The organism is Agrobacterium sp. B1(2019), assembly GCF_008274755.1.
Lineage (GTDB): Bacteria > Pseudomonadota > Alphaproteobacteria > Rhizobiales > Rhizobiaceae > Agrobacterium > Agrobacterium salinitolerans.
Map to the genome: position 1 here is coordinate 1,969,426 of NZ_VTPB01000001.1, position 56,820 is coordinate 2,026,245.

General features: G+C 60.7%; 53 protein-coding genes and 1 pseudogene (2 of these 54 cut by a window edge). 17 read left to right on the forward strand and 37 right to left on the reverse strand.

Annotated elements, in window-relative coordinates; all coding sequences use genetic code 11:
- Together AGR1_RS09905 and AGR1_RS09910 are read left to right on the forward strand one after the other, a co-directional pair.
- Window positions 1-443, forward strand: the 3' portion of a protein-coding gene (locus AGR1_RS09905; RefSeq protein ID WP_149146817.1) for a TlyA family RNA methyltransferase. 310 nt of this gene lie to the left of the window's left edge; 443 of the gene's 753 nt are visible here — the last part of the coding sequence; its start codon lies off the left edge, out of view; it ends in the stop codon at window positions 441-443.
- A complete protein-coding gene (locus AGR1_RS09910; protein WP_149146818.1) occupies window positions 440-1,690 on the forward strand; it encodes a class I SAM-dependent RNA methyltransferase in 1,251 nt (416 codons plus the stop codon). The genes AGR1_RS09905 and AGR1_RS09910 overlap by 4 nt, the downstream gene beginning before the upstream one ends.
- On the opposite strand, the gene AGR1_RS09915 is transcribed toward AGR1_RS09910, so the two are convergent.
- From AGR1_RS09915 to AGR1_RS09925, 3 genes are all read right to left on the reverse strand, one after another.
- On the reverse strand, window positions 1,691-2,014 hold the full coding sequence (locus AGR1_RS09915; protein ID WP_149146819.1) for a hypothetical protein: 324 nt from the start codon (window positions 2,012-2,014) through the stop codon (window positions 1,691-1,693).
- A 274-nt stretch (window positions 2,015-2,288) separates the two neighbouring features.
- The gene (locus AGR1_RS09920; protein ID WP_149146820.1) at window positions 2,289-3,047 is read right to left on the reverse strand and encodes a crotonase/enoyl-CoA hydratase family protein; all 759 of its coding nucleotides are present in this window, start codon (window positions 3,045-3,047) and stop codon (window positions 2,289-2,291) included.
- 10 nt (window positions 3,048-3,057) lie between these two features.
- Window positions 3,058-4,842: an acyl-CoA dehydrogenase gene (locus AGR1_RS09925; RefSeq protein ID WP_149146821.1), complete on the reverse strand. Its 1,785-nt coding sequence runs from the start codon at window positions 4,840-4,842 to the stop codon at window positions 3,058-3,060.
- Between the two features lie 220 nt (window positions 4,843-5,062).
- On the opposite strand from AGR1_RS09925, the gene AGR1_RS09930 reads away from it, so the two are divergent.
- Window positions 5,063-6,058, forward strand: coding sequence for a transporter (locus AGR1_RS09930; protein ID WP_149146822.1), 996 nt, complete (start codon window positions 5,063-5,065; stop codon window positions 6,056-6,058).
- A gap of 57 nt (window positions 6,059-6,115) precedes the next feature.
- On the opposite strand, the gene AGR1_RS09935 is transcribed toward AGR1_RS09930, so the two are convergent.
- The 4 genes from AGR1_RS09935 to AGR1_RS09950 form a co-directional block, all read right to left on the reverse strand.
- Entirely contained in the window at window positions 6,116-6,631 is a 516-nt protein-coding gene (locus tag AGR1_RS09935; RefSeq protein ID WP_080791253.1) for a BA14K family protein, read from the reverse strand.
- Between the two features lie 223 nt (window positions 6,632-6,854).
- Window positions 6,855-7,316, reverse strand: a complete 462-nt coding sequence (locus AGR1_RS09940) for a BA14K family protein (protein WP_080791254.1) — start codon at window positions 7,314-7,316, stop codon at window positions 6,855-6,857.
- Between the two features lie 184 nt (window positions 7,317-7,500).
- Window positions 7,501-8,583 carry a hybrid-cluster NAD(P)-dependent oxidoreductase gene (locus AGR1_RS09945; protein WP_149146823.1) on the reverse strand — a complete coding sequence of 361 codons (1,083 nt, stop codon included), beginning with the start codon at window positions 8,581-8,583 and terminating at the stop codon, window positions 7,501-7,503.
- 7 nt (window positions 8,584-8,590) lie between these two features.
- Window positions 8,591-9,835 (reverse strand): aromatic ring-hydroxylating dioxygenase subunit alpha, encoded by a 1,245-nt coding sequence (locus tag AGR1_RS09950; RefSeq protein ID WP_077983039.1) that lies wholly within the window; start codon window positions 9,833-9,835, stop codon window positions 8,591-8,593.
- Window positions 9,836-10,166: 331 nt separating this feature from the next.
- On the opposite strand from AGR1_RS09950, the gene AGR1_RS09955 reads away from it, so the two are divergent.
- Genes AGR1_RS09955 through AGR1_RS09965 form a run of 3 tightly spaced genes read left to right on the forward strand, consistent with a single transcriptional unit; the run spans window position 10,167 to window position 13,290 of the window.
- Window positions 10,167-10,775 (forward strand): DUF6656 family protein, encoded by a 609-nt coding sequence (locus tag AGR1_RS09955; RefSeq protein ID WP_162927415.1) that lies wholly within the window; start codon window positions 10,167-10,169, stop codon window positions 10,773-10,775.
- A 53-nt stretch (window positions 10,776-10,828) separates the two neighbouring features.
- Window positions 10,829-11,806 (forward strand): L-threonylcarbamoyladenylate synthase, encoded by a 978-nt coding sequence (locus AGR1_RS09960; protein WP_080793162.1) that lies wholly within the window; start codon window positions 10,829-10,831, stop codon window positions 11,804-11,806.
- 50 nt (window positions 11,807-11,856) lie between these two features.
- Window positions 11,857-13,290, forward strand: coding sequence for an FAD-binding oxidoreductase (locus AGR1_RS09965; RefSeq protein ID WP_149146824.1), 1,434 nt, complete (start codon window positions 11,857-11,859; stop codon window positions 13,288-13,290).
- Between the two features lie 13 nt (window positions 13,291-13,303).
- On the opposite strand, the gene AGR1_RS09970 is transcribed toward AGR1_RS09965, so the two are convergent.
- On the reverse strand, window positions 13,304-13,822 hold the full coding sequence (locus tag AGR1_RS09970) for a glycosyl transferase (RefSeq protein ID WP_080793164.1): 519 nt from the start codon (window positions 13,820-13,822) through the stop codon (window positions 13,304-13,306).
- Window positions 13,823-14,096: 274 nt separating this feature from the next.
- Between AGR1_RS09970 and AGR1_RS09975 the strand changes: the two genes are divergently transcribed.
- The 3 genes from AGR1_RS09975 to AGR1_RS09985 all read left to right on the forward strand — a co-directional run bounded on the left by AGR1_RS09975 (window position 14,097) and on the right by AGR1_RS09985 (window position 17,502).
- Window positions 14,097-15,254: a PA0069 family radical SAM protein gene (locus AGR1_RS09975; protein ID WP_187772104.1), complete on the forward strand. Its 1,158-nt coding sequence runs from the start codon at window positions 14,097-14,099 to the stop codon at window positions 15,252-15,254.
- A 337-nt stretch (window positions 15,255-15,591) separates the two neighbouring features.
- Window positions 15,592-16,254 (forward strand): ribonuclease HII, encoded by a 663-nt coding sequence (locus AGR1_RS09980; protein WP_149146825.1) that lies wholly within the window; start codon window positions 15,592-15,594, stop codon window positions 16,252-16,254.
- A 72-nt stretch (window positions 16,255-16,326) separates the two neighbouring features.
- Window positions 16,327-17,502: a peptidase S41 gene (locus AGR1_RS09985; RefSeq protein ID WP_149146826.1), complete on the forward strand. Its 1,176-nt coding sequence runs from the start codon at window positions 16,327-16,329 to the stop codon at window positions 17,500-17,502.
- 224 nt (window positions 17,503-17,726) lie between these two features.
- On the opposite strand, the pseudogene AGR1_RS30150 reads toward AGR1_RS09985, so the two are convergent.
- From AGR1_RS30150 to AGR1_RS10065, 15 genes and pseudogenes are all read right to left on the reverse strand, one after another.
- A pseudogene (locus AGR1_RS30150) lies at window positions 17,727-17,798 on the reverse strand (ATP F0F1 synthase subunit B); the annotation flags it as partial.
- 120 nt (window positions 17,799-17,918) lie between these two features.
- Complete coding sequence (locus tag AGR1_RS10000) at window positions 17,919-18,380, reverse strand: pyridoxamine 5'-phosphate oxidase family protein (RefSeq protein WP_149146827.1); 462 nt, start codon at window positions 18,378-18,380, stop codon at window positions 17,919-17,921.
- Between the two features lie 26 nt (window positions 18,381-18,406).
- Window positions 18,407-19,099, reverse strand: coding sequence for a permease (locus AGR1_RS10005; RefSeq protein ID WP_246669637.1), 693 nt, complete (start codon window positions 19,097-19,099; stop codon window positions 18,407-18,409).
- A gap of 179 nt (window positions 19,100-19,278) precedes the next feature.
- On the reverse strand, window positions 19,279-19,764 hold the full coding sequence (locus AGR1_RS10010; protein ID WP_080791260.1) for a F0F1 ATP synthase subunit B: 486 nt from the start codon (window positions 19,762-19,764) through the stop codon (window positions 19,279-19,281).
- 1 nt (window position 19,765) lies between these two features.
- Entirely contained in the window at window positions 19,766-20,407 is a 642-nt protein-coding gene (locus AGR1_RS10015; protein WP_080791261.1) for a F0F1 ATP synthase subunit B, read from the reverse strand.
- 79 nt (window positions 20,408-20,486) lie between these two features.
- Window positions 20,487-20,714, reverse strand: a complete 228-nt coding sequence (locus AGR1_RS10020; protein ID WP_003494147.1) for a F0F1 ATP synthase subunit C — start codon at window positions 20,712-20,714, stop codon at window positions 20,487-20,489.
- Window positions 20,715-20,786: 72 nt separating this feature from the next.
- A complete protein-coding gene (locus tag AGR1_RS10025; protein WP_003521045.1) occupies window positions 20,787-21,536 on the reverse strand; it encodes a F0F1 ATP synthase subunit A in 750 nt (249 codons plus the stop codon).
- Window positions 21,537-21,596: 60 nt separating this feature from the next.
- A complete protein-coding gene (locus AGR1_RS10030; RefSeq protein ID WP_080791262.1) occupies window positions 21,597-21,962 on the reverse strand; it encodes an AtpZ/AtpI family protein in 366 nt (121 codons plus the stop codon).
- A 270-nt stretch (window positions 21,963-22,232) separates the two neighbouring features.
- Window positions 22,233-23,396: a cell wall hydrolase gene (locus AGR1_RS10035; protein WP_162927416.1), complete on the reverse strand. Its 1,164-nt coding sequence runs from the start codon at window positions 23,394-23,396 to the stop codon at window positions 22,233-22,235.
- Between the two features lie 146 nt (window positions 23,397-23,542).
- On the reverse strand, window positions 23,543-25,462 hold the full coding sequence (locus AGR1_RS10040; protein ID WP_149146829.1) for a potassium transporter Kup: 1,920 nt from the start codon (window positions 25,460-25,462) through the stop codon (window positions 23,543-23,545).
- 15 nt (window positions 25,463-25,477) lie between these two features.
- A complete protein-coding gene (locus AGR1_RS10045) occupies window positions 25,478-26,455 on the reverse strand; it encodes a magnesium transporter CorA family protein (RefSeq protein WP_162927417.1) in 978 nt (325 codons plus the stop codon).
- Between the two features lie 338 nt (window positions 26,456-26,793).
- Window positions 26,794-27,924: an Mrp/NBP35 family ATP-binding protein gene (locus AGR1_RS10050; RefSeq protein WP_149146830.1), complete on the reverse strand. Its 1,131-nt coding sequence runs from the start codon at window positions 27,922-27,924 to the stop codon at window positions 26,794-26,796.
- Between the two features lie 122 nt (window positions 27,925-28,046).
- Complete coding sequence (locus tag AGR1_RS10055) at window positions 28,047-29,270, reverse strand: CmpA/NrtA family ABC transporter substrate-binding protein (RefSeq protein WP_149146831.1); 1,224 nt, start codon at window positions 29,268-29,270, stop codon at window positions 28,047-28,049.
- Between the two features lie 78 nt (window positions 29,271-29,348).
- Window positions 29,349-30,089, reverse strand: a complete 741-nt coding sequence (locus AGR1_RS10060; protein ID WP_149146832.1) for a LuxR family transcriptional regulator — start codon at window positions 30,087-30,089, stop codon at window positions 29,349-29,351.
- 212 nt (window positions 30,090-30,301) lie between these two features.
- A complete protein-coding gene (locus AGR1_RS10065; RefSeq protein ID WP_187772105.1) occupies window positions 30,302-31,171 on the reverse strand; it encodes an IclR family transcriptional regulator in 870 nt (289 codons plus the stop codon).
- Window positions 31,172-31,243: 72 nt separating this feature from the next.
- Between AGR1_RS10065 and AGR1_RS10070 the strand changes: the two genes are divergently transcribed.
- Genes AGR1_RS10070 through AGR1_RS10085 form a run of 4 tightly spaced genes read left to right on the forward strand, consistent with a single transcriptional unit; the run spans window position 31,244 to window position 34,477 of the window.
- A complete protein-coding gene (locus AGR1_RS10070; protein ID WP_187772106.1) occupies window positions 31,244-32,026 on the forward strand; it encodes an SDR family oxidoreductase in 783 nt (260 codons plus the stop codon).
- On the forward strand, window positions 32,026-32,940 hold the full coding sequence (locus tag AGR1_RS10075; protein ID WP_080791268.1) for a 2-dehydro-3-deoxygalactonokinase: 915 nt from the start codon (window positions 32,026-32,028) through the stop codon (window positions 32,938-32,940). The genes AGR1_RS10070 and AGR1_RS10075 overlap by 1 nt, the downstream gene beginning before the upstream one ends.
- Window positions 32,941-32,955: 15 nt before the next feature.
- Window positions 32,956-33,585: a 2-dehydro-3-deoxy-6-phosphogalactonate aldolase gene (locus AGR1_RS10080; RefSeq protein WP_149146834.1), complete on the forward strand. Its 630-nt coding sequence runs from the start codon at window positions 32,956-32,958 to the stop codon at window positions 33,583-33,585.
- A 4-nt stretch (window positions 33,586-33,589) separates the two neighbouring features.
- Window positions 33,590-34,477, forward strand: a complete 888-nt coding sequence (locus AGR1_RS10085; RefSeq protein ID WP_080793172.1) for an SMP-30/gluconolactonase/LRE family protein — start codon at window positions 33,590-33,592, stop codon at window positions 34,475-34,477.
- Window positions 34,478-34,582: 105 nt separating this feature from the next.
- Here the strand turns inward: AGR1_RS10085 and AGR1_RS10090 are convergent, their stop codons facing one another.
- Together AGR1_RS10090 and AGR1_RS10095 are read right to left on the reverse strand one after the other, a co-directional pair.
- On the reverse strand, window positions 34,583-35,935 hold the full coding sequence (locus AGR1_RS10090; RefSeq protein WP_077982856.1) for an EAL domain-containing protein: 1,353 nt from the start codon (window positions 35,933-35,935) through the stop codon (window positions 34,583-34,585).
- An 86-nt stretch (window positions 35,936-36,021) separates the two neighbouring features.
- On the reverse strand, window positions 36,022-37,632 hold the full coding sequence (locus AGR1_RS10095; RefSeq protein WP_187772180.1) for a response regulator: 1,611 nt from the start codon (window positions 37,630-37,632) through the stop codon (window positions 36,022-36,024).
- A gap of 410 nt (window positions 37,633-38,042) precedes the next feature.
- Between AGR1_RS10095 and mutL the strand changes: the two genes are divergently transcribed.
- Both mutL and AGR1_RS10105 read left to right on the forward strand, forming a co-directional pair.
- Window positions 38,043-39,875 carry a DNA mismatch repair endonuclease MutL gene (gene mutL, locus AGR1_RS10100; protein WP_149147327.1) on the forward strand — a complete coding sequence of 611 codons (1,833 nt, stop codon included), beginning with the start codon at window positions 38,043-38,045 and terminating at the stop codon, window positions 39,873-39,875.
- Between the two features lie 149 nt (window positions 39,876-40,024).
- Window positions 40,025-40,246 carry a DUF2093 domain-containing protein gene (locus AGR1_RS10105; RefSeq protein ID WP_149146836.1) on the forward strand — a complete coding sequence of 74 codons (222 nt, stop codon included), beginning with the start codon at window positions 40,025-40,027 and terminating at the stop codon, window positions 40,244-40,246.
- 196 nt (window positions 40,247-40,442) lie between these two features.
- On the opposite strand, the gene lpxK is transcribed toward AGR1_RS10105, so the two are convergent.
- The 6 genes from lpxK to AGR1_RS10135 form a co-directional block, all read right to left on the reverse strand.
- Window positions 40,443-41,489: a tetraacyldisaccharide 4'-kinase gene (gene lpxK, locus AGR1_RS10110; RefSeq protein WP_149146837.1), complete on the reverse strand. Its 1,047-nt coding sequence runs from the start codon at window positions 41,487-41,489 to the stop codon at window positions 40,443-40,445.
- A gap of 148 nt (window positions 41,490-41,637) precedes the next feature.
- On the reverse strand, window positions 41,638-42,375 hold the full coding sequence (locus AGR1_RS10115) for an HAD family hydrolase (protein ID WP_080791274.1): 738 nt from the start codon (window positions 42,373-42,375) through the stop codon (window positions 41,638-41,640).
- Window positions 42,369-43,691, reverse strand: a complete 1,323-nt coding sequence (waaA, locus tag AGR1_RS10120; RefSeq protein ID WP_149146838.1) for a lipid IV(A) 3-deoxy-D-manno-octulosonic acid transferase — start codon at window positions 43,689-43,691, stop codon at window positions 42,369-42,371. The genes AGR1_RS10115 and waaA overlap by 7 nt, the downstream gene beginning before the upstream one ends.
- 215 nt (window positions 43,692-43,906) lie before the next feature.
- Window positions 43,907-44,146, reverse strand: coding sequence for a DUF4170 domain-containing protein (locus AGR1_RS10125; RefSeq protein ID WP_003503155.1), 240 nt, complete (start codon window positions 44,144-44,146; stop codon window positions 43,907-43,909).
- 61 nt (window positions 44,147-44,207) lie between these two features.
- Window positions 44,208-45,014 (reverse strand): 3'(2'),5'-bisphosphate nucleotidase CysQ, encoded by an 807-nt coding sequence (locus AGR1_RS10130; protein WP_149146839.1) that lies wholly within the window; start codon window positions 45,012-45,014, stop codon window positions 44,208-44,210.
- A gap of 93 nt (window positions 45,015-45,107) precedes the next feature.
- A complete protein-coding gene (locus tag AGR1_RS10135) occupies window positions 45,108-46,454 on the reverse strand; it encodes a TldD/PmbA family protein (RefSeq protein ID WP_137409839.1) in 1,347 nt (448 codons plus the stop codon).
- Between the two features lie 116 nt (window positions 46,455-46,570).
- Between AGR1_RS10135 and AGR1_RS10140 the strand changes: the two genes are divergently transcribed.
- Window positions 46,571-48,394 carry a monovalent cation:proton antiporter-2 (CPA2) family protein gene (locus tag AGR1_RS10140; protein ID WP_149146840.1) on the forward strand — a complete coding sequence of 608 codons (1,824 nt, stop codon included), beginning with the start codon at window positions 46,571-46,573 and terminating at the stop codon, window positions 48,392-48,394.
- 83 nt (window positions 48,395-48,477) lie between these two features.
- On the opposite strand, the gene AGR1_RS10145 is transcribed toward AGR1_RS10140, so the two are convergent.
- From AGR1_RS10145 to AGR1_RS10155, 3 genes are all read right to left on the reverse strand, one after another.
- Window positions 48,478-49,404: a patatin-like phospholipase family protein gene (locus AGR1_RS10145; RefSeq protein WP_149146841.1), complete on the reverse strand. Its 927-nt coding sequence runs from the start codon at window positions 49,402-49,404 to the stop codon at window positions 48,478-48,480.
- A 188-nt stretch (window positions 49,405-49,592) separates the two neighbouring features.
- On the reverse strand, window positions 49,593-50,150 hold the full coding sequence (gene rsmD / locus AGR1_RS10150; RefSeq protein ID WP_080791279.1) for a 16S rRNA (guanine(966)-N(2))-methyltransferase RsmD: 558 nt from the start codon (window positions 50,148-50,150) through the stop codon (window positions 49,593-49,595).
- The gene (locus AGR1_RS10155; RefSeq protein ID WP_149146842.1) at window positions 50,131-52,086 is read right to left on the reverse strand and encodes a pseudouridine synthase; all 1,956 of its coding nucleotides are present in this window, start codon (window positions 52,084-52,086) and stop codon (window positions 50,131-50,133) included. The genes rsmD and AGR1_RS10155 overlap by 20 nt, the downstream gene beginning before the upstream one ends.
- A 71-nt stretch (window positions 52,087-52,157) precedes the next feature.
- On the opposite strand from AGR1_RS10155, the gene AGR1_RS10160 reads away from it, so the two are divergent.
- Window positions 52,158-52,616 (forward strand): nucleoside deaminase, encoded by a 459-nt coding sequence (locus tag AGR1_RS10160; RefSeq protein ID WP_077982867.1) that lies wholly within the window; start codon window positions 52,158-52,160, stop codon window positions 52,614-52,616.
- A gap of 46 nt (window positions 52,617-52,662) precedes the next feature.
- On the opposite strand, the gene AGR1_RS10165 is transcribed toward AGR1_RS10160, so the two are convergent.
- The 3 genes from AGR1_RS10165 to AGR1_RS10175 all read right to left on the reverse strand — a co-directional run.
- On the reverse strand, window positions 52,663-53,316 hold the full coding sequence (locus tag AGR1_RS10165) for a hypothetical protein (RefSeq protein ID WP_149146843.1): 654 nt from the start codon (window positions 53,314-53,316) through the stop codon (window positions 52,663-52,665).
- Window positions 53,317-53,458: 142 nt separating this feature from the next.
- Window positions 53,459-56,422 carry an isoleucine--tRNA ligase gene (ileS, locus tag AGR1_RS10170; protein WP_149146844.1) on the reverse strand — a complete coding sequence of 988 codons (2,964 nt, stop codon included), beginning with the start codon at window positions 56,420-56,422 and terminating at the stop codon, window positions 53,459-53,461.
- Window positions 56,423-56,701: 279 nt separating this feature from the next.
- Window positions 56,702-56,820: the final stretch of a bifunctional riboflavin kinase/FAD synthetase gene (locus AGR1_RS10175; protein WP_080791282.1), read on the reverse strand. It continues 862 nt past the right edge of the window; the window shows 119 of its 981 coding nt (coding positions 863-981); its start codon lies beyond the right edge, outside the window; its stop codon occupies window positions 56,702-56,704.

Genomic DNA, 56,820 nt, shown 5'->3' on the forward strand with positions numbered 1-56,820 from the left:
AACGTGGCGCCAGACACGTTACTGCCATCGATGTCGGCCACGGACAGATGCATGCAAGGATCGAGAACGATCCGCGCGTGAGCAATCTGGAAGGGCTGAATGCGCGCTTCCTGACGGCGGAGGATATCGATGACCGGCCCATCGGCTTCATCGTCTCCGACGTTTCCTTCATTTCGCTGAAGCTCGCGCTTGCGCCGGCACTCGAGCTTGCTGAGCCTGGTGCTCTCGCGGTTTTGCTGGTGAAGCCGCAATTCGAGGCGGGGCGCGACGCCATCAGCAAGGCCGGGCTGTTGAAAGAACCGGAAACGGCGCCTGCCGTAGCCGCCGAGCTGGAGCGCTGGCTGACCGAGGACATGGGCTGGAAAAGCCTCGGTCTCATTCCCTCGCCGATTTCCGGCGGCGACGGCAATATCGAATTTCTTCTCGGAGGCGAAAAGCCATGAGCACACAGACCGTCACCATCAAGAGCCTCGGCGCGCAGGGCGACGGTATCGCGCACTGTCCCGACGGCCCGGTCTATGTGCCCTTCGCACTGCCTGGAGAAACAGTGGCCATCGCCAAGGTGAAGGATCACGGCACCGTCATGTCGATAACGGAAGCCTCGGCGGAGCGCCGTGAACCGGCCTGCCGCCACTTCGGTCCCGATGGCAAGAACGGCACCTGCGGCGGCTGTTCCCTGCAACATTTCGCCGATCAGCCTTACCACGCCTACAAGCGGGAGCTGGTGGTTTCGGCGCTGAAATCGAAGGGCCTGACGCCGCCGGTCGACGATCTCGTCATCTGTCGCCCCGGCGAGCGCCGTCGTGCGGTGTTTGCCGCCCGCAAGACGGAAAAGGGCCTGCTGCTCGGTTTCAGCCAGGCGAACAGCCATCACATCGTCGCCATCGAGGAGTGTCCGGTCACATCGCCCGGCATCGTTTCGCGGCTCGATGCCATCCGCGCCATCGGCCTTTCCATGGTGGCGAATGCCGAACCGTTCCGCATCACCGTTCTCGAAACGCTCTCGGGTCTCGATATTTCGGTCGAAGGCATCAAGTCGGTCAGCGACAAGCAGCGGCGCACACTCACGGAAACGGTGCTTGCCATGCGCGGTATTGCCCGTGTTTCGCTCTCAGGTGAAATTCTGATCGAACCGCAAAAGCCGATCATCGAGTTCGGTGGCGTTGCGGTTTCCCCGCCTGCTGGCAGTTTCACACAGGCCACGAAGCAGGCGGAAGACGCCATGGCCGAGCTGGTGCTGGCCCATGTCGGCAAGTCCAAACGTATTGCCGATCTTTTCTGCGGTTCCGGCACCTTCGCGCTGAGGCTCGCACGCATCGGCAAGGTGCATGCGGTGGAGGCGGAAGAAAAGCCGCTGAAGGCACTGGACTTCGCCGCCCGCAACACACAGGGCCTCAAACCGGTGAGCGTCGAGAAACGCGATCTCTTCCGCCGACCGCTGATGACAAGCGAACTGAAGAATTACGACGCTGTCGTGTTCGATCCGCCGCGCGCCGGTGCGGAATTCCAGTGCAAGGAACTGGCCCGCAGCACGGTGAAGAAGATCGTTACGGTAAGCTGCAATCCGCTGACGCTTGCGCGCGATCTTACCATCCTCACGGAAGGCGGCTATCGCATCATCCGTGTCACGCCGGTCGATCAGTTCCTGTGGTCGCCGCATGTGGAAGCGGTGGCGACGCTGGAGAAATAATCACCAGGCCGTATCGACCGTGCCGTTGCCGACCACGCCCGAGCAGCGGCAGGCGCCGCCCACACGGCCGCGTTCCAGCGGGCAGATATAGGGCCGGCGGCGATTGGCGCTCTCCGGCGGAGTGATGACGCAGACGAAACGGGCGCGGCGCTGGCGGTCGCGGTTGCGGCCGGAATAATAATCCGAGTCATCGTCTTCGGTAATGACGGATTGCGCCAGAATGACATTGCCGGCGGAAACCACCTGGGGGCGTGTTATAGCCGCCGCTTCAGTGACAGTGGCGGCGCAGAGGAAGATGGACAGGGCAAACACGACGTGACGCATGCGGGTGGCCTTCGGGCGTAGAGCTTGTACGATCCGGTCTTGGTCGGACCGATTTGATCGACCATACATAATCCGCCTTCGCAAGCACAGTGGCTTCAAACTTCCGACGATGCCGCCGGCTTCTTCTCCCCGCCGGGGAGAAGGTGGCCCGAAGGGTCGGATGAGGGGGCTAAGTTGCCTAATATCTTTACCCTCGCCCCCTCATCCCGCTGCCGCGGACTTCTCCCCGGCGGGGAGAAGAAACAAGCGGCAGGCTTCCCGATTCCCGCGGCACTTAACGGCGCATGAATGCCTCGAAGGCAGCGCGCGCTTCGGTGCTTTGCAGCTGCGCGATGAAATGGCGGCCTTCCTCTTCGATGCGGGTGAGAAGATCGTCCCGATTGCCGCGAACCAGATCGCGGGCGATCTTCAGCGCCTGCTGCGGTTTGGCCGCAAGCCGGGTGGCGAGCGCCAGCGTTTCGCTTTCCACATGTTCAGGGGCGACAACTTTCCAGATCATTCCGGCCTGCAATGCCTGCTCGGCGGAAAAACCTTCGCCCATGGCAAGCAGCGCAAAGGCGCGCTGGTGTCCCATGAGCTTCGGCACGAGCAGGCTGGAGGCCGCTTCCGGCACCAGCGCCAGATCCACGAATGGGGTCTTGAACAGGCTGCGGCTGGAGGCGACCGTCAGGTCGCAATGCAGGTTCAGCGTCGTGCCGATGCCGATGGCGAGCCCGTCGACGCCGGAGACCATCGGCTTTTCGAAGGCGACGAGTGCTTTCAGAAGCTCAAGCGCGGCAAGCTTGCCCTTGCCGCCCGACATGGCGAAGGCGAGGAAATCGGCCATGTCGTTACCGGCGGAGAAGCAGCCTTCCGTGCCGAGAAAGGCAACGACGCGGATTTCCGGGTCCGCATTGGCGGCGTGCAGGGCGTCTGCCATGCGCAGATACATGGCATCGGTGATGGCGTTTTTCTTGTCCGGCCGGTTGAAGCGGATGGTCAAGACTTCCGGCGCATGGCCGACGCGCTCGACGAGAATGTGTTCGTCCGACATCTGAGCCTCCTCAAACCAATACGGTGCGGGCGGCGGCAAGGCTCGCCGCCCCGGCCATAACGCGGTCCTTCAGCGCCGTCGTTTCCGCCAGCAGGTTTTCCGCTGCAAACCGGCAAAGGGCGGCGCGATGTCCGCCCCTGCCATCATCGACGGCAGCCAATGCGCCCTTGGCGAGATAGGCGCCGGTGAGCGCCAGACCGAAGAGGCGCTGATAGGGTGTCGCGCCGGCGAGCGCCGTTTCGGTTTCGCCCCCCTTGATGCGGTCCAGCAGCCAGTCCGTCGCCGTGCCCAGATCGGTAAGGCTGGCGTCGAGATAACGGCCGGTCTCGCCGAGATCGTCGCGGTTCGACGCGGCTGTGCGGGCGGCGATCTCACGCAGTTCGGCGATGAAACCGCGTACCTGTGCGCCTTCGGAGAGCGGCAGCTTGCGCAGCACCAGATCGATGGCCTGAATGCCGTTGGTGCCTTCATAGATCGGCGCGATGCGGGCATCGCGCAGATAACGCGCAGCACCCGTTTCCTCGATAAAGCCCATGCCGCCATGCACCTGAATACCCATGGAGGCGACATCGACGCCGGCATCAGTGGAGAAGGACTTGGCGATCGGGGTCAAAAGGGCAGCGCGCTCCTGCCAGTGAGCGCGCTGCCGGGCGTCTTCAGTCGCATGCGCCATGTCGATGGCATGCGCGCAGCTGAAGGAAATCGCCCGCGACCCTTGAGTGAGCGCCTTCATCGTCAGAAGTGTTCTGGCGATATCAGGATGTTCGATGATCGGGCTCATGCCGGAACCCTGCCAGCTGGGCGCCTTGCCCTGCGTGCGCTCCCTGGCATATTCTATGGCCTTCTGGGTCGCCGCTTCGCAGATCGCCACGCCCTGCATGCCGACGGCAAGGCGGGCGTTGTTCATCATAGTGAACATGCAGGCGAGACCTTTGTTCTCCTCGCCGATCAGCCAGCCGAGCGCGCCCTTTTCGTCACCGAATTTGCCATCGCCGAAGATCATCGTGCAGGTGGGCGAGCCGTGAATGCCGAGCTTGTGTTCCAGCGAATGGCAGAAAAGATCGTTGCGACTGCCCGGTGCGCCGTTCTCATCGGGCAGGAACTTCGGCACGAGGAACAGCGAGATGCCGCGCGTGCCGGCCGGCGCATCCGGCAGGCGAGCGAGAACGAGGTGGATGATATTGTCCGCCGCGTCGTGTTCACCCCAGGTGATGAAAATCTTCTGGCCGAAGATGCGGTAGGTGCCGTCGCCGTTGCGTTCCGCCCGGGTCTTCAGGACGCCGAGGTCCGAACCCGCATGCGGCTCGGTGAGGTTCATGGTGCCTGTCCATTCGCCGGAGACGAGTTTCGGCAGATAGGTGCGCTTGAGGTCATCGCTGCCGTGGGCGACAAGGGCTTCCACCGCGCCCATGGTCAACGTCGGGGCCAGCGCAAAGGCCATGGAGCCGGAATTCCACATTTCGAGTGCTGCGACATTCAGCATATGCGGCAGGTTCTGGCCGCCGAATTCTTCCGGCGCCGTCAGGCTGTTCCAGCCCGCTTCCGCCCAGCGGCGGTAAAGATCGGCCCAGCCATCCGGTGTCGTCACCTTACCATCGGTTATCTTTGCGCCCTGGCGATCGCCGATTTCGGCGAGAGGTGCGACCTCTGCGGTGGCGAAACGGCCGGCTTCGTGCAGAATGGCATCGACCAGATCTTCCCCAAGGTTTCCCAGCGCACCCGTCGCGAGCGCGTCTTCAAGACCCGCTACATGTTTGAGTGTAAAGGCGATATCGTCCACCGGCGCGCTATACATGCTGCCTCCTCCCGAAGCTCTGGCATCTTGCTACTGCCTTCGGGCTAAATGATTTTTACGTAAACGTCAATTTGAAAATTCCCGTCATTTCGGCAGGCTTGTTATAAAACTGTCATATGAATTTGCTCAGCATGCGGTGAAAGGCGCCTCGCCGCCGCCGCTCCCATACCGGAACGACGGACGCCTCCCTCCTCCCATCCAGCCGGTCAGGACTGCCACGATGGATCTCGTTACACCCGTTATTCCGGGCCTTGTCTGGGCCTATCAATTCCAGCCCGGCACAGCCCCGTGCCGCCGGCTTGCGCCCGATGCCGGCTTTGATGAAATGGCCGGTTGCGCCGGGTTCTTCTGGCTGCACCTCAACCTTGCGGATCAGCGTGTGGCGGGTTTTCTCGAGACCATCAACGGCCTCGACCCGGCGGCGCGCGCAAGCCTCACCACCCATGAGACGCATCCCTCCATCGTGGTCGATGAGAAATCACTCTATGGCACATTGGTCGATTTCCAGCGGGAATTCGACAAGGAAACGCGCGATTTCGGCTGGCTGCATTTTGCGGTGAGTGACCGTTTCATCATCACCACCCGCCTGCAGCCGTTGCATTCGGTGGACCGGCTGAAGGCCGCCGTCGACAAGAATTCCAACCGCTACCTCACGCCGTCGCATGTCTTCGAGGGGCTGGTGGCGGAATTCCAGCGCTCCCTCATCAATCTGGTGATGGAGACGACGGAGGAGCTGAACACCATCGAAGATCTGGTCTATGACAGCGAGACACGCGACGAACGGCGGCGTCTTGCCCCGCTGCGCCGCACGGTGGTTCGCCTGCACCGGCATCTGCGCACTGTGCTGACCCTGATGCGGCGAGCTTCGGCCGCCGATGATGATGAGATGCCGGATGGTTTCGAGGATGTCGCCTCACGCCTGATGGGCCGTCTGGAGGCTGTCGATCACGACGTCTACGCCCTGCAGGAGCGGGCAAGGCTGCTGCATGAGGAAATCGATTCCAAGCTCTCCTCCGAAACCAACCGACACCTTTATATCCTGTCGCTGATGACGGCGTTCCTGCTGCCGCCCTCGCTGGTGACCGGTTTTTTCGGTATGAATACGGATGAACTGCCGTTTACCGTCGGCACCGGCGGCACGCTGTCGGCCAGTATCTTCATCGTTATTTCGGTGGCGCTTGCCTGGTTCGTGCTGAAGCGCGCGCGAATCCTGTAACGCAAAGAGCCGCCCGGTATGATCGGACGGCTCTGTCAATTTTAGCCTGGCAAGCCATCAGCTATAAGGCGAATAGCAAAGCTGGCGCGGGCCGTGATACGGCTGGAAGGTGTTGGTGCGGGCATCGTAGGAACGATAGCGACCATAGCACCAATTCACATGCGCCTGGCTCAGACCGCCACGATAGATCGGGCGGTGTTCCCGATAGACCGGGCGCGGACGATATTCCGGAACCGGGCGGTAGACTTCACGCGGCTGCGACAATGCGCCGCCGATGATAGCGCCCGTCGCAAAGGCTGCAAGCGGGAACCAGTAGCCGTCGTGGTGGCGGTAACCCGGACGATATTCGCGATAACCGCGATGACCGCGATACCAGCCGCGGCGATCGCCCCAGCGGTCGCGATCGCGCCAATATTGCACGTTCACGATATTCTTGCCGGCATCACTGCCGGCGGTCTCGACGCTCTTCGGCGCGGTCGGCAATGGCATTGCCGCTTCCGCCGGAACGATCGCTCCTGCAACCACGATTGCAGAAAGACCGGCAGCCAGGATATTCTTCATATAGCTTTTCATCTGACTTCCTCCATCCACGACGGTCAACAGGCCGTTGTCCGTGAATAATAACACTTTTTTCTTCTCATTGGGCCAGTTTGTTTCATCTGGCTGCAACTTACGGAATACAGGCTAGGCGTTTGCGCCTGAACCCAGCATTAACGGCGTCATCACGCTTCGTTTATCGACAGCGGCGCGGCAAAAGCAAAAGCCCGGATTAATCCGGGCTTTCGAAAAACCGTCATCAGCGGCTGTAAGGCGACACGCATATGCGGCGCGGGCCGTTATACGGCTGGTAGGTGTTGTCATAGGCGCGATACGAGCGCCAGCGGTTCTGACACCAAGCCACATGGCTGCCGCCATAGGCCGGACGCGGTTGCTGCATGGCGCCGCCGATAATCGCACCTGCCGCAAAGGCTGCCAGCGGGAACCAGTAACCATTGTGGTAGCGGTAACCCGGCCGGCGATCGCGATAACCACGATGGCCATTGTACCAGCCGTTTCGATGCGGCGGCGGGCGGCGCATGTGTCGCCCATCCCAATGGCGGCGACGATCCCATTCGCGGTACTGCACCGGCACCACATTTTCAGTCGCCACAGCCGGCTTCGTCACCGGAACGGGCACCTGAAACGCCTGCGATGGGGTAAAGCTGGTCAGGAATACGACAATCGCTGTCGCGACACTCGTTCTCCGGAAATTCATCATGACCTTCCTCCATTTGCTTCAGCGCGTTGACCGCGCCTTTTCACTCACTCGCTCTTGTCGGAGATCAAGGTTCGCCCCCGCTCTATGCCCGAAAAGAATTCGATGACGTGCAAACGAATTTAGGGAAATTTGGTTCCATGACAACCATCGGGTGAATGAAGGAGGTTTGAAACGCCTGCTGGCGTCAGGCCTCCACCTTCACATCTGTCAACGGGCGTGAGCAGCAGGCGAGAATATAGCCTTCCTCGATCTCCTCGTCGAGAATGCCGCCATTGTGGTTCATCTCCACCTCGCCGGAAAGCTTCAGTACCCGGCAGGTGCCGCAGATGCCGGATTCGCAGGCCGCCCCGATACGGACGCCGGCGGCGCGCGCCGTCATCAGGACCGTCTGGCCGGGCTGGCAGGCCATCTCTTTTCCGGAAAGGGTGAAACCCACCATCGACAGCGCTTCGCCATCCGCACCGGTAAGTACGGTTTCACCAACGGTGACCGGCGCAGCCGGCGCGAAGCTTTCCTGATGATAGCGCCCCATGTCGAAACCGGATGCGTCGAGCATCGAACGGACCGCCGCCATGAACGGTTCCGGGCCGCAACAGAAGACGGTTCGCTCCATGAAATCGGAAGCCAGCAGCGCGATCTTGGCCTTGTCGACCATGCCTTTCAGCCCGGACCACAGATCGGTGCGGCCGCATTTTTCGACAATGAAGCCGAGCGACAGGTTCGGCATGAACCGGGCGAGATATTCCAGTTCGTGACGGAAGACGATATCGCCGGGCGTGCGCGAACAATTGATGAAAGCAATATCGCTCTGCGGTGCGCGGTCACTCATGTCGCGCACCATCGACATCATCGGTGTGACACCGGAGCCTGCCGAGATGAACAGATATTTGTCGCCGGGATGCTTGACGTAGGAAAAGTCGCCGAGCGGGCCGAGCGCCCGGATTTTCATGCCGGGCCTCAGATTGTCGAACATCCAGCGCGTGCCGATGCTGTTGGCCTGCGCCTTGACCGTGACCGACAGCGCATAGGGCCGCGACGGACTGGAGGACAATGTGTAAGTGCGGTAAAGCGGCTCCTTGCCCACCGGCAATTCCAGCGTGACGAACTGGCCCGGCAGATAACGGAACCAGTTCTGATCCTCCGAACGGAACAGAAACGTCATCACATCAGCCGTCTCGGGCGTCACCGAGATGCATTCCAGAAGCTGGAGCTTGTCGCTCCAGGGCTTCATCTCATCAATATGTTTATAGGTCACAACCATATTCATCTTCGCATCACGCTACAGCCGAAAGCCGGGACTTGTCGCCCGAGAGCCGGTCGATCATGAAATCGGAATACCAGTTGACGAACTGCATCACGCCGCCTTCGTCCTCCATGGAATAGGGGCCGGGCTCATAGGCGGGGGAACGAATGCCGAAGGCATTTTCCTCGACGATGCGGCGGTCCTGATCGTTGGTCTCGTTCCAGACGTGGGTGAGGTCTTCGAGATCGTAGTCCACGCCTTCGACGGCATCCTTGTGCACCAGCCATTTGGTGGTGACCATGGTCTCCGTGGCGCTGAGCGGCAGCACCCGGAAGGAAATGGTGTGGTCGCCGAGGAAGTGGTTCCAGGTCGTTGGGTAATGGAACAGCAACAGCGCGCCGATATGGCTGATGCTCACATCATCAGACAGCGGCCGACGCACGGCGGGCTTGCCGGACATGGTGTAGCTTTCCGCCTCACCGATCAGCGGCATACGGGCGACGCGGAACTGTCCGTTCTTGTCGATCTTGAAACGGCTCGGCAGGCCGGCGGCCTCGCAGCGCGCCCAGTGGCCGCCGATCTCGGGATCGCTCGCGCCGCCGTCCGTTCCCGTCACGCTCGGGTTTTCGGGATAGGTGCGGCACAGTTCCGGGTGGTTTGCGGCGCAATGGTAGCACTCGCGGTTATTTTCCCAGACGAGCTTCCAGTTGCCCTTTTCGATGATCGTGCTCTCATGCGCGACCTTCGCCTCCCAGATACGGTGCGGGGCCATGTAGCTCTCGACTTCCTTGCGCATCGGCTCGAAATCGGCCGGCTGATCGGCAAGGCAGATGAAGACGTAACCGGCGACGGTTTCGCAGGCGACCGGCTTCAGGCCAAAATCGCCCTTGTCGAACTCTTCGCCCATATGGCGCGCAAACAGCAGCTTGCCGTCGAGATCATAGGTCCACTGATGATACGGACAGACAAGGCGGGCCGACTGGCCCTTCTGCGTGGTGCAGACGCGGGAGCCGCGATGGCGGCAGGAATTGTGGAAGGCGCGGATTTGCCCGTCACGGCCGCGAACGATGACCACAGAATAAGCGCCGACCTGCACGGTGAAATAGCTGCCGGACTTCTGGACTTCGCAATCATGGCCGACAAACAGCCAGTCGCGATACCAGATGGTTTCCATGTCCAGCTTGAAATAATCCGGGTCCGTGTAGAAGGGCTGCTCCAGGCTGAAGCCTTCGCGGCGGTTTTTCAGCTGGCGCAATACGGTATCACGCAATTCCATGGCCAAATCCTCGATCAAACCGCCCTGCCCGACACCATTTGCGGGGTTGCGGAAGCATGTACTCATCTAAACACCGGCGGTCATTTGCGGCAGCACAGACAGCGACATCGGCTTCCGCATTGGCGACAAATTGCGACATGCGCAATCCGCCGCCACAAGCCATTCCACTGCTAAATCCGACAGCTATTTGGCGCCTGCAACGACGTCGCAATATGACGCATAATACCGCACTCTTTACTCCCCACCCGTAAGAAAACGGGGGATGCGGCGCAACGGAGTATTAACGCGCCCCAATTTATCTTGCCGGACCGCAGCAACGAGGGTGTTCCTGGTGGAGAAGGCGACACGCATACGCTATTTCGATGCGAGCAGGCATTCGGTCGCACCGATACGCTCGAAGACCGCACATTCCGATTTTCTGCGGACAGGGCGCATCAGCCGTTATGAAGAGCGATGGCTGCCGAAAGAACGAGCCTATTACAGCCATGACGAAGTGGCTGCTCTGACGGGGCGAAAGCTGGAAGCTGCCGCCGACGCCACCCACAGCCGTCTGAACGGCTTTCACCAGTCCATCCGTTTTCCGAAGATGGTTTTTCACCATCTGCTCAATGACCGGCCGCATCTCGGCTATTGTCACGTCACGGCGGCGAAAACCAGCTTCGATGCCGAGCGCCATGTGCTCTGGTCCTTTTATTTCGCGAATTTCTTCGCCGAGCTGAGCGGGGCCGAAAACTTCTTCGAAAATATCGATGCGCGCTATTCGCGAATGTATTTCGCCGTCGCCATCAACGCGCTTCCCGACAAGGAGATCGCCGTCGACACCTCCGTTCATCGCGGCGGACTGCTGTTCCAGACCCACGATCCACGCGTGGCGCTGAAAAACGTGCTGATGCTTGGCGCGCGGTCCGAGGAGATGCGCAGGATCATCAAGGCGATATAAAACTTTCCATAGGCCTCTGAAATACGCTATTGACCGCCCTGAAAGGCAGCATCATGGCGCGTCATATCGATATAGACAAAGAGCGGGAAACGGCCCTGCAGGCATCCGTGGCGGAGCTTGCCGCCGGCCAGCCCATCGCCCTGCCAACGGAAACGGTCTATGGCCTTGCCGCCGACGCCACCAATCCGGCGGCGATTACCCGCATTTACGAGACGAAAGGCCGGCCGCAGTTCAACCCCCTGATCTGCCACATGGCCGATATCGCCATGGCCGAACGTTATGCGGTTTTCGATCCCATATCGCTGAAGCTCGCAGAGGCCTTCTGGCCCGGGCCGCTGACGCTGGTGCTGCCGGTGAAGGCTGGAAGCGACATTCATTCGCTGGCGACGGCCGGGCTCGATACGGTCGGTATTCGTGTGCCGCAGGGTTTTGCCGGCGATCTGATCCGACGCTTCGACAGGCCGCTGGCCGCCCCCAGCGCCAATAGTTCCGGCAAGATCAGCCCGACAAGCGCCGCCCATGTGGAGGCGGATCTCGGCCAGAAGATCAATCTCATTCTCGATGGCGGCGCGGCCGCCGTCGGTGTCGAATCCACCATCGTCAAGGTGGAAGAGGATGGCCGGGTGCGGCTGCTTCGTCCCGGCGGCATCGTCACCGCGGATATAGAGCGCATTGCCGGCAAACGGCTCGAACGGCCGAAAAAAGCCGCCGCCGCCATTGAAGCGCCGGGAATGCTGGCCTCGCATTACGCGCCGGGTGCGGCCGTGCGCCTTAACGCCACATCGGTTCGGCCAGGTGAAGCGCTGATCCGCTTCGGCGGCGTCGCCGTTGCCGGCGAAGAAACGGCGCGCGCCGTGCTCGATCTCAGCCCTTCCGGCGATCTTGCCGAGGCCGCCGCCAATCTGTTCGATTATCTGAAAGCCGCCGATGCAAGCGGCGCAGACATGATAGCCATCACCGCCATTCCCACCCATGGCCTCGGAGAGGCGATCAACGACCGCCTGTCCCGCGCCGCCGCGCCGCGAGGCTAACGGCGCCCAATCCTTTCGCCCATGTTTCAAAAGCCAGCGAGACGCCGCCCATGACGACCAGCGCCATCCCCTCCTCCGACATCCTCGACCGCTTTACCGCCATTGTCGGCGAAAAGAACGCGGTCCGCGACCCGGCGGAAATGGCGCCGCGCCTCGTGGAAAATCGCGGGCTTTATCGCGGCGCCTCGCCGCTGCTCATCAAGCCCGCTTCGGTTGAAGAGGTTGCCGCCATCCTGAAGCTCGCCAGCGAAACCGGCACCGCCATCGTGCCGCAGACCGGCAATACCGGCCTCGTGGGCGGACAGACACCGCGCGCCGAAGGAACGGACATCATCCTGTCGCTGGAGCGCATGAACCGCGTTCGCGATATCGATCCGGTCGCCAATATCATCGTCGCCGATGCCGGCTGCATTCTCGATGACATTCACAAGGCTGCTGATTCTGTGGAGCGGATGTTCCCGCTGTCGCTCGGTTCGCAGGGTTCCTGCCGCATCGGCGGCAATCTCGCCACCAATGCCGGCGGCACGGCGGTGCTCGCCTATGGCAATATGCGCCAGCTCTGCCTTGGGCTTGAAGTGGTGCTGCCGACCGGTGAAATCTGGAACGGGCTGCGTCGGCTGAAAAAAGACAATACGGGTTACGATCTGCGCGATCTCTTCATCGGTTCCGAAGGCACGCTTGGCATCATCACCGGCGCGGTGCTGAAGCTCTTTCCGAAGCCGCTCGGCCATCAGGTGGCCTTTGCGGGGCTCACCTCCACCGAAGACGCGCTGACGCTGTTCGAGATGGCCTCAAACCTCTGCGGCACGGCGCTGACCGGCTTCGAACTCATGCCGCGAATCGGCGTCGAATTCACCGCCCGTCACATTCCCGGCGTGCGCGATCCGCTGGAACAGCCGCATGACTGGTACGCGCTCATCGATATCTCCACCTCCGATTCGGCCGAGACGGCGGATAGCATGATGCAATCGCTGCTGGAGCGCGGTTTTGAGGCCGGGCTGGTTCAGGATGCGGTGATCGCCGCGTCCGAAGCGCAGCGGCAGGCGCTCTGGCATATGCGCGAAAGCATGTCGGAGGCGCAGAAACCCGAAGGCGGCTCGATCAAGCACGATGTTTCCGTGCCCGTTTCGAAAATACCGGAATTCATGGCGACGGCGGAAAAGGCGGTTCTTGCCGCCATCCCGGGCGCCCGCATCTGCGCCTTCGGACATCTGGGCGATGGCAATATTCACTACAATATTTCCCAGCCGGTGGGAGCCGACAAGGCCGAATTCATTGGCCGCTGGCGGGACATGAACGAGATCGTGCATGGCATCGTGCTGTCGCTCGGCGGGTCCATTTCGGCCGAACACGGCATCGGGCAATTAAAGCGCGACGAGCTGGCGGCCATCCGCCCCGGCATCGAAATGGATCTGATGCGGCGCATCAAACACGCTTTCGACCCCGCCGGCATCATGAACCCCGGCAAGGTTCTGGCCGGGTAAAGCGGCCTCAAGCTTAGGCCGTTGGCCGCAACGCCCAGGCGGGCACTATTTCCGCATTCAGCCGACGCGGTTTCTGCGCACCGACAAATTGCGTCAGGCTCATGCCCGATTTCGCAATCGACACCGCATGCTTCTTTGGCAGGAGATACCCATGTTCCAATGGCGGAATACGTCGCAGCATACGGCTGAGGACATTGCGCCGGTGATAGCGCGAGGGCGAAAAGCGGGCCGGCTGTGCACAGATCGCCACATATTCGAGAATCTCGTCGATCCAGCCCGCCTGCGGGCGCGCGCCGGGCTCAATCAGAAGCAGCCAGCCGCCGCGTGCGGACTTTACCACGTCTTCGATGTCCCACTGCCCATAAAAACGGCAGCCGGCGGCATCGGCGACGCGCGACGATCCATCGCGCGAACCGTGATCGAGGATCACAACATCGCTTACAAGCCCTTCCACGGCCCCGGTGACGAGCGCAGACAATGTGTGCGCCAGTTCCGGCTCGTGATCCCGGCATTCCATTATGACTGTCAACATCTGCATAGCTCTAACGCATCGCACAATAAATTGCCACTATGCTCATCGCTGTAAAAATCCAAGGCTGTTCTTGCCCACCCGCCGCACAGTCTCCGGACGGGGCCGCGCCCATCTCTGGAGAACGAGCCGAATTTACAATTTTGTTCTTGTATTGTTCTCATTCCTGATGTAGGAATTTAATCATTCGGAAGGCGGTTGAAAGCCTGTCCGGATGGAAACGGTTTAGGGCGTTGAGCGTGCCTCGAAAGGCGTGCGGCGTCCTGGGAGCATCCAGATGAGAAACCATACGCTTTCGGGGCAGGCTGCCTTCCAGCCAAGCCATATGCCGGATATTGCCGATGCGCTGGCCGATGCATCCGGCCTGCGCATCGAGATCGACCGCCGTCGCGGCCGTGGCGCCGGGCTGAACCCGGATGGGCGCTTCGAGACCCTGCAGCACGAGGTTTTCGACGATGGCTGGCAGACTCTCGAGGACATGCCGGAATTCCGCACCGAGGTGCAGGTGGAAAAGCCGCGCAGCATCATCACCCGCAATGAATCGCCCGACATCCCCTTCGACCGTTCCATCAATCCCTATCGCGGCTGCGAACATGGCTGCATCTATTGTTTCGCCCGTCCCACGCACAGCTATATGGGGCTTTCGGCCGGACTGGATTTCGAAGCGAAGCTCTTCGCCAAGCCGGATGCGGCGAAGTTGCTGGAACGGGAGCTGGCGAAACCGGGCTACAAGCCGCGGGTGATCGCCATCGGCACCAATACCGATCCCTATCAGCCGATCGAGCGCGAATGGCGCATCATGCGGCAGATACTGGAAGTGCTGGCCAAGGCCGATCACCCCGTCGCCATCGTCACCAAATCGGCGCTGATCAAGCGGGATATCGATATTCTCGCGCCCATGGCCAAAAAGGGGCTCGCCAAGGTCGGTATTTCCGTCACCACGCTGGACCGGAAGCTCGCGCGCAACATGGAACCGCGCGCCGCCACGCCGGAGAAGCGGCTGGAAGCCGTCAAGGCGCTGACCGAGGCCGGCATTCCCGTGGCCGTGATGATGGCGCCCGTCATTCCGGCGCTCAACGACCATGAAATCGAGCGTATTCTGGAGGCCGGCAAGGCAGCGGGAGCGACAGAAGCGTCTTATGTGCTTTTGCGGCTGCCGCTGGAGGTGAGCCCTCTCTTCCGCGATTGGCTGCTGCGCAACTATCCGGACCGTTACCGCCATGTCATGTCGCTGGTGCGCTCCATGCGTGACGGCAAAGACTATGACGCGGAATTCGGGAAACGCATGAAGGGCGCCGGCCCCTATGCCTGGCAGATCGGCCGGCGTTTCGAGATGGCGACAAAAAGGCTTGGCCTCATCCGCCGTGGCATCCATCTGCGCGACGATCTCTTCGTGCCGCCGGGCGGTGCAGGTGTGCAATTGTCGCTGCTTTGAAAGACCGAATGCTGAAAAGAACTCCGCCTGATCGAAGCACCATACGGAACGTGCGGCGATATCAGGCAGAATATGACAGGGAGTGGCGGCGTCTTTTACAGACCGGCCACACTCCCACGAAATGCCCGGCGGGTTTTTCCTGGCCTGCCGGACATTGCCCCCGGAACCGCCGCCTCGCGTGCGATCATTTTTCCTCCGCCGCCCCGTTGGAGGATCAAAGGTCATGATGACCTCAGGGGCACGGTGAGCCACGCCCCTTGACCCCGGCTCACCGCGCCTGTCATCGCCCGCTTCCGGGGGCTTGCAGGAGATCGGGTGTGTATGCGAGTTTCGCCGCATGAAACGCACCGCCACACCCGATTCTCCTGCTCTTTTTGATCTTGCCGATACAGGCCCGGACTTCTCGTTCGAACTGGAAGCCAAAAAAAAGGGCCTCTGGCCCGTGGCCGGCACGGATGAAGCAGGCCGGGGGCCACTTGCCGGACCGGTGGTTGCGGCAGCCGTCATTCTCGATCCGGACAATATTCCCAAGGGCATGGACGATTCCAAGAAGTTGACGAAGCAGAAACGGGAAAGCCTGTTCGTCCAGATCATGGAAAGCTCGATCGTATCCGTCGCCTCCTCCGGCCCCGGCCTGATCGACACCATGAATATCCTGCGCGCCAGCCTCGACGCCATGCGCCGCGCCGTGCTGGGCCTCGAAATCTCCCCTGCCCTCGTTTTGGCCGACGGCCGCGACCGCCCGCCGGGCATCGCCTGCGAATCCAGGGCCGTCATCAAGGGCGATTCCCGCTCCCTCTCCATCGCCGCCGCCTCGATCGTCGCCAAGGTGACCCGCGACCGGATGATGGAACGCGCCAGCGTGGTGCACACCTCCTACGGCTTTGAGGGCCATGCCGGTTACGGTACGCCGGCCCATCTACGTGCCATCGAAAGCCACGGGCCTTGTCCGCTGCACCGGATGAGTTTTCGGCCGCTGAAACGAATTGATGACAAGTAAAGGCGTTTCAATCAGAACGTCCGCTGTTGACCCGATCTGGACATCGACGAGCAATTATGCACACCGTAAATCATGTCCCTGACGCAAGACCTTGAGAAAATTCTGGAAACTGCCCTGCCAACCGATCCCAGCTTTCGGAGGATCGAACAGGCGAAAATAGACAGCTGCATTTGTGACACTCGACGATATGCTTTGGAGGGCTCCAAAGAGGCCTTTCTGTTTTCCGCGATGCGCCTGCTCGCACTTCCCGACAACGGACATACACGGCTGATCCCGAACGATTGCATCTCGGTGCTCCCGCTGAGGTTCGTGAGCGTCGGGACGGCGGTGCAGTTAACTGAAACGGCGCTGGAAACAACTGTGCCAGGAGGAGAACTGATAGCAGTCAACGGCACACCTTTGGGCCAAATTGAAGCTGCCGCAGAGAAATTTCTGGCAGGAACGCGCCAGAGGAAAAGGGTCATCGGACCGATTCTTTTTGCATGGCCCAATGCATTGGCCCAACTCGGTTTTTCTTCAGAAGAGAATACGACCGAATATCGCGTGAAAGACGAGAATGGGCGGATATCCGATTTCAAACTGGAGAACGTGCAGACAGTTCCTGCACCGATGCTTTACCCGAGAAACGAGCATGGCAAGGCTGATCCGGCCTGGAAACCCGAGCGATTTGTGGAGATCGAGGACCGGCAGGGGCTTGGGCTTTCAATATCATTGCCAAGTTTCTTCGATCCAAGCGAAACTACGCTGCCGAAAGCCATCTCCGGTGCAGCGGAGCATGTACGCACCTGCCCGAACAAAAAACTCTTGATTGACGTTCGCGGAAACACCGGTGGCGACTTCCTTCAAACGATGCCCTTGATCGACGCCATCTCAGAAAACGCTGGCAGGCAGGTCGCTGTGCTTGTCGACAAATTCACGTTTTCCGCAGCGATAGTGTTTGTAGCCATCCTGAAACATCGTCTGGGAAGCAGGCTCAAACTCGTCGGCGAAGAAATGGGCGACGGGTTAAGTTTTTTTGCCGAGGGAGGGTTGCTCGATTTGCCTGTCAGCGGAGCGGTCGTTCGATACTCATCCGCTTTTCACGATTGGGAGAACGGAACGAGCAACGAAACCACACCGGCTGAGATCGCGCGGCAAATGGTCCCGGCGGGAAAACTGAATATGGATTGGGAATGGGTCGTAAGATCTACTGCTGAGAATGCACAAGGCGCGTTCTATCAACAAGTTCTAAAGAGGCTGAACGATTAGACGAACGGCGGTGCTGTCCACACGACTGACGGTTGCCCCCGCTCGGAAAATGCTTTCAGATACGGAATGGACGTTGAGGCTTTCGGCGCCGAGGAAAGCCTGCCGGAGCGAATGCCGCATTTCCATAATGCAGGCGGCATCCTATTCCTGACCAGCTTTCCAGCTCGAACGAAAAACCCCTCACAGCTTTCGCTGGAGTGTCTCTAAATAGCCTGAGATAAATCTCAGTTCAGCTTCGACTTCACTTCACCAATTGTGGCGGTGAAAAGCTTAGCCTTGGCGGCGGCCGTCATTCTCGAATATTTCCAAGGGGATGGACAATTCAAAGAAGCTGACCCGGCAGAGCGGGAAAGCCTTTTTACGCAGATCACGGAAACCTCAATCGTGTCCGTCGCCTCCTCCTGCCCCGGCCTGATCTAGACAGGTCGAACCCCATAGGTCTCATAAGCGCTCCACATTCTGTCATTCTCGCTGCGTTCGGGAAACAGCTTGTAGCTCGGTGCCCATATGCGGGACACGCTTTCGACCTTGACCGCAATGATATTCCGTATCGGAAAATCCGTACCCGCCATCCGCAGGAGATCGGCACCAAGGGCCTGAAAATCGGAGTCGTCGGCTGCCACTATTCTGGCATTGCCGGTGAGTTTGAACCCTTTCTGTCGAAACACATCCACAAAGCTGACGCAAACTTTCGGGCGGGCGATCGCGTTATGCACACTGTGCGAAGATGCAATGTCAGCGATGACAATATGTTCATCGCCGTGACCGCTGAATATCTCCTTCGGCGTCACGCTGGGCGTGCCGTCATCATCGACTGTCGCCAGCCAGCATAAGACCGAGTTCTGAAGATCGTTTCTGATCGCCTCATTGATTTTCACGCCATTCCTCCCGAACCATGGTTGCTTTAGCCAATATGCTCGCTGATCGCTGGATATATTGTCTTGGCTTCGACGGTAATAAACAAAGCAAGGAGAAGAGCTGCCACACTGGCGGCCAGAAACGCGCCCGAGAAAATCACGCCAGCCTTCAGCGCTCCAACCCCCAACTCCCGTTTCAGCCAGCGAACTTCAGCCTGCGCATACCAGACCGTTGCCAGAGCAATGACGGTGAGGCCGATGGCCAATCCGTATTCGTTCGGCATGGAAGCAAGATCGAACCCGCTCACCAGAACGAGCGAAAACGGTGCAGTGACATAACATTGACTAAAAAACGGGGGTCGCAGGGAATTTCGCGTGATTATCATTGCTTTCCAGCGCAGCAGGGCGACGGCCATACATAATGGATACACACCGAATATGACACCGCGTGCTATAAGAAGGTTCGAACCGGAGCCAAGCTGCCTTGCTGCCGTTGTGGTGTCGTAGACAGACGGGAGTAAGTTGGTGAGAGCCTGTGACGCGAGCAATGTTATCAGCAGAAAAAGAGGCGGGCTCAGTGTGTCGTCATACTGATCTTCGAGTCGATCGGCGAGTTCCGCGTCGGCGTAACGCATCATGCTGAGTGGCGTAACGACGGACCGCCACAGGGTGATCGGATAAAACACCAGCCACGAAACCAACTCGTATAGAAGCTCTTCGAGGGATTTCAGCAGTTTCATGAAATCCAAATTCCGAACTCCCGTTTCGCGATGGTATGAGGTGAATGCTACCAGCGTAAACGGAAACCGTCACTCGTCATCAGACAATCAATCGCGGAAGGCCGGATAAAGCAAAAACCCCTCTCAGCGGACTGGAGGGGTTTCCGATTGCGTTACCAAGAAGGCTTGTGTGCAAAATCTCAGTTCAGCTTCGACTTCACTTCGCCGATCGTGGCGGTGAAAAGCTTGGCCTTTGCGGCGGCGGTGGTCTTCTCCGCCAGTAGCTTCTCGGAAGCGGCAATGGCGATGTCGACGGCAGCGGCGCGGACGGCGCCGATGGCGTCTTCTTCGGCCTGCTTGATCTTCTGTTCCGACAAAGCCGTGCGGCGGGCGACGAATTCTTCCGTCTTCTGCTTGGCTTCTTCGGTCAGCGCTGCGGCTTCGCGTTCAGCGGCGGCAACGATGCCAGCGGCTTCCGCCTCGGCTTCCTTGCGCTTGCGCTGATATTCGGCCAGCAGGTGCTGCGCCTCTTCACGCAGACGCTTGGCTTCGGCCAGCTCGTCCTGAATGTTCCGTGCGCGCTCGTCCAGAGACTTGGCGAACATGCCGGGAACCTTGAGATAGGCGATCAGGACGAAGAAAAGGACGAGACCGACGAGAGCGAAAAATGATGCATCAAACGCCATATCAGGCTCCCTTCACGTTCGAAGCGGCGGCAATCGCAGCCTTCACGTCCGTGTCCTTGACCTTGGCGCCGACCAGCTGGTCGACGATGGCGGTCGCGGTTTCTTCGGCGATTGCGCCGACATCGGCGAAAGCCTGATCCTTGATGCCGGCAATGCGCTTTTCGGCGGCGGCGAGCTTTTCGGCAAGACCGGCTTCGATAGCGGCGCGGTCGGCATCGGCCTTCGCCTTTGCAGCGTCGCGCGCCGCAGCGCCGATGGAGCCTGCCTTGGCGCGGGCTGCCGCGAGTTCTTTTTCATAGGTTTCGACAGCGGCGTCGGCTTCGCTTTTCAGGCGTGCCGCCTCATCGAGATCCTGTGCGATGCGTCCATGACGGTTTTCGAGAATGCCGCCGACGCGCGGAACAATGACTTTCTGCATGAGCAGGTAGAAAAGGCCGAACGTAATCGCCAGCCAGAGAACCTGCGATGCATAAGTGGACTGGTCGAACGGCGGGAATACGCCGGAAGCGCCGTGTTCGGCGCCGTGCGCCACACCGGTTTCCGTGTGCGTGGCTTCCGGTTGCGGCTGGCCGACAGCCGGAGTTTCCGTATGCGTTTCACCTACGGTCGGTGCTGACTGGGCATAAGCCTCGGTCACGAACATGCTCACCTCCAGGGGTACTGCAAATGCGAAGGATCACGGCACGCCAGTTGCGGGCCGTGATCCAGACCTGATGCCGGTATTAAACAGCGAACAGGAGAAGGAGAGCAACGAGCAGCGAGAAGATGCCGAGAGCTTCCGTAACGGCGAAGCCGAATACCAGACGGCCGAACTGGCTGTCGGCAGCAGAGGGGTTGCGCAGTGCGCCGGACAGGTAATCACCGAAGATACGGCCGAGTGCGAGGGACGTACCAGCCATGCCGAGGCATGCGAGACCTGCGCCGATGTACTTTGCTGCTTCCGCTTCCATGTGAGACTCCTTGAGATATTGGTTGTTGCGGCTGTTTTTGACGCCCGTTGCCGGGGCCAGCGACTTTACTTCTCAGTGACCACCATGCACGGCGTCGTTCAGGTACATGCAAGTCAGTACCGCGAAGACATAAGCCTGCAGGAAGGCAACGAGAAATTCGAGAGCGGTCATGGCGACCGTCATGATGAGAGGCAGGACAGCACCGCCGACGCCGAGCGCGCCGAGCGCGCTCATGGAGGCGACGAAGCCTGCGAAAACCTTGAGCGTGATGTGGCCGGCCAGCATGTTCGCAAAAAGACGAACCGAAAGGCTGATCGGGCGCGAGAGGAACGAGATCATTTCAATCGACGCCACAAGCGGCAAAAGCGCCTTGGGCACGCCCGAGGGGGCGAAGATGCCAAAGAAATGCAGGCCATGCTTCCAGAAACCGTAAACCAGGACCGTGCCGATGACGAGGCAGGCGAGCGCGAAGGTAACGATGATCTGGCTGGTGACCGTGAAGAAATACGGGAACATGCCAAGAAGGTTCGCCGTCAGCACGAACATGAACAGCGAGAACACGAATGGGAAGAATACCATGCCCTTTTTGCCGGCGCCTTCGCGCAGCATGGAGGCGATGAATTCATAGGACATTTCGGCAACGGACTGCATGCGCGTCGGGATCAGACCGCGGTTCGACGTTGCGAAATAAAGGAAACCGGAAGCCGCAGCCACGGTCGCGACCATGAAGAGCGACGCATTGGTGAAGGAAAAATCGACGCCGCCAATTTCGATCGGAATGATCGGCTGCACCAAGAACTGATGGGTCGGATCGTTTGCCACCGGCTGCCCTCTTTACCTGTCGCCGCCTGTCGCGGCATCTCAACTGCAAGAAAAAACAGCTTAAACGCCGTCTTTTCCACCCTCGTCTCGCCTGTCCGCCTTTTCCAGCAGCGGCGGCTTGGCCACCGCGCCCGTCGAGCGCAACACATTCAATACGCCTGCGCAGAAACCGAGAAGAAGAAGAACGATCATCCCCCACGGCGTCGTGCCGGCAAAATAGTCCAGAAGATAACCCAGCATAGCGCCGACCACGATGGCCGAAATGAACTCCGATGAGAGCTTGACCGCCATCGCAAAGCCCTTCCGGCTTTCCGCAGCGTTGGTCTCCGCCCTCACTTCCGCCTCATCCTCCGCCTTCACCTTCGCCAACTCATCGGCTAGGCGCTTGCGGCGCTCGTCCAGACTATCGCCACGGTTGCCAGTCATCTTAAAATCCCACCCATTTTCTCCGTTCCAGCCATGCCAGAACCCTTTGGAGTTGTAAACGGTGACGGATTAAGCCTGTTCCAGCCCGCTCTGAAGTCGCGCGCAACATAGTTTTAGGGGCTTCTCTAGTCAAGGCACTGTCGACGGTTGTTTCGACACAAATTAATCATGCAAAAACAACAGCTTGATATCAAATCGCGGTTTGGCGGCGATGTTTCCCCAGGGAATCGGCATTTTTGACACGCAAAATGCGACAAATTGGCGGTGGTATCAGCTCCAGCCGCCGCCATAGGTACGGTAAAACACGTGCAGACCGATCCTGCCGACCTTTTTCATCGTGCGACCCCAGGCGGGACGCACATAAACGGCGTGATAGTGGGTAGCCGATCCCACTTCCTTCAACCAGATTTTGCCAGCCGTTGTGGCCATTGCCACTTCGCGCGCCATTTTCCAGTGGCGTTCGGAATTCACGCGATCCTTGATATTGTCGCAGGCGAAGGAAAACTGGCAGCGGTTGCGCCAGTCCTTGTTCTGGTAAACGACACCGCAGATGGTTTTCGGATAGGCGGGATTGCGCACGCGGTTGAGGATGACCTGTGCGACCGCCGCCTGTCCCTTCACCGATTCTCCGCGCGCCTCGAAATAGATGCCGGAGGCGAGGCATTGTTGTTCGGCTGCCGAAAATACGGCGGCGGGCAACGGGGTGGCCGCCCAGGCGTGGTCACCCTCGGCGATTTGCGGTACGAAACGGCCGGCGTCGGGCTTTTTGAGAATGGCGTCGAAGGGCGACTCGCGGGCGAAATCCGGTTCGGCCGGTGCATAGGCCGTGGCCAGAATATCCGGCGTACGATTGGTGATGAGTTCGGCCAGCATCGGCGAGACGCTTCTGTCCGCCTTCTTTTCCTCGCGACGGAAATAGAAGGAGGCGAGTTCCACATCCTTGCCACGCTTCGGTTTGACGAAAGCGGTGCGGTCCTTACGCTTCAGCGGCTCAATATCCAGCATGCTGGTGCGCTGCAAGACGGAACCGGCGGTGAAGGCCTTGGGCGGCTGCATGATTTCGGTGGCGACGACACGACCCTTCTTGGCGGCGCGGTTAACGCGCTCGCTGTCGGGCGTCGTTGCCTCGCCCTTCTTGTTGGTGACGAAAGCGACCTTGCTGCCATTGGGCAGGGTCATGCCGCCGCCGTGCAGCGCCGCCTCCCCTGCGGCATCGTTGAAGGTGAGCGAGGCATTGTGCACCGAGCCCGCCGGAGAGGCCGTCAGCACCATGCGCCATTGCTCGCCGCCATTATCCAGACCGGCCAGAAGCGAGGCCAGATCCGCGCGCGCAGCGAGGGAGGGAAAAACGAGCCAGGCGGCAAGGCCGAAGACGACGGGCGAGGTCCATTTTGACGCCCACGCCTCACGGGACACGGGGGACCGACGACGCATTACTCTTTTCGAACGCAAAACCAGCACTCCGAACACCGACAACCAAATTTGCTACAGGTGTTCGAGAATCTCTTATTAACCTTGATGCTTGGTTAACGCCGCGCGCGGACGCGGATTCACGTTAATGTGTAACCATCTTCTAATGGTCACACGACGACGTGCGAACCCAGTTCCACCACGCGGTTGGCCGGAAGGCGGAAATAATCCGAGGGATCGGCGGCGGTTTCGGCGAGCGCGATGAACAGGCGGTTCTGCCAGCCCGGCATGCCGGATTTCGGATCCGGCACAAGCTTGCGACGGCCGAGGTAAAACGAGGTCGACATGATGTCGAACTTGTAGCCGGTGCGTCTCAGATAGCCCAGCGCCTGGGTGACATTCTGCGTCTCCATAAAGCCGAAATGCAGTTCGACCACGGCAAAACGGTCGCTCAGCTTCGTCAGCGTATAACGCTCTTCGGGGTGGACGCGCGGCTGGTCCTCGGTGCGGATCGTCAGGATGACGTTCTTGTCGTGAAGGACGTGGTTATGTTTTAGATTGTGCAGCAGCGCCGCCGGCGCCGTCTCGGGATCGCCGGTGAGGAAGATTGCCGTGCCGGGCACACGCACCGGCGCATGGGCGCTTTCCTTTTCCACCGAGGCGACGAAGGCCTTTAGCGGCACATCGATGCGGCGGGTCTTGGCAAAGAGTATCTTTGAGCCGCGCTGCCATGTGGTCATGATGATGGTGAAGGCGATGGCCAACAGCACCGGCACATAACCGCCGTCGTGGATCTTCAGGAGGTTCGCTCCGAGGAAGATCAGTTCCAGCAACAGAAGCGGCGTCAGCACCGCAAGCGCCAGCCAGATCGACCATTTCCAGCGCTTGCGCACGAATTCGAAGAACATCAGGCTGGTGACGACCATCGCGCCGGTCACGGAAATACCGTAGGCGGTGGCAAGCGCATCCGAACTCTTGAAGGTGATGACCAGTGCAACGACGCCGAACAAGAGGATGGTGTTGACGGCCGGAAGGTAAATCTGCCCCGTATTGGTTTCCGAGGTGAAGAGGATTTCCATGCGCGGCAGATAACCGAGATGGATCGCCTGGCGCACGAGCGAAAACGCGCCTGTTATGACCGCCTGGCTGGCGATGATGGTGGCGGCGGTTGCCAGAATGACGGCCGGCAGGATCGCCCATTGCGGGAACATCAGATAGAAGGGATTGGACATCGCCGCCGGGTCTTTCAGCACCAGCGCGCCCTGCCCGAGATAATTCAGCGTCAATGCCGGGAAAACCAGACAGAACCACGCCCACTGGATGGGACGACGGCCGAAATGGCCGAGATCGGCATAAAGCGCTTCCGCCCCGGTGATCGTCAGGAAGACCGCGCCGAGCACGACGACGCCGTAGAAACCTTCATTGGCCAGAAATTCCACCGCATGCCACGGATTGAAGGCGAAGAGGATGCTGAAATCATCGGCGATATGAAGAAGACCGGCCAGACCCATGACGATGAACCAGACGGCGGTGATCGGCCCGAAGAATTTCGCCACCGTGCCCGTGCCGTGGGACTGGATGGCGAAGAGGCCGATGAGGATGCCGACGGAAATCGGAATGATGAAGGCGTCCATTTCCGGCGTGACGAGCTTCAGGCCCTCCACCGCCGAAAGCACCGAAAGCGCCGGCGTGATCATGGCGTCGCCCAGAAACAACGCCGCGCCGATGAGGCCGAGCACGATGAGAACGCTGCGGTGGGTGCCCGCCGTCTTCATCAGCAGCGCCAGCAGCGAGAGCGTTCCGCCCTCGCCGTCATTGTCGGTACGCAGAAGAAGCGTGATGTATTTGAACGTCACGATGATCGTCAAAGCCCAGATCATCAGGGATGTGAGGCCGATGACTTCTTCCTGCGTCACGCCGTCATAGGCGATCGGCCGAAGGGCTTCGCGGAAGGCGTAGAGCGGGCTGGTGCCGATATCACCATAGACGACGCCGATGGAACCAAGGATCGCGGCATAAAGCCCTTTGTTCTGATGCTTGTCATCCGCATCCGGTTTCTCGGCAACGTCCTTGTCGACGATTTGAGACATGATGATCCTGGCTCCTCAGAGCCAGCCCTTCCAACGAAAAAAGAGAAACGGAATGATCGCGGACATCACCATGACGATCAGCGCAAGAGGATAACCAAAAGTCCAGTTCAACTCCGGCATAAGCTGAAAGTTCATTCCGTAAATGGAGGCCACCAGCGTGGGTGGCAGGAACACCACCGACGCGATGGAAAAAATCTTGATGATGCCGTTCTGCTCGATATTGATGATGCCGAGCGAGGCGTCCAAGAGAAAGGTCAGATTGCCGGAAACGAAGGAGGCATGTTCATTCAGCGACTGGATATCGCGCCCGATCGACTTGCCCTGTTCCCGCGCGCCCTTGTCCTCGCGCATCTGATCGCTGGTGGACAGAAAGGTCTGAAGGCGCGCCAGCGATGCAAGGCTCACGCGGACCTTCGATATCAGCCGGTGATAGGCGGCGATGTTTCCGAGGCGGTCTTCGAGATAGCGCGGCGCCTTGCGTTTGGAACGAGCCTGGCTGCCGAGAATATCGGCGGCGAGATTGTCGATCCCCGTAACCGAGTTTTCGAGAATCTCCGCCGTGCGGTCGACGATGGTTTCGAGCAGCTTCAGGAGCAGCGCCGCGCCGCTGCGCATCTCATGCGGAACGCGCGTGATGGCGGCGGTGAAGAGATGGAAGGATTTCGGCTCGGCGTAACGGATTGTCACCAGACGCTTGCCGGCAAGGATAAAGGCGACGTCGGTGAGGCGGGGGTCGTCCGAATCCGCCTTCCACACCAGAGAGGCGGTCATGAAGACATTACCGTCTTCCATATAAAGCCGACTGGAAGGTTCGATATCCTTCAGATCCTCGCGGGTGGGCAGATCGAGCCCCAGCAGCTTTTCCACATGTTGCTCTTCCGCCCTGTCCGGATTGACGAGATCGATCCAGACGATATCGTCGGGGACCTGTCCGGAGCCGTCGTCTGACGACAGGCTGATCGCCTCGCAATTGGCGCGATAGGCTTTTATCAATCCGTTTCTCCGCTCCACATTGCAGGCTTCAGCCGCAATGCTGCTTAACATATCCTGTTTGCGCTCGGCAAACCTTTGGACGACACTTCAGGGACCGTCGGAACAGGCGGGATTTTGACAATCTCGCCGGCCCGATGGACCAAGAGCCAAACGGCGCAGGCGTATGCGCCCAAAGCGAGATGCAATCAAGCAATATTTTTTCGCGACAGCATTGCAGGCGCAGCATTTCTAGATCTCAAATCCGGAAATGCTTTCGGATACTTCCGTTTAATCTCATGTTTTCAAACGACTATCAAGGAAGGGGAAACCCTGTCCGGCTTTGCTCCATGGCTGGAGCGTTATTCGAAAACAATCCTCGGGGCGGCTTTTTGCTCGCTCGCACCGATGCGCGCCCAGACTTTTTGCGCGATATCGCGGTAGACTGCGGCCTGCGGGCCATCGGGTTCTGCGGCGACGACCGGCGTTCCGGCATCTGACATTTCGCGGATGGATATGGTGAGCGGCACTTCGCCGAGAAACGGAACGCCGATCCTTTCCGCTTCAGCCTTCGCGCCGCCATGACCGAAAATATCGTAACGCACACCGGTATCGGGCGCGATGAAATAGCTCATATTCTCGATGACGCCCAGCAGCGGTACTTCCACCTTGCGGAACATGGTGACGCCCTTGCGCGCATCGGAGAGCGCCAGATCCTGCGGCGTGGAAACGATGACGGCGCCGGCGAGCGGCACCTGCTGGGCGATGGTAAGCTGCGCATCGCCGGTGCCGGGCGGCATGTCCAGCACCAGCACGTCCAGTTCGCCCCAGGCCACTTCGCGCAGCATCTGCATCAGGGCGGACTGCACCATCGGCCCGCGCCAGATCATCGCGGCTTCCTCATCCACCAGAAAGCCCATGGACATGACTTTCAGTCCATAATTCTCCATGGGGAGGATGATGCGGTCTTCCTGTTGCTTCGGACGGCCGGAAATTTTCAGCAGCCGCGGCAGCGAGGGGCCATAAATATCGGCGTCGAGCATGCCGACCTTGAGGCCGAGCGACTGGAGGCCGAGCGCCAGATTGACGGCGGTCGTCGACTTGCCCACCCCGCCCTTGCCCGAGGCCACGGCGATGATGGATTTGACCCCCGGCACGCCGACCTTTGACGAGCCGGGCTGAGTGGTCGGGCGGCCGGCTGCGGCGGCGGGGCGCGCCGGTGCGGGCTGCTGCTGGCCGGGCTTGCGGTCGGCCGTCAGCGCCACGACCGCGCCGACGATGCCCTCAACGCCCTTGGCCGCCTGTTCGGCGGCAAGCCGCAGCGGCTCCATCGCCGCAGCCCTGTCGGCCGGGACGGTGATCGAGAAATAGGCCTTCGCATCGGCGATGAAAATTTCCGAGACCATGCCGAGTGCGACGATGCTCTTGCCGCTGCCGGGATAGACCACCGCTTCCAGCGCCTTTTCCACCTGGCTCCTGCTGACATCTGCCATATTCCTGCTCCGCTTCATCATCCGACCGGGTATTGCGTGCCATCCATAGACAAGCCGGAGCGCTTCGCCAATGCCAAAGCGCGACAACAGTCAGGCATTCGCGACGATTTGACGCTGCGGCTTCAGATTTCGTCGTCCATCTCCAGGGTTTCCGGATCGAAAACATGACCGTCGAAAAAGCAGTCGGGGCCCAGCACCAGACCCGTGCGCGATGCGCCGACATGAACAGGCTCACGCAACGTGCCCTCAAGCTTCAGATTTGCGCCCGGCACCGGCGCGAAAAGCGGCTTCATCGCTTTGCGGAAAATATCCGGCCGGTAGGCGTTACGGGCCGCCTCCACCATGGCGGGATCGAACCGGTAATCGGCGGAAATCTCGCCCCAGCGCAGCATCTGGCTGAAAAACCAGAGGGCCTGGCTCTGCCATGGAAAATTGGCGGCCTTGGCGCTCGTCACGAAAAATTCCTGAAAGCGCTGCATGTCCTTCTGCGAGGTGGAAATATAGCCCGTCAGCGCCGGCAGCAGGAATTCACCGTTCTCATCCATATATTGAGGAGCGGCGAGGATGCCGGCCAGTTCCTCGATATTGGCGGTATTGGCGCACCATTCGCCGGCGCGGTAGAGCGCGCGCAGCAGCCCTTCCAGTAGGGCTGGGTTTTCTTCCGCCCAGTGCTTCTTCGCAGCCAGCATCTTTTCGGGCGCATTGCGCCAGATCAACGCCCCGGTGGTGACGATACGCCCCGCGCCGCCGAGCACCACGGCGCTGCCCGCCGGCTCGGCGGTACAGAGTGCATCGACCTTGCCGCTTTCCAGGAGCGCCGGCATGGCCTTCGGCACGGCCTCGACGATTTCCATATCCCGGCCGAGCAGCACGCCGCAGCTTCCGAGCAGGTAACGCAGGGTATAAAAAGGCGTGGAGACGATATCTTCCACCGCAAAGACCGGCGGATTTCCACCCGCCGCCCGGCGCGCGGCGCAGACACGGGCCATGGCGCGTCCAAAAGCCGCCGGGTCCGGTAACTTCAGCCCTTCGCGGTAGAGCTCGTCATAAAATCCGTGGGAAACGGTCGTCGCCGATCCGCCGAGGGAAAGCGTGAAAACGCCGACAATATCGGCCGGCAGATCGTCGAGGCCGACAGCCGAGCCGACCGGAACCGGGGCGGGCAGGTGCGCGACGTGAACGCCATCCTCGCCAAGCGCCGCAAGCACGGCGCGGGCGGACTGTTTTCGGAAAAGTTCAAGTTCTATGCCTTCATCGGCAGCAAAGCCTTTTTCGGCAGCGGCTATCAGCACGGCGCAATCGATAGTCGGAGAAAATCCTGCTTTTACCCTATGCCGTTCCGGCAAACGATTTCTCCTTTCCGGTGATTCGAAAAGAGGATCGCCCAGGAAACGGTTTATCACAATGATAAAATTACGGTTTCGCTATTTTATCAGGCCGACCCGCAGCGCTTTTGCGACGGCCTGGGTGCGGTTGACCGTGTCGAGTTTTTTCGTCGCGCGGTTCAGGTAATGATTGATGGTATGTTCCGACAGCATCATGATTTCAGCGATTTCGGCGCTGGTCTTGCCAGCGGCGGTCCAGTTCAGGCAGTCGATCTCCCGCTCGCTCAGTGTTTCGGGGACCCTGAGATCGAGCCGGCGGATTTCAGACAGCCGGGCGAAGACATGGCTGGAAATATATAAAAGCTCGGCAAGCCGGACGGTGGGTACGACCGTCTTGTTGCCGGAAAAAGATACCGCGCCGCGTCGCATGGTAATGTCGTGAACGGGAAACCAGACCGAGTTGATCATCTCGAAACGTTCTAAAAGGTTGATCACGGTTTTCCTGGCGATTTCTCCCTCACCTCCGACCAGAAAATCCATTGAGACGGAAAAAGGAACGGTCGATTTTTTCAACTGCGCCATCACCCGGCTGTTTTGCAGCATGCCCTCTTCATCGTAACGCTGCAGAAGCTCCGCCGGCCAGCTGGTGATGATCGTATATTGCGACAATTCGCTCGCCGCTTCCGACGACAGGTCAAGAACCATGAAAGCCCTGAATTCCCAGGCTTCCGTCAGCCGTTTCAGGAACCGGAATATATCGAATTGCGTGTTCAGACCGGCGATCTCGCGAACGCAATCAACACCAATCGACTGAACGGCGGCCGCCTCTGTTTTTTGCATCAAAGCTGTTCTTCGAGAATGAGAAAATGCCGCCGCAAAGGCCTGCCCTTGCCCGGAAATTGTTGCGGATGTTACTCACCAAATCGATTCATGCAAACGAAAGTTGAAAACTTAATTCAGAATAGTCGAAAATAATATTGAACGTGTCTGAATGGGTGCAAGGCCGGCAGTTTCACCCTGCAAAATCCACGGGCCGGAAATCCTCGTTTTCCTCAACCATCCGCCACCGGGGATAATCTGCACGCAAGATCGTCGGAAATTCTGTCGGCGGTCTCGCGCACCAGGGGGGCCCATTTGCGAAGCTGCTCCACATCCACGCGATAGGCCGGACCGGTAACGGAAATCGCCGCGCAAAAATTGCGGCCGGGCGCCCGAACCGGGGCTGCGACGCAGTGAATTCCGATCTCGTGCTCCTGAAGGTCGAAACCGTAGCCGTTGTCTCGAATTGTCGCCACTTCCCCCATAAGCCCTTCCGACGTCGTGACCGTGCTTTCCGTGAAGCGATGAAAATCCAGTTCCGCGGCCAGCTGCGCCAGATCGTTGGCGGGGAGCAGCGACAGCGCCGCCTTGCCCACGCCGGTGCAATAGGCTGGGGAGGTTTTGCCGACCTGCGAATGCATGCGCAATGTGTGCCGGCCCTCCATCTTGTCCAGATAGGTCACCTGTCCGCCGTTCAGAACGGCGAGATGCACCGACTCCTGCGTTAATTCCTGCAGGGCCGCCAGATGGGGGGCCGCGACGCTGCGCAGGTCGTTGCCGCTCCAGGCTTTCGCGGCCAGTTGCAGCAACCTCAGCCCCACGGCATAGGTCTGATCGGCAGCGTGATCGACAAGGCCTTCGGCAACGAGATGGGCGAGCTGGCGGTGAACCGTGCCGCGCGGCTGGCCACAGGCTTCGACCACATCGGTAAAGCGCATCGGTTTTTCAGCAAAGGCGATCAGCTCCAGCAGCGAGACAGCTTTGCCGAGCGTGCCCGTCTCAACGCCGGCCTTCCGCTGCGCCATTGGAACCGCATCAGGCTTTTGACCATTGGGCTTTTTATTATCGGGCATGGCAACATCCACCGTCATCTGCCTTGACATAAGCGTGACGCCAAGAGAATAATTCCATTTAGTAAAATCTAGTTCCAAATATTGGAACAATCAAGCCTTTCAATGGACGAGATGACGCCGATGATGCAAGCCCAGTTTCCGGACCTCAAGGATGCGGGCGTGCTCGTCACCGGCGGCGGCTCCGGCATCGGAGCATCGTTGGTGGAAGCCTTTGCGATGCAAGGCGCGAAGGTTTCTTTCATCGACATCGCCGAAGAACCAAGCCTGGCGCTCGTCAAGCGGCTTGCAACGACGACGCCGCATCCGGTTTACTTCTTCAAGACCGACCTTCGCGATATTGGGGCGATCGGAAAGACGGTGGAGGCGGCGGCCTCCGCCACTGGCGGGATCAAGGTGCTGGTCAATAACGCCGCCTGGGACGACCGCCACGACATAGACACGGTGACGGAGGCCTATTGGGACGCCAATCAGGCGGTCAATCTGAAGCAGATGTTCTTCACGGTTCAGGCAGCCCTGCCCTATCTCCGGCAGGCGAAAGACGCGTCCATCGTCAATTTTTCATCCATCTCGTTTCTGCTCAATATGGGCGAGCTGCCCTCCTATGCGGCGGCCAAGGCCGGTATCATCGGGCTGACGAAAAGCCTCGCCGGCCGGCTGGGGCCGGAAAAGATCCGCGTCAACACGCTACTGCCCGGCATGGTCGTGACGGAGCGGCAGAAGGAGCTATGGCTGACGGATGAGGGCATTGCGGCCACCACGGCGCGGCAATGTCTGAAACGCACGCTCGTCGCCGCCGACCTGGCGGGTCCCTGCCTGTTTCTCGCATCATCGGCATCGGGCGCCATCACGGCGCAATCCATAATCGTAGACGGAGGCCTTCTATAATGTCTGAACCCGCTTTCATCGCCGTCGACTGGGGTACGACCAGTTTCCGGCTCTGGCTCATGAGCCGATCGGGCGCGGTGCTGGCGGAGCGCAGAAGCACGGAAGGTATGACCACCGCCATGCGGACCGGTTTCGCCGACGTACTGCAATCGCATCTCGACGCCATCGGCGCGCCCGAAGATCTGCCGGTTATCGTCTGCGGCATGGCAGGGGCGCGGCAGGGCTGGGTCGAGGCGGGTTATATCGACGTGCCGGCGTCGCTTTCGGCGGTTCCGGGCGGCGCGGTTTGTGTGCCGGGCCAGGCGCGGGATGTGCGCATTCTGCCAGGGCTGGCGCAGCGGGACAAAACCGCACCCGACGTGATGCGCGGCGAGGAAACGCAATTGCTCGGCGCTCTCGCCTCCTCGGATGCCGGTGAAAAGCTCGTCTGCATGCCAGGCACCCATTCCAAATGGGTGACCGTGAAGGATGGCGGCGTGACCGGCTTCGCCACGTTCATGACCGGCGAGCTCTTCGAAGTCGTCTCGAAACAGACGATCCTTTCCCATGCGGTGGCCGAGGCCGAAGCCTTTACCGGCGAGCATGAGGCCTTCACGGCGGCGGTGCGCGACATCTATGCCAATCCGCAGCTTGCGACCAATCGCTTTTTCACCCTTCGCTCCGGCCAGTTGCTGCACGGCCTCACCGCCACCGACGCCAAGGCCAAGCTCTCCGGTATCATGATCGGGCTGGAAATCGCCGGCGCGCATTCCTCCGCCCGGCGCGAGACGCCGGTGGTGCTGATCGGCTCCGGCGCGCTTGGTGCGCTTTACGAAGGCGCCTTCACCGCCCTTGATATCCACTATACGGTCATCGATGCAGACGAGGCCGTGCGGCGCGGATTGCTGGCCGCTGCAAATGCCATCTGGCCATAAGAAGAAAGATCGACCATGCGTATTCCCTTCCCTTCCATCCAATATCCGCTGATCGCCATTCTGCGCGGTCTGAAACCCGAGGAAACCGAAGGCGTCGTCGGCGCGCTGATCGAAACCGGCTTCCGCGCCATTGAAATTCCGCTCAACTCGCCCGATCCGTTCCGCTCCATCGAGATCGCCGCGAAGATGGCGCCCGCCGATTGCCTGATCGGCGCCGGCACCGTTCTCAGCGTTGAAGACGTGGCGTCGCTGGATGCGGCCGGTGGAAAGCTGATGGTGAGTCCGAATGCGGATGCGGAGGTCATTACCGCTGCGCGTGAAAAAGGCATGGTAACGATGCCGGGGGTTCTCACCCCCACCGAGGCGCTGGTGGCAGCAAAGGCCGGTGCGACCGGGCTGAAGTTTTTTCCTGCCAGCATCATCGGCCCCGCCGGCATCAATGCGATCCGGACGATTCTGCCGAAGGATCTGGTCATCGCCGCCGTCGGCGGCGTCTCGGACAAGAATTTTTCTGAATATACCTCGGCCGGTATTGTAGCTTTCGGCCTTGGCACCAGCCTGTACAAGCCGGGCATGACGGCGGCGGAGGTGCGGGAACGCGCCACTGTCACACTTTCAGCCTATGATACTGCCATCGGAGGATAAGAGCTTGGCCACTGTTTTTCCCTTTACCGGACGCGTTCTGGACGAAACGCCGATGTTACTCGGCGAAGGCCCGACCTTCGACCCCGCGACCGGCACCGCCTGGTGGTTCAATATTCTCGAGCGGGAACTGCATGAGCTGCATCTCGCCTCCGGCCGCAAGACCGTGCACGCGTTGCCCTTCATGGGCAGTGCGCTCGCCAAGGTCAGCGACAGCAAGCAGCTGATCGCCTCCGACGACGGGCTTTTCCTGCGCGACACGGCAACCGGCGTGCTGACGCTGCACGCCGAGCTGGAAAAGGACCTGCCCGGCAACCGCTCCAATGACGGGCGCATGCACCCCTCCGGCGCGCTGTGGATCGGCACCATGGGCCGCAAGGCGGAGACCGGCGCGGGCAGCATCTATCATGTTTCAAAAGGCACCGTGACGAAGCTGTTTGCCGAGATCAGCATTCCGAATTCGATCTGCTTCTCGCCCGATGGCGCGACAGGATATTACGTCGATACCAAGGTGAACAAGCTGATGCGGGTGCCGCTCGATGCCGAGACCGGCCTGCCCTTCGGCAAAGCTGAAGTCTTCATCGATTCCACCGGCATCAAAGGCGGCATCGACGGGTCGGTCTGCGATGCCGAAGGGCATATCTGGAACGCCCGCTGGGGCATGGGCGCCGTGGATCGTTACGACACGGACGGCAATCACATCGCCCGATATGAGGTGCCTGGCGGACAGACGACCTGCCCCGCCTTCATCGGCCCCGACGCATCGCGCCTTCTCGTGACATCCGCGTGCGAACATCTTGACGACGACGCCCTTGCCGCCAATCCGCAGCATGGGTTGACGTTCGAGCTCGGGGTTGAGGTGAAGGGCCGGTTTGAGCCGCTTTACCGGTTGTGAAGCGCGGCACGCACCGCCCTCTCCTCATTCCTGTACTTGTCACAGGAATGAGGGAAGTTGGAGATTGCGTCCGCCGCCTTGCAGCCGCGGCCAGACCGCACCGCCTCACGAAATATCCGACAATATCTCGCGGTAATTCTCGTGCAGATAACGCTGGGTCGCGGCGGCGTCGGCGGGGCGGCCGTAGAAATAGCCCTGCCCCATGGCGCAGCCAAGTGCGAGCAGCTTTTCCTCTTCCGCCCGTTCTTCTATCCCCTCGGCCACCACCTCGAGATCGAGCCCTTCGCACATGGCGACGATGGCCTTGATGATATGTTCGGAAGGGCGGTCGCTGCTGATGCGCGAGACGAAGGCGCGGTCGATCTTCACCTTGTCGAAGGTGAAATCCCGCAGGCGGCCGAGGCTGGACTGGCCGGTACCGAAATCGTCGAGGGAGATGCGAACACCCGCGCTCTGCAATTCGCTGATGATACGCTGCGCGGTATCGGCAGACGTCATGACAGCCGTTTCGGTGATTTCAAGCTCCAGCCGGTGCGGGTCGAGGCCGACACGCGAGAGAATGGACAAAATATTGTCCGCCGTGCTGGGGTCCATCAATTGCGCGGAAGAGAGGTTGAAAGACAGGAAAAGCTCGCGCGGCCAGAACAGGGCCGCCTCCGCCGCCTTTCGGAGCAAAGCTTCCGACAGTGCGTCGATAAAGCCGCGCTCTTCTGCCAGCGGCACGAAAACGGCAGGCGATACGAAGCCGAGATCCGGGTCGTTCCAACGGGCGAGCGCCTCGAAACCGATGACCTTCGCCTCTTCCAGTCTGACGATGGGCTGGAAATGTACGTCGATGGCGTCGGTGATGATGGCGTTTCTGAGCGCCTGTTCCAGCTGCGTGGCGCGCTTCATTTCCTGCGCGATCTCGCGCGAATAGACGGTGATCTGGCCGCGGCCGCGTCTCTTGGAGCGATAAAGCGCCGTCTCGGCGCTTTTCAGCAAATCCTCGAACTCATCGCCGGCGAAGGGATAGATGGCAAAACCGAAGGAGGAGGACAGACGGACGTTGCGGTCGCCGAGATCGTAAGGGGCCGAAAGCACGTCCTTGATCATGTTGCCGATGCGCTCCGCGCCGATGCGCTCAAAGACCAGCGGCAGCACGAAGGCGAATTCGTCGCCGTCATGGCGCGTCACGATCGCGCCATCGGGAATGCAGGCTTTCAGCCGGTGCGCGACCTGGCAGAGGATTTCATCGCCCGCCTGCACGCCGAACAGATCGTTGATAGGTTTGAAGCCGTCTATATTGGCGATGCCGACCGTGAAGGGCGCCGGATCGCTGGAGCGCTCGCTGGCAAGCATGCGAATCTTGTCCCGCAGACGGTAGCGGTTGCCGAGCCCCGTCAGCGGGTCGCTGTAGGCCATCGCCTGCAGCTCGTTCTGGCTGACCTGCAACGTTTGCGGCTCTGCCCGTTTCATTTCTGCATCTCGTGAATCCTGTGTCGCCCGCGGTCACAATGCAGTGCAAGTATTAAAAAAGCCATAGCCTTCCGGCAATGGCAATTTCAGGCCCGTAGCCGCAAGCCGTCCTTGCCGAAAAGCCGCAGGAAAACCGCCTCGACCATGTCCGGGCTGACGGGTTTCAAAAGCATGTCGTCCATGCCGGATGCCCGGCATTTGTCGAGATCGCCCTCGAAAGCGTGGGTGATGACGCCGACGATGGGAATGTGCTTGTCCCCGCCAAGGCTGCGCATGCGGCGGGCGACTTCGAAGCCGTCGATATCGCCCAGCGTCGTATCGAGCAGGACGGCGGAAGGCGGCTGTTCGGCAAAGAGCCGCAGCGCCTCTTCGCCCGAGGTGGCGAGCCGCCAGGAAAGCCCAAGGCCTTCGAGTATCTGCGAAAAGACGATCTGGTTAACCCTGTTGTCCTCGACGAGAAGTATTTCGCAGACACCGCCGGTCTTCAAGATTGCAGGCAGATCATCCGTCATGATCTCCCAGTCTTCGTCAGCGGCTTTCTCCTTCGGGGAGGCAGCGGCGAGATAATGCAGCAGGGAAGCCTCAATCTCCTCTTCCTCGATAGTGACGACGGGCAGGGCATGCGCCGAGGCAATATCGAGGCATGCAACGCTCATCTGGGCATCGACAACCACCACATCGATGCTCACCCCGGCGGAGGCTGCGACCTCGATGAAGGCACGCTGTTCGTCCTCACTCGTCACCGCTGCATGGTCCATGTCGCCCGCCGTCAGCCGGCGACCGGCGGCTTCCGCAAAATGTCCGCTTGCAGAGACGATCAGCACTGCCTTGCTTTTTAATACCCCGCCATGATTGTCCGGCTCTTCGTCCTTGCCATAGGTGGAGGCGACGAAGGGGACATGTTCGAGCGAGGGTATGACGGGCGTGCCGTTGGCATCGATGGTAGCGAGAGCGGTCACGTCCTCCATCGTCGTCACCAGAAAATATCGGCCGGGCCTGCCCACACGCTGCTTGCGAGTGATGGTCAGCACCTCTTCGCCGTTCAGACGCCGCACCCTTTCCGGAATGATGCTCGGCACGCCGCTATCCAGCACCATACGATCGGCGATATCGATCCGTCCGGCAACCTTGCGCGAGTGGAGATCGAAAACGGTACGGCCAAGAATGCTCTCGGGACTTGTCTCGACAAGGGCGCAGGCGGATTTGTTGACAGCGGCATAGGCCATGTTCCGATCCTTGACGAAGACGGGAAATGGCAGATTGTCGAGAATATCCTCGATGAGCTGCACGCGCTCGAGGTCGATGCGCCATTGCTCTTCACGTTTCTTTTGTTCGGAAATATCCGCAACCACGCTGATGCCGAGGCCGGATGGCAGGCGGTTCATGACGAAGCGCAGGAACCGCTCTCCCTTCAGCCGTTCGGTTTTTTCCGATCTTTCCTTCCAGTGCAGCGCCAGCCGTTCGCCGATCCATTCCTCCCGGCCGAGCGGGCGGGCATTGGCGGAAAGGCTTTCCGCTTCAAGCAGATAACAATCATATAGCGCGCTCAGATAGTCGCGCAGCCGCGCGCCCGGGCCGATAACGGCCTCTTCCAGTGGAAAAAAGCTCAAGAGTTTCCGGCTTGCGAAAATAATGTGATCGTTCCGGTCGTAAACGACGATCGCCGCGCCAAGCGCGTCGCAAAGCGCATCAAGCATCACCGTATGAACGCCCGCGCCAGAGGACGCCAAATCACTCAACTGCAAACTCCCGCCTGTTTTTCAGGGGTCAGGCTTATGTTTCTAGTGGAATCGTCCAGGGCAAATGCCGGGATGAAACGAAAAATTCCGCAAAAGAGACATCAGGGTTTGCAACTTGAAGCAGTCTTGAGGGGAAGATGACGTTCACCCATAGTCGACGTCACACGCCGCCCGGCGAAGGCGGCCCCCGTTCCTGCGGTCATTTCAAGCCGCCTCACCATAATCAAGGCCGATTAAAGGCGGATTAACGCTTAGCGCCATGTTGACGGAAATGATCGAATGCCAGACAGGCCGCAAAACATGTGCAAATTTCCGTAGCCCGAGTTTTTTGCTTTCGAAGCCGTCGCGAATCCGCGAAAATGACGATCATGGCCATCAAGCAGCTTTCAGAAACCCTTATCAACCAGATCGCCGCCGGCGAGGTCATCGAAAGACCCTCCAGCGCCACGAAGGAACTGGTGGAAAACGCCATCGACGCGGGCGCGACCCGGATCGAGATCGCCACAGCGGGCGGCGGTAAGGGACTGGTGCGGATTACCGATAACGGTTCCGGCATGTCTCCTGCCGATCTGGAGCTTGCGGTCAGGCGTCACTGCACCTCGAAAATTTCCGATACGCTGGACGATATCCGCACGCTCGGGTTTCGCGGCGAGGCGCTTCCCTCCATCGGCTCCGTCGCCAAGCTGACGATTACCAGCCGACAACAGGGCGCTGAACAGGGTTCGGTGATTTCCGTCACCGGCGGCAAGGTGTCCGATGTCCGGCCCGCCGCCGCCAATGCCGGCACCATCGTCGAGGTGCGCGACCTGTTCTTCGCCACCCCCGCGCGGCTGAAATTCCTGAAGACGGAACGGGCGGAGGCGGCCGCCATCACCGAAGTCGTCAAGCGCATGGCGATCGCCTTCCCGCATATTCGTTTCGTGCTCTCCGGCACCGATCGTTCGACGCTTGAAATCCCCTCCACCGGCGATGACCATCTGGCCCGCATGGCGCAAATTCTCGGCGCCGAGTTCAAGGACAATGCGATAGAGATCGACGCCGGGCGCGAGGATGTGACGCTGACCGGTTTTGCCGGTGTTCCGACCTTCAATCGCGGCAACTCGGCGCATCAATATGTCTTCGTCAACGGCCGGCCGGTGCAGGACAAGTTGCTTTTATCCGCCATTCGCGGCGCCTATGCCGAAACCGTGCCGCATGGGCGATATCCGGTCGCGGTGCTGTCCATCACGCTCGACCCCGCCTTTGTGGATGTGAACGTGCATCCTGCGAAGTCCGACGTGCGTTTTCGCGATCCTGGCCTCATTCGCGGGCTGATCGTCGGCGCGATCCGGCAGGCGTTGACGCGCGACGGCGACAGGGCCGCAACGACGGGCACGAGCCAGATGATGAACGCTTTCCGCCCCGGCTACAGCCCCTCCGGCCTTAGACCTTCGCCTTCCATGGCAGCCGCCGCGCCATGGTCCGCTGCCACCTCGCCTTCGCGACCGCTCGCCGTTTCCGGGGACATGCAATTTGCCGAGGCGGTGCAGTCACGTTTTTCCGACATCACCATGCCGACTGCGAGGGCCGAGCCTCGGGACACTGACGAGACCGCCGCAGGCCCCCCGCCTGAACCTTTGCTTTATCCTCTCGGAGCGGCGCGGGCGCAACTGCACGAGAACTACATCATCGCGCAGACGGAAAACGGCCTCGTCATCGTCGACCAGCATGCCGCGCATGAGCGGCTGGTGTTCGAACAGATGCGCAATGCGCTGCATTCCAGGCGGCCGTCTTCGCAGGTGCTGCTCATCCCCGAGATCATCGACCTGCCGGAAGAGGACTGCGACCGGCTGATGGATCACGCCGCCGGTTTCGATGCGCTGGGGCTCGTCATCGAGCGTTTCGGGCCGGGCGCGGTCGCCGTCCGGGAAACGCCTGCCATGCTGGGCGAGGTCAATGTGCAGGGGCTGGTGCGTCAGCTCGCCGACGAGATCGCCGAATGGGATGCCGCCTCCACCCTTGCCAACAAGCTGGAATATGTCGCAGCCACCATGGCCTGCCACGGCTCGGTGCGCTCCGGCCGGCGCATGCGGCCGGAAGAGATGAACGCGCTTCTGCGGCAGATGGAAAACACACCGGGTTCGGGCCAGTGCAATCACGGCCGTCCGACCTATATCGAACTGAAACTTTCCGATATAGAACGGCTCTTCGGCCGCAGCTGACGCCTTCCTACATGCATGGGCGGCGGGGCTGGTCTTGCGCCGCGCCGGGCTATATAAATTTGAGATACTGGAGCACCCAATTGTTCAGGAAAACGCTGCGCCGTTTCGGACTGGGTGCGCTCACAGGACAGAGCAGGAGACGAAAACGGATGAACAGATTTGAAGGAGGCGGCAACCGCCTCGCCGTCATCGAATATCTCGACGGTGACTTCCGCATCGTCCAGACCGGCTCGCACGTCATCTGCGCCATCACCGGCAAAAGCATTCCGCTCGATGAGCTGCGCTATTGGAGCGTGGCGCGGCAGGAGGCCTATGTGGATGCGGCGGCTTCGCTGGAAGCCGAAAAGAAGGCTGGCGATTTGCCCGCGTGAGTGGGGAAGCGGCGCGTTGAGTATTGCGCGTCATGTGCCTTCCCTCATCCCTGTGCTTGTCACAGGGATCCAGCCAGCCCAAATCCTTGGGCTGAGAGGACTCTTCCCGCCGCGCGGACGCCCGTCGACTAGATTCCTGTGACAAGCACAGGAATGAGGAGAAGTGGGTGCACGGCGGTTTATCTTCTTCGGTACTCTAAACCGACGTCCGGGCATTTTCCCGCAGCAGGCGCGCACGGCAGTTCCTCACCGCGGTCTCAATGATCGCCGTGGCCGCGTTAGGGTCGTCGAACACCATGTCGATTTCGATCACCAGGCTGTTCCACAGCAATTCTTCCGCCCTGCCGTGGTGCCCGTTGAGCCGCACGGCGTCCTTGGCCGTCGTCACCAGCTGCAGATCATCTTTGCCGGCGTCCTGCAAAAGATCGGCGATCTCGTCATCGCTGAAGTGATGATGATCCGGGAAAGAGCGCTGCAGCGCGATGTCGCCGCCGAGTGCCTCGACGGTTCGATAAAACTTGGCGGGGTCGGCGATGCCCGCATAGGCCAGCACGCGCCTCCCCCTGAAATCCTGCGGCTCCTGCGGCGTGATCGCCGCAACGAAGACGGGCTTGGCGGCCTTTGCCGCCTGCCTGACCAGCGCATCGGCCGCGTGGCCGTTGCCGACCTTCAGGAGCCCTGTCATGTGCCGCATCTGTTCGGCAAGCGGCGCCCTCACCGGACCGCCCGGCACGAGATGGCCGTTGCCGATGCCGCGCATCGTATCGATGACGACAAGCGCATAATCCAGGGTCAGGCGCGCGCTCTGGAAACCGTCATCCATGATGATGAGATCGACGCCTTCCTTCACCAGCCGGTGTGCGCCTTCCACGCGCTTGCGGGAAATGACCGTGACCGCCTCTCGCGCCAGAAGCAACGGCTCATCGCCGACATCGGCCGAGCGGTGACGCCGGGGATCGACAAGGGTGGTGACGTCGAGCGTGCCGCCGTAGCCACGACTGAGAAATCCGGGTTTCAGGCCCTTGGCGACGGCGGCTCTCGCAATTGCCAACGCCGTCGGCGTCTTGCCGGCCCCTCCCACGGTGAAGTTGCCGATGCAGATGACCGGAACGGCGACACTTGCCCTCTTCGCCGTTTGCATCCGCCGGCCGGCTATCTTGCCGTAAACAAGCGAGAAAGGAGACAGGAGCCACGCCTGCCATCCCGCTTTCTGCCACCAGAACGGCGGCGCTTCAGAAACCATCTATTCCCGCTCCCGGCCGCGTCGCCCACGGCATTCCGTTCGCCCGTCACATGTCAGCAGGTTGTTTGCCAGAAAAAACCGTAAATTGCAAAAATGGAATAAACGGGTTTGACGGAGCCGCACCCCGCCCGGCGGAAACCCACCGGGTTCAGAGAGCCCGTTCCGGCAAAAGCGCTTCGAGCGCGGTGATGTCGTCGAAACAATAATCGGCATCCGCGCCAAGGCTTTCGCGTGAGCCTGTTCCGGTCAAAACGGCGATGCGCAGACCGGCGCCAGCACTCTTTGCCATGTGCAGATCGTGGTTATTGTCGCCGACAACAGCCACGCGTTCCGGCGGGAAGCCTATCGCCTCGCAGAAGCCCAGGACCATACCGGGCTGCGGCTTGGTGCCGTAACCGCTGTCATATCCCGCAACGAAATCGAGGTCCTTTTCGAAGCCGAAGCGGATGGCGGTCTGGCGGATGGAGTTTTCATTGTCGCTGGAGGCGATGCCGAGCTTGTAGCCCCGCGCCTTCAGCCTTGCGAAAAATGCTTTGAGATCGGTCACCGGCACGGATTTATCCGCAGCCTCGGTGAACAACCTGTCGAGGCGCGCCGTCAGTTCCCCGACATCGCAGGGCGAGCCGGCGGCAACCAGACCGGCGGCGATTTCCGACGTGTTGCCGGCGGCCAGCAGGCTGTCCGGCACCACATGACCGGTAACGGGGTCCATGCCGCAGGCGGAAAGAAGCCGGTCGGCAAGAACGGGATCGCCATTGGCGGCAATCGCCGCAAGTTCGCGGTTCACCGGACCCCAGCTGGCGTCATAGCCGAGAAGCGTGCCGTCCTTGTCGAAAAGGACTGCGGCAATCGATTGCGCCGCGTTGAGTTCGATATCCGCTACCATGAACCGATGGCGCTCCGCGGTTGCAGCTTGGCGGAAACGGTGAGCGGATTGATATAGGGTTCCAGCGCCTTGACGGTGGAGGACAGCGCACCGCGCATATCCTGAATGACCCGATTGCCCGCATCGATCATCTTGTAACGCTCATTGTCGTTGACCAGCAGGTAATGCACCGCCTTGGCCAACATCTCCACATCGCGGATGATACGACCGCCGCCGGCGCGGATCAGCTTCTGATAGGCCTCGCGGAAATTCTGCACATGCGCGCCAGACAGGACGGCGCAGCCGAGCATCGCCGGCTCCAGCGGGTTCTGCCCGCCCTCGGCCGTCAGTGACCGGCCGACAAAGGCAAGTTCGGTCAGCCGCAGGTAAAGCCCCATTTCGCCAATGGAATCGCCAAGGAAAATATCGGTTTCCGGCGTGATCACGTCATTGCGGCTGCGACGCGCCACGGTAAGCCCCATGCCTTTCAGCATGGCTTCCACATCATCGCCGCGCTCGGGATGGCGCGGCACGATGATGGTCAGTTGGCCGTTGCGCGACTTGATCGCCGCATGGACGGTGGCGGCAGCCTTTTCCTCGCCGTCGAAGGTGGAGATGGCGGCCCATGTCTTTCGATTGCCGACCTGCTTGCGATAGTGCTCCAAAAGCGCCTCGTCACAGGGCGGCGGGTCGGTATCACCCTTGAGGTTACCCGAAATCACCACCGGCCATGAGCCGAGATCGCGGAAACGTTCGGCATCGAGATCGGACTGCGCAACCACCAGCGCCAGCTTGGAAAACAGTGATTCCGCAATCTCATGCCGGGCTTGCCAGCGGTCAAAGGAACGGTCGGAGAGACGCGCATTGACCCGGATCTGCGGAATGTGCCGGCGCTCCAGTTCCATCATCGTCACCGGCCAGATTTCCGATTCCGCCGTTATGGCAGCATCCGGCGCCCAGTAGGTGAGGAAGCGATTGACAGCGATCTTGATATCGAGCGGCACATATTGGTGGATCACGTCATCGCCGAGCCGGGTGCGGGTCAACTCAGCAGACGTGACGGTGCCGGTGGTCAGAAGCACGAAGATATCGCGCTTGCGGATTTCACGGATCAGCGGAATAAGCGCGAGCGTTTCACCGACACTTGCGGCATGGAACCAGACGAGCGGCCCGCGCGGGCGCTCGGCGCTCGCATAACCGAAACGTTCAAGCCGGCGGCGCTTGTCTTCCTTGCCCTTCGCGGCCCGATAGGAAAGATAGGGCTTGGCGAACGGGTAAGCGGCGATACCGGCAATGCGGTAACCGGAAAGAGCGAAACGTGCGAGACGGCTGCTCATGACATTCTGCCCTTGATCATTCCGCGCAATGCCCTGCCCCTGTTCTGGTTGTTATCGCCGCCTACTTCTTCTCAAATTGCGTCATTTTTTGTCATCGGAAACGAAAGCGCGATCACATTTTCTCGTGTCGCTATACCGTGTCCTGCTGTCTCAAGCAGGAATCACGGACAAGCTCGCCTTCACCCAATAGTATTACAACGCAAGGGCAAAAGGACTCAAATTTTATCGTCGGGATTGAGAAGACGGTGCATATGCACGATAAAATAACGCATATGGGCGTTATCGACGGTCATCTGCGCCTTGGACTTCCACGCAGTCAGCGCGGAAGCATAATCCGGATAGATGCCGACGATATCGAGCGCGTTCAAATCCCGGAACTGAACATCCTGAAGGTTTTCCAGTTCGCCGCCGAAGACGAGGTGCAGCAGCTGTTTCGGTTTGCCAGATTCCGTCATGTCTTTGTCTCTTTCTTAAACTCTGAGAGAGGCCTTCATCTGCGGGATTTCCCGGCAAACGTCAACTGTCAGACAGATGTGAAAACGCTTTCAAAAGTGCGGGCAGCGCATAATTTGCTGCGGCGCACAAGGCGGGGTGGTTTACCTGGCGGCGATTATACATCAGAGGTTTGCCATCGAGGCCGACAAGCTGGCCGCCGGACCGTTCAAGAATGAGGTCGGCGGCGGCGAGATCCCACTCATGCGAGTTCGCCTTGACCAGCGTTCCGTCGATGCGGCCATCCGCGACCATGGCCAGCCGGTAGGCAAGCGAGGGCACATGCGGAATGCGCTTGACGCCGCCCCGCACCTCTTCCGGCAGATGCGTGATCACATCTTCGGGCGCCGCCAGATGGAAGATGCCGGCATTTTCGCGCGCTGCAAAAACGGGCAACCCGTTCTTCAGAGCTTCACCGCCTTCAAATGCGGTAAACTCCTCGGCAAGCGCCGGTGCGACGAGCGCCGCGACCACCGGTCGGCCCTCATGCACCACCGCAACGCTGACGCACCAGGTATCCCGGCCGCCGATGAAGGCGCGGGTTCCGTCAATGGGGTCAACGACGAAGACGGTGGAGCGCGACAGCCTCTCCGTATCGTCATCCGTCTCTTCGGAAAGCCAGCCGTAATCCGGCCGGGCGGAGCGAAGAATGGTTTCGAGGATTTCATTGGCGGCGTAGTCGGCCGCGCTGACCGGCGAAAGCCCGCCATTCTTCCACCAGACCTCGGGATCCTTGCGGAAGAAACCCAGCGCCGTCTCGCCCGCCTTGCGCGCGGCTTCAAGCACCAGCCTCAGATCGGAGGCCCAGCGGGCCTCAGCCATATCGTTCATTTTGCCGTCTTTTCCGCGCGCCTCACACGGCGCGCCCGTTTTTCACTTCGCACTTGCACATAAAGTGCCCGCGAAAACAACCCGCAGGCCGCCTCACTTGCCAGCGATCGTCATGCCTTCGATGGCGAGCGTCGGGGCCGCGACGCCGTATTTGCGGTCGATATCATTGGCCGGCGTCACCCGCATGAACATGTCCTTCAGGTTGGACGCGATGGTGACTTCGGAAACCGCGAAGGTCTTTTCGCCATTCTCGATCCAGAAACCGCTCGCGCCGCAGCTATATTCACCCGTGATCATATTGGCGCCGTGGCCGATCAGCTCGGTGACGTAAAAGCCGGTTCCGACCTGTCTCAGCAGGTCCTCCGGCGACAGATCGCCCGGCTCCAGCGCCAGATTGGTGGAGGCCGGCGAGACCGCGGTGCCGCCGCGCACGCCGCGGCCATTGGTTTCAAGGCCGAGTTCCCGCGCCGCCGAGGTGGAGAGGAACCAGTGTTTCAAAACACCGTCTTCGATCATCGTCATCTTCTCGCCGCGAACACCCTCGCCATCAAAGGGACGCGAGGACGGGCCGCGCACGATCTGCGGGTCGTCGGTGAGATAAAGACCCTTTTTCAGAACCTGCTGACCCATTTTATCGCGCAGGAAGCTGGTCTTGCGGGCAACCGACGCGCCGTTGATGGCGCCGGCAATCGCACCGACGAAACCGCGAGCGATGCGCGGATCGAAGACCACGGTGATGTTGCTGCCGGTATCGACCTGACGCGGACCGACACGCCGCACGACTTTTTCCCCGGCGCGGCGGCCAATTTCTTCGGCGGCATCGAGATCGGCATAATAAAGACGGCTGTCGAAATCGTAGTCGCGCTCCATCTTGGTGCCTTCGCCGGCGATGACGCTGACGGAGCGGCTGAAACGGCTACCCATATAGCTGCCGGAAAAACCGTGCGAGGTGGCAAGGACGAGGCCGCCCATGCCGCTCGATGCGCCGGCACCGGACGAATTGCTGACGCCCTTGACGGCCAGCGCTGCCTCTTCCGAAGCAAGGGCCGCCTCACGCAGCTGATCGGCTGAGACCTCGGTGGCATCGAAAAGCTCCAGATCGTCATAGGACGTCGCCAGCCGTTCCTTATCCGCCAGGCAGGCAAAGGGATCTTCCGGCGAGACCTTCGCCATGGCGACGGCCCGTTCCGCCAGCGTCTTCAGGTCAAAGCCGGGATTGGCCGAAACGCTCGCCACCCGGCGGCCAACGAAGACGCGCAGGGAAAAATCGTCACTTTCGGAGGATTCGGTGCTTTCCACCTTGCCGAGCCGCACGCCGACCGACTGCGAGCGGGAGCGGACGACAACGGCATCCGCCTCATCCGCGCCGGCGGCGCGGGCAAGATCGACAAGCTGGCTGGCGCGGTCGAGAAGTTTGGAAGAATCTATTTCTGAGGACATGAGTTGGCCTTTCATTCCTGTTCCATTTATTGTGCCAGGAACCCCGCATCAAGGGCGAAACGCCGCTTTCTCCATTCAGACGGCTCCATCGCCACCCTATTTGAAAGTCCGCAGCCATGACCGAGCACGACGCTCTCTTTTCCGAACCATTGCTGCTTCTGGCCGGCGCGGTCATCGCGGCCTCCGTTTTCCGCAAGCTCGGGCTTGGCACCGTGCTGGGTTATCTGGTGGCGGGCATCGTCATCGGACCGTTCCTGCATCTGGTCACCGATGCGAAGGACATCTTCAATGTCTCGGAACTGGGCGTGGTTTTCCTGCTCTTCATCATCGGGCTGGAACTGAAGCCCTCGCGCATCTGGCAGATGCGGCGCGATATTTTAGGGCTGGGGATGGCGCAAGTGCTGGTGACGGGCAGCGTGCTGGCGGCGATTGCCTGGTGGGCAGGGCTGATCGACTGGCGCGGCAGCCTCGTCGCGGGTTTCGGCCTTGCGCTTTCTTCCACCGCCTTTGCGCTGCAAATTCTTGCCGATGACGGCGACATGAATACGCGGCACGGCAACCGGTCCTTCTCGATCCTGCTGTTTCAGGATCTCGCCATCGTGCCGCTTCTTGCCCTCGTCACCATTCTTTCAAACCGGCCGGATGTGCCGACGGATTCCATGGTATCCGATCTCATCGCCTCCGTCGTTGCAGTGGCGGGCATGATCCTTGCCGGGCGCTATCTTCTGACGCCAATGTTCCAGATCATCGCCCGCACGGGTGCACGCGAGGTGATGATCGCCGCCGCCCTCTTCGTCGTCATCGGCGCTGCCGCCGTCATGGAATTAGTGGGCTTGTCGATGGGCATGGGCGCGCTGCTGGCGGGGCTGATGCTGTCGGAATCCTCCTACCGGCACGAGCTGGAGGCCGATATCGAGCCGTTTCGCGGCCTGCTTCTGGCGCTGTTCTTCATGGCCGTCGGCATGTCGCTGCATATCCGTATCGTCTATGAAAACATCCTGCTCATCCTGATCACAGTGCCGGCGATGATGGCGGTGAAGGCGGGGCTGATCTATGGCCTCTGCCGCATCGCCGGCTCTTCGCGCTACGCGTCGAGCCGCATCGCCTTGCTTCTGGCGCAGGGCGGCGAATTCGGCTTCGTGCTCTTCACCACGGCTGCCGCCTCCGGGCTGTTTCCGCAGGCGACGGCCTCGATCCTGGTTGCCGTCGTCACGCTTTCCATGGCGCTGACGCCGCTTCTGGCGGTGATTTCGCGCCGGCTGACGGCGGAGGATTCGGAAGAGGACAAGCTGGAAGAGGATTTCGACGGCGCGGGCGCGGATGTGCTGATGATCGGTTTTTCCCGCTTCGGCCAGATCGCCTCGCAGATCCTGCTCGCCGGCGGGCGCGACGTGACCGTCATCGACAGTTCGGCAGACCGCGTGCGGCAAGCCGCCCGTTTCGGCTTCCGCATCTTTTTCGGCGATGGCACCCGCAAGGACGTGCTGATCGCCGCCGGCATCGAGCGGGCGGATCTGGTTGCGGTCTGCACCCACAAAAAGGAGGTGACCGACCGCATCATCGACATGATCCAGTCAGAATTTCCAAGCGTGCGTATCTATGCTCGCTCCTATGACCGCATCCATTCGCTGGACCTCAGGAAAAAGGGCGTGGAATACGAAATCCGCGAGACGCTGGAATCCGGCCTGCTGTTCGGCAGGCGCATTCTGGAAGGGCTGGATATGGATGGCGAAAGGGCGCTGGCGATTGCCGACGACATTCGCGAACGCGACGAGGAACGGCTTCAGCTACAGGCCGTGGAGGGCCTCGCCGCCGGCCGGCAGATGCTGCATAACAAGCCGGTACGCGAAGTGAAGCCGGAACCGCTGATGAAACCGAAGACCAAGGCGGAAAAGTGGGAAGAGGATGCGCAAGACAGCGAGACGGAAGTTTCGCTGTAATTTTAAGGGAATGCAGGGATCAATCCGCTTGTTTCTTCTCCCCGCCGGGGAGAAGAAACAAGTGGCAACCTCGGCTTGCTCCGTCACGCCTCCACGCCCTGCCCGCGGTGAAACAGTTCCACCTGCATGTCGATCTGCCGCTTCAGATCGTCCTTGATGCCGGCCGATGCGTTCAGCACCTCTTCGGACTTCAGGAAATCCAGCACACCGAAACGGTGCACGGGCGGGCGCAGGAAAATATGCGGCGGGCGTAGCCTCAGTTTCAGGGCAATCGCCGCCTGCATCATCAACTGGCTGGCGCCGAACAGGCTATCCAGCCGGTTCGGCATGGTGGTGCCGTCACCTTCCGGGCCACCGACGACATCGACGCCGATGACGATATCGGCACGGTCCAGCAGATGTTCATAGGGCACGGGATTGAAGATGCCGCCGTCGATCATGATGCGGCCATCGATACGCACCGGCATGAACAATGCGGGAATGGCGGCAGATGCCGCCAGGGCCTGAATGATCTCACCGCGTTCCACCACAACTTCGGTCTGGGCGTAATAATCCGTCGTTATCACTTTGAGCGGAATGGCAAGCTCGGAAAAATCCTTCGGCAGGGCCTGCGGCATCAAGGCGTGCAGAATGAGTTCGAGGTTGAACTGCCCGAGGCGAAAACCGTCCACCGCATGGCGCATCGATGCCGGGCCGAGGCTCCAGAGCCGGTTGGCGACTGAGCCTTTTCGTCCCATGAGTTCAAGCGTGTATTCGCGGATTTCCCGGCCGGTCATGCCGGCCGCCATGCCCGCGCCTATGATGGAGCCGATGGAAGAGCCGGAAATCGCAACAGGCCGGATGCCGAGTTCGTCCAGCGCCTCGATGACGTTGATGTGGCAGATGCCGCGTGCGCCGCCGCCGCCGAGCGCCAGTCCGAAAGTCGGCTCATGGCCGCCCGCGCCGTCACCTTCGAGAACCTTTTCCCCGGCGCGGACGGTCGTTATGCTCTCGTTTACACCCTGCTCCATGCGAATACCCAAATTCTTTCCACGGCAAAGACCCTGCCTATTGCGCAAACAAGACAAGACCGTGGCGTGACGGGAAGGTGATCCTGTTAGAGCGTTTTCGCTTTTCTTCAAATCGCGAAAACACTCCAACTCTTTGTTATGTCGCATTTCCGGACGGAAAACCGGGCTCCACTTTTCCTGGAAATGCGTCAGGGCTCGTAACGGTAGAAATGCATTTTCGTATCGCCGAAGACGCGGCTTTCGAGCGGTTTGAAAGCTGGATCGACCTTCACCGCCACATCGCCGCGCTCTTCCAGAATGGCAAGCGCGCCAGGTGTCAGCCAGCCGCCGCTGTGCGCTGCCGCGAACGCCTTCTCACCATGGCCATGGCCATAGGGCGGGTCGGCGAAGAGAAGATCGAAGGGCTCGATATTGTTGACGCCGCCGAGCTTGGTTGCGTCACGCCGCAGGATGCGGGCGCGGCCGTGCAGGCCGAGCGCATCGATGTTTTCCCACAGAAGCCCCCTGCCCTCGACGCCGTTTTCGACGAAGAGCGCCACACGACAGCCGCGCGAAAGCGCCTCCAGACCAACCGCGCCCGTTCCGGCAAAAACGTCCAGAACGCGCGTGCCGTCCAGACTTTCCGGATAGGCGTGGCTTAAAATGTTGAAGAGGCTTTCCCGCGTCCTGTCGATGGTCGGACGAATGGAATTCGATTTCGGCGCGGCCAAACTCCGGCCGCGGAACTCACCGCCTACGATCCGCATTACGTGTCATTCCCCTGCCTCCAGAAGGTTTGCCACCCGGGCCTTTGCCACCCGGCTTGCCGCCGCCGGGACCACCGGGGCCTTTGCTCTTGCCTGAGAAACCCGAACGCTCGCCGCGCTCGCCCGACTTTCCGAAGGACGGCTTGCCGAAACCGGGTTTGCCGCCCGGCTTGCCGCCACGGGGCTTTTCGCCCGCCGGGCGCTCGCCGCGTGGGCGGTCACCGTCTTCACGGGGCCTGTCGCGGAACGGACGGTCGCCGAAGGGTTTTTCACCGCGGGCGGTGCGATCACCAAAACTCTTTTCGCCGCGTGGGCGGTCGCTGCGTGGACGGTCGCCATCTTCGCGCGGCTTGTCACGGAACGGACGGTCGCCGAAAGGCTTGCCGCCGCGTGCCGGGCGGTCACCGAAGCTCTTTTCACCGCGCGGACGGTCGCCACGCGGGCGGTCGCCTTCTTCACGCGGCCTGTCGCGGAATGGCCGGTCGCCGAAAGGCTTTCCGCCGCGTCCACCACGATCGCCGAAGCTCTTTTCGCCGCGCGGACGGTCGCCGCGTCCGCGACCACCTTCTTCTTCGCGGGGAGAATCCGAGCGAATCCACTCGCCCTCGGCATCCGCATGCCGCACGACGTTGCGGCGCGCCTCGTCCTGGGCGGAAGGCTTCTTGAAGAGGTTTTCGGCTTCCGCGCGGGCGGAAGACTTGCGCTCCTTGCCGTCACGGGTGGGCCTTGCACCGGGCGCCATCCAGACATTCGCCGTGCGGCTGGTGCCGGCGGGCTGGCGGGGGCGGCGGTCGTCGCCTTCATCCTCGTTGCGGCCCTTGGCGCCAAATTTCCCGGCGGGCTTGGAACCGAACTTGCCGGCCGGCTTGTCGCCGCGCTTGGTGTCGAGACGGCCAAGCGCCTTTTCACGACGATCCTCGGACTTGCCGCTCTTTTCGAAACGCGGCTTGCCTTCCGGCGCATCGCTCTTTGCCCATTCGGATTTCACGGGCCGCTTCGGCGTGTCGTCTTCTTCATCCTCAACGGGCGCATTGTAGATCGGCGCGTCGAAATTGGCGCCGGCCTGTTCGATCAGACGCGGGCCGAGCTGGTCGCGCAGCATGCGGCCGCGCACTTCCAACACCTTGCCTTCGGGCAGATCGCCGAGCTGGAACGGACCGTAGGAAACGCGGATCAGGCGGTTGACCTCGAGACCGAGCGCGCCGAGCACGTTCTTGATCTCGCGGTTTTTGCCTTCACGCAGGCCCATGCTGATCCAGACATTGTGGCCCTGGGTGCGGTCGAGTGTGGCATCGATTGCGCCGTAGAGCACGCCGTCGACGGCATTGCCTTCCTTCAGCTTGTCGAGTGCGGCCTGATCGACCTCGCCATGGGCGCGCACGCGGTAGCGCCGCAGCCAGCCGGTGGTCGGCAGTTCCAGCACGCGGGAAAGACCGCCATCGTTGGTGAGCAGCAGCAGGCCTTCGGTATTGATATCGAGACGGCCGATGGAGAGCACGCGCGGCAGTTCACCCGGCAGATTGTCGAACACGGTCGGGCGGCCTTCCGGGTCGGAATTGGTCGTCACCAGACCGGCGGGCTTGTGGTAAAGCCACAGGCGCGTGCGCTCGGCGCCGCGAATAGGCATGCCGTCGACCTCGATCTTGTCGGACAGCGTGGCGTTCACCACCGGCGTATCCAGCTTGACGCCATTCAGCGATACGCGGCCTTCCATGATCATGCGCTCGACATCGCGACGCGAGGCGACGCCTGCGCGCGCCATGATCTTGGAAATGCGCTCGGGCTTGGAAGCGCCAACGGTTTCCGGCGCCGGGGCGGCCTTTGCCTCGGTCGGTTTCTTTTCGCGCTCTGCGGCGGGCTTGCCGGGGCCTTTCGGCTTCCTGTCGCGGCTAATTGTCTTGCCGCCGTCACGCTTCGGCTTGTCTTTAAAAGTCATTTGCTGTTTGCCTGTTGTTTGGGCTGTCCTATCAGGTCCAAGCACAAGGGTTAAGAGGAAATTGAAACGCAATGGCCGAAAGGACGCATTTCATGGAGCTGGCGCTTGTCGAAGCCCGTGCCGCAGCTGAGCGGCAGGAGGTTCCGATCGGCGCGGTACTGGTACTGGACGGCCGCGTCATCGCCCGTTCCGGCAATCGCACCCGTGAATTGAACGATGTGACGGCGCACGCCGAAATCGCCGTGATCCGCATGGCCTGCGAGGCGCTGGAGCAGGAACGCCTGCCCGGCGCCGATCTCTACGTGACACTGGAGCCCTGCACCATGTGCGCGGCGGCGATTTCATTCGCCCGTATCCGCCGGCTTTATTACGGCGCCCAGGACCCGAAGGGCGGGGCAGTGGAGAGCGGCGTGCGTTTCTTCAGCCAGCCGACATGCCACCATGCGCCGGATGTCTATTCGGGTCTGGCGGAAAGTGAAAGCGCGGAAATCCTGCGGCAATTTTTCCGAGAGAAACGCCTCGAGGATTGAGCGGCGAGCGGGAGAAACGAACTTCCCGCCAGCCATCAGTCATATTTTACTGAAAGGGGTTCCACCAGCTCTTGCCGGTGTTCGCCACGGCCGCTTCTTTCTTGCGGCGCTTTGCCTTCTTCTGCTCCGGCTCACCCAGATCGGTCAGCTGATCCTGCGGAAGGCTGCGATATTCGGCTGGCGGATCGGTCAGGAACTTGCGCTGGGCATTGACCACGGAGCCGCCCTGGGCGTCAGCCTTGGCCTTGCGGAAGGCTTCCCACTTCTGGGTTTCGGTCATCTGGCCAGCCGTGCCATTGCCTGCGAGCAGCGGCGAGCGGTAATGCGGGTTGTTCTTGTTGGCATCCGCCTCATCACGCAGACGCTCGCGGGTTTCTTCCGGCGATTCGACCCATTGCGGATTGTTTTCGCGGTTGGCCATGTTCTGCTGCGGCGTGGTCAGCTGTTCGGCGCGGGCCTGGGCGGGAACGACGAGGCCGGGTCGCGGGCCGTATTTCAGGTTGCGCTTGCTCTGGTCACCGGTGATCGAGGTCGCGTTGCCGAGGTCGTCGACCAGCTGTTCGGCTGCCGTCTTGCCCGTACCATAGGTCGGGCTGGTGCAGGCGCCCAGCAGCACGCCTATCGTCGTGACGCCAACAACCGTGCGAAACATGCCCAAACCCTGCGCACTACCCTGCCCAAAAGCCTTCATCATCTTCATTGAAACCCTTCCAGCCGTCCGTCCCACTTCGCCAGACATCGTCTTTCGGCAGGCGGCAGCCCGCATTGCCGTGCAAATCCGGCCATTTTCAGGCAGGTGTACCGGATGAAGAGGCAAAGCGCAATTCATCCGGTCATTTTCGTTACGAGAGTGCGGCTAGCTCACGCAGTGCCGCCGCATCGCGGGCCGATACGTCGGGATATTGCGGATCGGAGCCGACATCGGTGGTGATGCGCCAGGAACGGGCGCATTTTACGCCCTCCGCCAGCTTCTGCTCGACCACGACCTTTGCCACTTCCGGCAGGCTAAAGCCATCGGCCGGGCCTTCATCGCCCACCACCGAGATGGCCGAAGTGATGCAGATTTCGGCAAAATCCTGCCCCTGCAGCGCCGCAAGAAGATCGGCGTCGGCGACGTGCACAACCGGAGCGGCTTCCAACGAAGAGCCAATACGCTTTTCACGGCGTTCCACTTCCAGCGCGCCCGTCACGACGGTGCGAACCTTGCGGATTTTTTCCCACTTCGCTTCCAGCGCATCGTTCTTCCACTCCGCCGGGATTTCCGGGAACTGGACGAGATGCACCGATTCCGCATCCGGATAACGCGACAGCCACGCCTCTTCCGTGGTGAAGGGCAGCATGGGTGCCAGCCACGAGACCAGGCAATCGAACAGCTTGGCGATGACGGACAGGGCCGCGCGGCGCTTCAGCGACGACGGCGCGTCGCAATAAAGCGTGTCCTTGCGGATATCGAAATAGAAGGCGGAAAGCTCGACATTGGCAAAGTCGATCAGCGCGCGGGTGATCTTCTTGAATTCGAAGCCGTCATAACCTTCGCGAACGACGCCATCCAGTTCGGACAGGCGATGCAGCACCAGCTTTTCCAGTTCCGGCAGATCGTCATAGGCGATCTCCTCGCCCTTGTAATGGGCAAGGGTGCCGAGCATCCAGCGGATGGTGTTGCGCAGCTTGCGATAGGCATCAACATTTGTCTGGATGATGGCCTTGCCGAGACGCTGGTCTTCCCAATAGTCCGTGGTCATGACCCACAGGCGCAGGATATCGGCACCCGACTGGCTCATGACTTCCTGCGGGGCGACCACGTTGCCGAGCGACTTCGACTGTTTGCGGCCCTGCTCGTCCATGGTGAAACCATGGGTCACAACGGCGTTATAAGGCGCGCGGCCACGCGTGGCGCAGCTTTCCAAGAGCGACGAATGGAACCAGCCGCGATGCTGGTCGGAGCCTTCAAGATAGACATCCGCCGGCCATTTCATGTCCGGGCGGTCTTCCAGCGTGAAGGTGTGGGTGCAGCCGCTGTCGAACCAGACGTCGAGGATGTCCATGACCTGCTGCCATCTGGCATGGTCGTGGTCGTTGCCGAGGAAACGTTCCTTGGCGCCTTCGGCGAACCAGGCATCCGCGCCTTCAGCCTCGAAGGCTTCGAGGATGCGGGCGTTGACGGCTTCGTCGACCAGAACTTCACCCTTCTCATCGGCGAAGACGGCGATCGGCACGCCCCAGCTGCGCTGGCGCGACAGAACCCAGTCGGGGCGACCTTCGATCATGGCGCGCAGGCGGTTCTGGCCAGACGCTGGCACGAAGCGCGTCTGGTCGATGGCGTCAAGCGAACGAGACCGCAGCGTCGTGCCGTCGCCGAGGTCCTTGTCCATGTAGACGAACCATTGCGGCGTGTTGCGGAAGATGACCGGCTTCTTGGAGCGCCAGCTATGCGGATAGCTGTGCTTCAGGCGGCCACGGGCAAAGAGGTTATTGGCAGCGATCAGCGCCTTGATGACGCGGTCATTGGCATCGCCCTTCTTGCCGTTATCGTCCATGACGCGGGCAGCGCCGCCTTCGGCGGACGGGCCGAAACCGGGGGCGTCTTCGGTGTAGAAACCGTCGTCACCAACCGGGAACGGGATGGCCGACGAGACGCCGCGCGCTTCCAACTCACGCTGATGCGCGGTCCAGACGTCAAAGTCCTCGCGGCCATGGCTCGGCGCGGTGTGCACGAAGCCCGTGCCGGCATCGTCGGTGACGTGATCGCCGTCGAGAAGCGGAACCGGGAAATCGTAACCGAGCGACGCCAAAGGATGGGCGCAGGTGATGGCGGCCAGTTCTTCGGTTTTCACGTCGCGAACGAGCTTGAAGGTCAGTTTTGCCTTGGCTGCGGCCTCGTCGGCGAGTTTCTTGGCGAAGATCAGCTTTTCACCCGGCTGCGGACCGAAATCGTTCTGCGCGCTTTCGACTTCGTAGAGGCCGTATTCGACCCGCGAAGAAAACGCGATGGCGCGGTTGCCGGGGATGGTCCACGGCGTGGTCGTCCAGATGACGACGGAGGTTCCATACAACTCCTTTAACGACGCGGGGATCGCTACCGGTAAATTTTTCTCTTTGTCATGCCACATTTGCTCTGGCGTGAAGGGCCTCACCGGGAACTTCACCCAGATCATGTCGCTCTCGACATCCGCATATTCGACTTCGGCTTCCGCCAGCGCCGTGCGCTCGACCACCGACCACATGATCGGCTTCGAGCCGCGATAAAGCTGGCCGGTGCGGGCGATCTTCAGCAACTCGCCGGCGATGCGCGCTTCGGCGTGGAAGTTCATCGTCGTATAGGGGTTTTCAAAATCGCCCTCGATGCCGAGGCGCTTGAACTCCTCCGACTGAACCTTGATCCAGCCGGCCGCGAAGTCACGGCATTCCTTGCGGAATTCGTTGACCGGAACCTCATCCTTGTTCTTGCCCCTGGCGCGATAGGCTTCCTCGATCTTCCATTCGATCGGCAGGCCGTGGCAATCCCAGCCCGGCACATAATTGGCGTCGTAACCGCGCATCTGGAACGAGCGGGTGATGACATCCTTCAGGATCTTGTTCAGCGCGTGGCCGATGTGGATGTTGCCGTTGGCATAGGGCGGGCCGTCATGCAGCACGAATTTCTCGCGGCCGGCGGCGGAAGCGCGCAGCTTCTTGTAAAGGCCCATTTCCTGCCAGCGCTTGACCGTTTCCGGTTCCTTCTGCGGCAGGCCGGCGCGCATCGGAAAATCCGTCTGCGGCAGATAGAGGGTGGAGGAGTAATCCAGTTTTTCTGCGGTGTCGCTCATAATCATACCGTTGTTGCGCGCCGTGTCGGTCGCGCCGTCTCAATTTCAAAGAGGGCAAATACGGAAAGCGCCATGATCAAAGTCATGACAAGCGCCAAAATCCCGGACCTTCCGGCTCGTCAGAGCGGGCGGAAGGCCGGGCCAATAATTCGGCCAATCTGAGTTTTAAACATCAACCGGTATTGGGACATGGCCGGTTGTTTATGCGGTTTTCCGGCAAAAAGGAAGAGAAAAGCGACGGCGTTCTCGGCCAGAACAGTGCTGACCGGCCTTACCCGGTCAGAACGCGATCCTGGCGTCCAGTTCGCTGAGCGGGCGCACGCCCGATAACATCGCTCTCGCCTCTTCTTCATCGCGCCTGATCTGGGCGACGAGCGGATCGAGACCGTCGAATTTCA

Bases quoted from the DNA above. Each gene is read 5' to 3' on its own strand.
- AGR1_RS10070 (WP_187772106.1), top strand. From the start codon at position 31,244: ATGGACGAGATGACGCCGATGATGCAAGCCCAGTTTCCGGACCTCAAG.
- AGR1_RS10105 (WP_149146836.1), top strand. From the start codon at position 40,025: ATGAACAGATTTGAAGGAGGCGGCAACCGCCTCGCCGTCATCGAATAT.
- AGR1_RS09925 (WP_149146821.1), bottom strand. From the start codon at position 4,842: ATGTATAGCGCGCCGGTGGACGATATCGCCTTTACACTCAAACATGTA.
- rsmD (WP_080791279.1), bottom strand. From the start codon at position 50,150: ATGCGGATCGTAGGCGGTGAGTTCCGCGGCCGGAGTTTGGCCGCGCCG.
- AGR1_RS09950 (WP_077983039.1), bottom strand. From the start codon at position 9,835: ATGGAATTGCGTGATACCGTATTGCGCCAGCTGAAAAACCGCCGCGAA.
- AGR1_RS09980 (WP_149146825.1), top strand. From the start codon at position 15,592: ATGAAACGCACCGCCACACCCGATTCTCCTGCTCTTTTTGATCTTGCC.
- AGR1_RS10080 (WP_149146834.1), top strand. From the start codon at position 32,956: ATGCGTATTCCCTTCCCTTCCATCCAATATCCGCTGATCGCCATTCTG.
- AGR1_RS09975 (WP_187772104.1), top strand. From the start codon at position 14,097: ATGAGAAACCATACGCTTTCGGGGCAGGCTGCCTTCCAGCCAAGCCAT.
- AGR1_RS09920 (WP_149146820.1), bottom strand. From the start codon at position 3,047: ATGTCGGACGAACACATTCTCGTCGAGCGCGTCGGCCATGCGCCGGAA.
- AGR1_RS10095 (WP_187772180.1), bottom strand. From the start codon at position 37,632: ATGCTTGATGCGCTTTGCGACGCGCTTGGCGCGGCGATCGTCGTTTAC.
- AGR1_RS09940 (WP_080791254.1), bottom strand. From the start codon at position 7,316: ATGATGAATTTCCGGAGAACGAGTGTCGCGACAGCGATTGTCGTATTC.
- AGR1_RS10075 (WP_080791268.1), top strand. From the start codon at position 32,026: ATGTCTGAACCCGCTTTCATCGCCGTCGACTGGGGTACGACCAGTTTC.
- AGR1_RS10145 (WP_149146841.1), bottom strand. From the start codon at position 49,404: ATGGAGCAGGGTGTAAACGAGAGCATAACGACCGTCCGCGCCGGGGAA.
- AGR1_RS10060 (WP_149146832.1), bottom strand. From the start codon at position 30,089: ATGCAAAAAACAGAGGCGGCCGCCGTTCAGTCGATTGGTGTTGATTGC.
- AGR1_RS10165 (WP_149146843.1), bottom strand. From the start codon at position 53,316: ATGAAGATGATGAAGGCTTTTGGGCAGGGTAGTGCGCAGGGTTTGGGC.
- AGR1_RS09910 (WP_149146818.1), top strand. From the start codon at position 440: ATGAGCACACAGACCGTCACCATCAAGAGCCTCGGCGCGCAGGGCGAC.
- AGR1_RS09915 (WP_149146819.1), bottom strand. From the start codon at position 2,014: ATGCGTCACGTCGTGTTTGCCCTGTCCATCTTCCTCTGCGCCGCCACT.
- AGR1_RS10090 (WP_077982856.1), bottom strand. From the start codon at position 35,935: ATGAAACGGGCAGAGCCGCAAACGTTGCAGGTCAGCCAGAACGAGCTG.
- AGR1_RS09970 (WP_080793164.1), bottom strand. From the start codon at position 13,822: ATGTTGACAGTCATAATGGAATGCCGGGATCACGAGCCGGAACTGGCG.
- ileS (WP_149146844.1), bottom strand. From the start codon at position 56,422: ATGAGCGACACCGCAGAAAAACTGGATTACTCCTCCACCCTCTATCTG.
- AGR1_RS10015 (WP_080791261.1), bottom strand. From the start codon at position 20,407: ATGTTCGTGACCGAGGCTTATGCCCAGTCAGCACCGACCGTAGGTGAA.
- AGR1_RS09960 (WP_080793162.1), top strand. From the start codon at position 10,829: ATGGCGCGTCATATCGATATAGACAAAGAGCGGGAAACGGCCCTGCAG.
- AGR1_RS09965 (WP_149146824.1), top strand. From the start codon at position 11,857: ATGACGACCAGCGCCATCCCCTCCTCCGACATCCTCGACCGCTTTACC.
- AGR1_RS10115 (WP_080791274.1), bottom strand. From the start codon at position 42,375: ATGGTAGCGGATATCGAACTCAACGCGGCGCAATCGATTGCCGCAGTC.
- AGR1_RS09935 (WP_080791253.1), bottom strand. From the start codon at position 6,631: ATGAAAAGCTATATGAAGAATATCCTGGCTGCCGGTCTTTCTGCAATC.
- lpxK (WP_149146837.1), bottom strand. From the start codon at position 41,489: ATGGTTTCTGAAGCGCCGCCGTTCTGGTGGCAGAAAGCGGGATGGCAG.
- AGR1_RS10050 (WP_149146830.1), bottom strand. From the start codon at position 27,924: ATGGCAGATGTCAGCAGGAGCCAGGTGGAAAAGGCGCTGGAAGCGGTG.
- AGR1_RS09945 (WP_149146823.1), bottom strand. From the start codon at position 8,583: ATGAATATGGTTGTGACCTATAAACATATTGATGAGATGAAGCCCTGG.
- AGR1_RS10065 (WP_187772105.1), bottom strand. From the start codon at position 31,171: ATGTCAAGGCAGATGACGGTGGATGTTGCCATGCCCGATAATAAAAAG.
- AGR1_RS10035 (WP_162927416.1), bottom strand. From the start codon at position 23,396: ATGCGTCGTCGGTCCCCCGTGTCCCGTGAGGCGTGGGCGTCAAAATGG.
- AGR1_RS10155 (WP_149146842.1), bottom strand. From the start codon at position 52,086: ATGACTTTTAAAGACAAGCCGAAGCGTGACGGCGGCAAGACAATTAGC.
- AGR1_RS10020 (WP_003494147.1), bottom strand. From the start codon at position 20,714: ATGGAAGCGGAAGCAGCAAAGTACATCGGCGCAGGTCTCGCATGCCTC.
- waaA (WP_149146838.1), bottom strand. From the start codon at position 43,691: ATGAGCAGCCGTCTCGCACGTTTCGCTCTTTCCGGTTACCGCATTGCC.
- AGR1_RS10010 (WP_080791260.1), bottom strand. From the start codon at position 19,764: ATGGCGTTTGATGCATCATTTTTCGCTCTCGTCGGTCTCGTCCTTTTC.
- AGR1_RS10125 (WP_003503155.1), bottom strand. From the start codon at position 44,146: ATGACGGAATCTGGCAAACCGAAACAGCTGCTGCACCTCGTCTTCGGC.
- AGR1_RS10140 (WP_149146840.1), top strand. From the start codon at position 46,571: ATGACCGAGCACGACGCTCTCTTTTCCGAACCATTGCTGCTTCTGGCC.
- mutL (WP_149147327.1), top strand. From the start codon at position 38,043: ATGGCCATCAAGCAGCTTTCAGAAACCCTTATCAACCAGATCGCCGCC.
- AGR1_RS10005 (WP_246669637.1), bottom strand. From the start codon at position 19,099: ATGAAACTGCTGAAATCCCTCGAAGAGCTTCTATACGAGTTGGTTTCG.
- AGR1_RS10030 (WP_080791262.1), bottom strand. From the start codon at position 21,962: ATGACTGGCAACCGTGGCGATAGTCTGGACGAGCGCCGCAAGCGCCTA.
- AGR1_RS10040 (WP_149146829.1), bottom strand. From the start codon at position 25,462: ATGTCTCAAATCGTCGACAAGGACGTTGCCGAGAAACCGGATGCGGAT.
- AGR1_RS10160 (WP_077982867.1), top strand. From the start codon at position 52,158: ATGGCCGAAAGGACGCATTTCATGGAGCTGGCGCTTGTCGAAGCCCGT.
- AGR1_RS09930 (WP_149146822.1), top strand. From the start codon at position 5,063: ATGGATCTCGTTACACCCGTTATTCCGGGCCTTGTCTGGGCCTATCAA.
- AGR1_RS09985 (WP_149146826.1), top strand. From the start codon at position 16,327: ATGTCCCTGACGCAAGACCTTGAGAAAATTCTGGAAACTGCCCTGCCA.
- AGR1_RS10130 (WP_149146839.1), bottom strand. From the start codon at position 45,014: ATGAACGATATGGCTGAGGCCCGCTGGGCCTCCGATCTGAGGCTGGTG.
- AGR1_RS10135 (WP_137409839.1), bottom strand. From the start codon at position 46,454: ATGTCCTCAGAAATAGATTCTTCCAAACTTCTCGACCGCGCCAGCCAG.